Consider the following 42,756-nt stretch of genomic DNA (forward strand, 5'->3'; position numbering starts at 1 on the left):
GGAAACTTTCCGCGCCACCGGCCGCCTGGAGGATTATCACGTCTCCGCAGAAGTCGCCCCGTGCTGGGTGAACGGCGACGCCACGCGCCTGGAGCAGGTGATCAGCAACCTGCTGGACAACGCGCTCAAATACACGCCGCCGGGCGGACGCATCGAGGTGCTGAGCGACGTGGACGAAGGCGAAGTCACCATCAGCGTGCATGACAGCGGCGTCGGCATTTCGGCCGACCTGCTGCCGCAGGTATTCGACGTTTTCGTGCAAGGCGCCAGCACGCTGGACCGCGCACAAGGCGGGTTGGGCATCGGGCTGTCGCTGGTGCGGCGCCTGGTGGAACTACATGGCGGCAATGTTTATGCGGAGAGCGAGGGACCGGGCGAAGGCAGTACCTTCACCCTGCACCTGCCCTGCATCGACCACGTGACGGAAACAAAGGCACCTCCCATGGACACAAGCGAACACCCCAAGCCAGCCGTGCTGCTGGTGGAGGATAACGACGATGGCCGTGAAATGATGGCCATGATGCTGGGCTGCTACGGCTACCCGGTACAGCATGCCGCCGACGGCTTCCAGGGCCTGGCGACCGCGGCGGCGGCCAAGCCCGATATTGCCCTGGTCGATATCGGCCTGCCGGGCATCGATGGCTACGAAGTGGCGCGCCGCATGCGCGCCAACCCGGAAACCCACCACATCAAGCTGATCGCCCTGACCGGCTACGGCCTGGCCGACGACCAGCGCCGCGTGATGGATGCCGGCTTCGACATGCACCTGGTGAAACCGGTGGACGTCGATCTGCTGCTGCGCGCCATCGACGAATGCATGGCGCGCACGCCAGCCACGGCGCGCGCCTGAGCCCACGCCGCCATGGGGCGCCGCGTGCGCCCCTGCTGACCATACTCATGTATGATCAGTGCAATAAACATGAACCACGAAACATATGTCTGCCACCTCGGACGCCGCTGAACTTCGAGAACTGCTGGGTTACGTCAACAATTGCTGGGACGACGAGCGGCGCGCCCTGTCGCGCCAGATGCACGACAGCCTGGGCTCCTCGCTGACGGCCCTGACCATGCACCTCGGCCTGCTCACTTCCAAGCTGCCGCAAGAACCCGCGCTGCTCGACCGCGCAGAACAGATGAAGAAACTGCTGCACGCGATCATCGAAACCAACCGCGGCATGCAGCACAAGCTCTGGAACGACAAACTGGAATTCCTGGGCCTGCGCGTCGCGCTGGGCGAACTGGTCAGCCAGTTCGGCGCCGAACACCTGATGAAAACCCAATGCAGCCTGCCGGAGGAAGAGCCGGCCTGCCCCCGTTCGCACCGCGTGGTGCTGCTGCGGGCGGCGGAAGAAGGCTTGCGCAACGTGGCGACCCATGCACGCGCCAGCAAGGTTGAAGTGATCGTCGACGATATGGACGACAGCATCGTACTGGTGGTGAAGGATGACGGCGTAGGCCTGGGCCAGGCCGCTGTTCCGGATGAAGACTGGCAGCGGCACCACGGCTTGCGCATGATACGCGAGCGCGCCATTTTCCTGGGCGGCGCGCTGTCGCTGACCGCCAATGAAGGCCAGGGCGCCGTCCTGACGGTATCCCTGCCCAAGCCGCCGCTCGATTAGGGCTTGTGTTCAGCGTCCCCGCCTGAGCGCCATCCAGGCGGACAAGGGCAGCGCCAGCGCTGCAATCCCGAACCATAGCCAGGTCGGCATGTGGAAACCGTGTTCGTCGTCATACGCCTGGCCGGGCGCGACGGCGCGGTGCACCTCGGGCTGTGCCGGATTGTAGTACACCGTCACGCTGTCGCCGGGCTTGTGCTGGCGGCAGCCGGCGGGATCGTGCGCCGGGCCGCGCCGGCGCTTGCCTTCCAGTTCGAACTCATACCACCACTGGCCGTCGTTGCTGCAATCGAGCGCAACCACATGGCCGGCAGCCATGGCGTGGTGGCGCGCCAGCTCGGCCACCTCGCTGGCGCGGTTATAGCAGCCTCCCAGCAAGGCGGCACATGCGCACGCTGCCAGCAGCGCCCTCAATGCAGCTTGACCAGCGGCGTGGCCCGTTTGACCAGGAAGCGCGCCACGGCCAGCACGCCGGTGCGGATGGTGCCCAGCACGGCCTGGTGGTGCAGCAGGTGCAGGCTGACGTACATCATGCGAGCGAAGAAACCTTCCACGAACCAGCTGAAGCCGCGCAGGGAGCCCATCAGGCTGCCGACCGAGGTCGACTGGCCGAACGAAACCAGCGAACCATAGTCGCGGTATTCGTAAGGCTTGTCTTGCGGCGCCTTGCCGCGCGCCTGGCGCAGGAAGGTCTCCAGCAGGTAGTCGGCCTGCTGGTGCGCGGCCTGGGCGCGCGGCGGCACCGGCTTGCCATCGGCGCCGAGGCATTGCGCACAATCGCCCAGTGCATACACGCCGGGCACGCCCTTGACCTGCAGCTTGCCTTCCACTTCGATCTGGCCGCCCTTGGCAGTCGGCAGGCCAAGCGTGGCGAGGAAGCCGGGCGCCTTGATCCCTGCGGCCCAGACCACGATATCCGAGGGATAAGTTTGCGCGCCGACGGCGACGTGGTCGTGCGCGATCGCGGTCACGCGGCAGTCGGTCACCACCTTGATGCCGCGCTCATTGAGCAGCTTGAGCGCGGCGCCCGATACGCGTTCCGGCAATGGCGCCAGGATGCGCGGCGCACCTTCGAGCAAGGTGATGCGCACGTCGCGGATCGGGTCCAGGTGGCCGAAGCCGTAGGAAGTGTAGACACCGCTCGCTTCGCGCAGTTCGGCCGCCAGTTCGACGCCGGTGGCGCCGCCGCCGATGATGACGACATCGACACCCTCGGCGCCCTGCTGCGATCCCTTCTGCAAAGCTGCGCGCGTCAGCAGCTTGAGCAGCGTCAGGCGGAAACGTTCCGCATCTTCGGTCGCGTTAAGGGAAATGGTATGTTCGGCCGCGCCAGGCACGCCGAAATAATTGGAAGTGCTGCCGACCGCCATCACCAGCGATTCGTAGCCGATGCAGCGTTCCGGCAGGACGGTCTCGCCGCCCTCGCTGGTAATGGCCGCCACCGTGATCTGCCGGGCAGCGCTGTCCAGCGCCGTCATGGCGCCATAGACATAGGTGAAGCCATTGTCATGCGCCAGCATCTGGTAGGACAGGCCCTCCTGGTGGATGTCCAGGGTGCCCGCCGCCACCTCGTGCAGCGAAGGCTTCCAGATGTGGTAAAGCCTGCTATCGACCAGCATTACCTGTTGCGGGCCGAGCTTTCGGCCCAACTTGCAGGCCAGCTCAAGGCCGCCCGCCCCTCCACCTACGATCACATATTTGCTCTGCAAACAGTTCTCCAAGTTAAAGGCGGCGGTCGGCCGCCGGTTTAGTCGCCGTGCTTGCCGTGGCCTTTGCCGTGGCCTCTGCCGTGACCATTGCCGTGACCGCGGTCATCGTCGTCATCACGGTCGCGGCCGTGGCCGCGGTGTTCGTCGCGGTAGCGCGGAGCGTATTCGTTGGTGTACCAGTCGTCACGCACGAAGTAGACGTTACGGCCGCATGCGTTGTAAGCGCCGCAATGCTTCGCCCAATCCTTGGCGTGGCCTGGCGGTACGCGCAGGTACAGTGGCTCAGCGATGATGCGTGCTGGGCGCTGAACGATCACTGGCTGTGGATACAGCACCGGTGGCGGCGCCATATTGCCGATGTCAATACGGCCAAAAAAGCCTGGTTGGCCGACGGTGACGGAAACGCCTACGTCCTGGGCAAAAGCAGAAGTGCTGAGTGCCAGCGCGGCGGCGGCTAAGAGCTGGATCTTCATGGTCGTGATTATATAAGTTGTTGAAAAAGCGCGTTTGCGCGCGGTCATTGTACCAAAGCAAGTTCACTACCAACGTTCGGTAGCGTACATTCGTTGACACGCGGCAACACTTTCAGGCGTGGGCGGCCATGGCGGCACGCAGGCGGGCGATGGCCTGCTGGGCCTGCGAAATGACCTTATCGGCAATACGTTTGCGCACCGCCTGCACCCGGCCGGCGGCTTCCGCTTCCAGCATCAGCGGCGTCAGCAGCTGGGTAGCGGATTCGTGGAAACTGGACGCAATGCGGTCCAGCTGGCGGCCGAAAGCACCCTGCACGTCCTGCAGCCGCTTGCGCAACTCTTCCTCGAAGGCACGGCGGCGGTCCTGGATTTCCGAACGCTTGCGGCGGCCGGCATCGGCGAACCATTTGAAGGCTCCCGCCAGCAGCACGGCGCCGCCGACGAAAGGAGCGGCGGGCGCCACGACGGGCAGCACGACCGCCACGCCAAACAGGTAGGCAGCCGTTCCCGTGCCGGCGGCGGCCACGGCGCTGCCCATCAGGGTGATATTGGCGGCGGAATCCACTGTCTGCGCCAGGCGGGTACCGACGCGCATGCGCGGCATCAGGCGCGCCAGCGTGGCGTGGTGCTGGCGTTCGAAGACGGTAGTCTGGGTCAGGCGGATATCGGACTGGAACAGGGACAGGTCGTTCTGCAGCAAATCCAGCACTTCTTCCTTGCGCTGCACTACGCGGTCGAGGCGCGACTCCATCTCCTTGCCGAAGTGCTCGCCGCTCGCGCGCTCGCTGGCTTCCGGATTGCAGGCCAGCGCCAGTTCGATGGCGTTGCCGGCATCGTGCACGGCGTCTTCGATGTCCTGGTTCAGCATGCGGCGCTCGTAGGCGATGCGGGCATCGACCAGGGCCAGGCGCTGCTGCACCTGGTGACGCAGCTGCTGGGCAGTTGCCAGCAGGCCGGCGGCGCCGGCTTCGCAGGCGAGCATGGAGTTTTCGTGTTCGCGGTAGGTTTCGATGCCTTGGCAGATGGCGGCAACGGCCCGTTCGACGGCAGTATGCAGCTCATCCAGGCTCATCAGGCCACCGTTAAAGCCGCGCGCATGGTTCAGCAATTCCGCATGGCCCATGGTGCGGCCGAAGTCGGCGACGGCATCGGCCACGCCCCTGCCCTTTACCAGCTTGCGGGCCTGGTCGCCAAGGTTGCTGAGAAGGCGGCGTTCTTCCTCCGGCGGCAAGCCGAACAACTGCTCCGGCGTCAATTTGATATGCAGGGCCTTGGCGATTTTCTGCGCCAGCGGGCGGGCCGAGGTGCCTTGCAGCGCCAGCAGCGGCTTCATCAGGTTAAACGCCTGGTGGCGCGAGTGCTCTGCGACAGTCGGGCTGGAACGGGCCAGGGCATGCAGGGCCGAATCGACAGTGACGCCAATTTCAATGGCATTCAGCATGATGGCGGTAAAGACGGCGGAGGCGCGGCCATCGCCTGCCAGGTCGGTCACGGCGGCGAATTGCGCCAGGCTCAGGACACCTTCGGTACTGGCAACGGCGCCCACGGTGCGGGCAAGGTTGGAAGTGAAGCCCTGGTCGGCGGAAAGATGTTCATCGAGTCCGCGCAAGAGGACGGTGTGCTCGGGGGCAGCCGGCTCAAGGGCGGCTGTTGTGGTGATGCTCGCGGCTCCATAAGTGCTTTGCACAAATACTCCGTTCGCTCAGTCCAGGCTAATGGCATTCTAGACCATATGTTGTCATTACCCAAACAGTTTTAGCGCCGCCATCGCCCCGACCAGCGTGAGCGTTTGCGCCAGCATCAAGCGCAGGATTTTGTTTTCGAGCCGCTCCAGCTTCAGGTCGAATCTCTGCTCAAATTTTTCCAACTCGGACATATGCACTACGGGATCGGGCGTGGTAGACATGTTACGCTCCTTAGACAGAAAGCGTCATGATCCCGCGCCTACGGTGTAGGCTCCGTGGGCAAAATCAAGGTTTCCTTGATTTCCTCCATGACGACATAGGACTTGGACTGCGCTGCGCCGGGAAGGTTCAACAGCATATCGCCCAGCAGCTTGCGGTATTCCGCCATCTCATGGATGCGGGCCTTGATCAGGTAATCGAAATCACCCGACACCAGGTGGCACTCCTGCACCTCGGGAATGCGCAGCACCTCGCGCCGGAACTGCTCGAAGTGGCTGGCCGATTTCTGGTTCAGCGTAATCTCCACGAACACCAGCAAGCTGGCGCCCAAGGCACGCGGATTGAGCCGTGCGTGGTAGCCGGCAATCACCCCATCGCGCTCCATGCGCTTGACCCGCTCGATGGTCGGCGTGATCGACAACCCCACCTGCTCGCTCAAATCCTTCATCGCAATGCGCGCATCGTCCTGCAGGATGCGCAATATCTTGCGGTCAATCTTGTCCAGTCCCCGGACCGACTCTTTCTGAATTCGCATGATTTTTTACTGTTTTAACGATTTCATATAGTAACAAATACTAGTAAAACTTGGATATCCTAGCAAAATAATCCGTCACAAATATTCCGGAGGCAATTCATGCGCGTAGTTATCCTTGGCAGCGGCGTTATTGGCGTCACCAGTGCCTATTACCTGGCCCAGGCCGGCCATGATGTCACCGTACTGGATCGCCAACCCGGCCCTGCCCTGGAAACCAGCTTCGCCAACGCCGGCCAGATTTCGCCCGGCTATGCCTCGCCATGGGCCGCCCCAGGCATTCCCCTGAAAGCCATGAAATGGATGCTGCAGCGCCACGCGCCGCTGTCCATCACCCCTGACGGTACCACCTTTCAGCTGAAATGGATGTGGCAGATGCTGCGCAACTGCAATGCCGAATCCTATGCAATCAACAAGGAACGCATGGTGCGCCTGGCAGAATACAGCCGCGACTGCTTTAAAGTATTGCGCGCCGCCACCGGCATCGCCTACGAAGGCCGCCAGCAAGGCACGACCCAGCTGTTCCGCACCCAGGCGCAACTGGACGGCGCCGCCAAGGACATCGAAGTCCTGAAAGAAACCGGCGTGCCTTACGAGCTGCTGACCGGTGCCGACCTGATCAAGGCCGAACCAGGCCTGGCCGCATCCGCGCACAAGCTGGTCGGCGGCCTGCGCCTGCCGAACGACGAAACCGGCGACTGCCAGATGTTCACTACCCGCCTGGAAGCGATGGCCAAAGAACTGGGCGTGAAATTCCGCTATGGCGTGTCGATGGACAAACTGGTCATGGAAGGCGACAAAGTCAAAGGCGTGCAATGCGGCGCCGAAGTGGTGGAAGGCGACTCCTTCGTGGTGGCGCTGGGCGCCTACTCGACCCCATTCCTGAAAGAGCTGTTCGAGATCCCGGTATACCCGCTGAAAGGCTACTCGATCACCGTGCCTATCGTTGACGGCGGCAAGGCCCCGACCTCGACCATCCTGGACGAGACCTACAAGATTGCCGTGACCCGCTTTGAGGACCGCATCCGCGTTGGCGGCATGGCCGAAATCGCCGGCTACAACACCAAGCTCAACCCGCGCCGCCGCGAAACGCTGGAGATGGTGGTGAACGACTTGTTCCCAGGCGCCGGCAACACTGCCGAAGCCACGTTCTGGACCGGCCTGCGCCCGATGACCCCGGACGGCACGCCCGTGGTCGGCCGTACCGGCATCCGCAACCTGTTCACCAACACCGGCCATGGCACGCTGGGCTGGACCATGAGCTGCGGCTCCGCGCAGCTGCTGGCCGACATCATGTCCGCCAAGCGCCCAGCGATCTTCGCCGACGACCTTGCCGTCGCCCGCTACAGCGAAGAGCGCAGCTCCCGCCAGCCGCAACTCGTCGGCGCCTAAGCCTTTAAAAGTCGGGGCTGGTGAAAAAGGGCGGAAAAGGGGACGTACCCCTTTTTCACCAGCCCCGACTTTCATTTGGCAACAAAGTGTCTGGGGCCGTATAATTTTCGGCATGAATAAACTGGAAGCCTTTGGACATGTCGCCGCGCTGGCGATCCGCGGAGATCTCGTGTTTCCCACCAGCGTCAATGCCGCCCTGCGAGTGCAGCTCGCGCTGGACGATCCTGACTGTCCAATGGAGGACGCGATCAAGCTGGTGCTGGCCGAGCCGCAATTGGCCGCGCGTACTGTCTCGCTGTCCAATTCCGCCATGTTCAACCGCACCGGCGGGCCGGATATCACCAACGTCCGCAACGCCATCATGCGCGTGGGTTACCACAACCTGTACGCGCTGGCCGCGGCGATGGTGGTGCGCGCCTTCGGCAGCAAGATCGTCGATCCCGAATTGCGTGCCAAAGCTGAACAACTGTGGCAGCACACCATCCACGTCGCCTGCCTGTCGCGCATCATCGCGCGTGAAGTCACCGGCGTGAATCCCGATACCGCCCTGTTCGCGGCCATCGTGCATGAAGTGGGCAGCTTCTACCTGCTCTCGCGCGCCGATGAATTCCCTGGCTTGCTGGAACCCGATCCGGAAAACTGGCAGACTGCCAGCGAGGAAATCATCACGCGCGAAGTGCTGAAAAAACTGGGCATTCCAAGCGAGGTGGCGGAAGCCATCGAAAGCCTGCGCGGCGGCATGCTGCAAATTCCGCCAGACACCCTGCTCGATACCCTTCTGCTTGCCAACCATTTCGCGCGCGTCCCTTCGCCGCTGGCGAACCCGGAAACGCAACAGGCCCCGCACGAAGATTCCGTGATGGACCTGTTCATCGACGCTGAAAAGCGTGCGGAAATGCTGGAAGAAGCGGAGGCCGATGCCTCCGCCATGAACGCCGCCCTGCTCGTTTAATCGAGGGCCTTGGCCGGGCCAAAGAATTCGTAATACGTCTGCGCTTCCGGCACGCCCAGTTCATGCAGGCTGCGCTTGACGGCCTTCATGAACGGCAGCGGGCCGAGGAAGTAAGCGTCGACGTCGCGCGACTGCGGCAGCCATTCGCCCAACTCCTTGTTACCGAGCATGCCGATGGCATCGGCTTGCGGCTGGCCTGCGCGTTCTTCGGCGTAGATATAGTGCCGCTTCAACTGTGGATGGCGTTCAGCCAGGCCGTCGATATGCTGGCGGAAGGCGTGCACGCCGCCGTGGCGCGCGGCGTGGATGAAGCGGATTTCGCGGCCGGTTTCCAGCGCCTGGTCCAGCATGGCAAGGGTCGGGGTGATGCCGACGCCGCCGGAAATCAGCACGATCGGGCGGCGGCCTTCGGCCAGTTTGAATGCGCCGGTCGGCGGGAACAGTTCCACCGTGTCGCCTTCATTCACATTCGCGTGCAGGAAGCCGGAGACCTTGCCGCTGCCCTCGCGCTTCACGCTGATCTGGTAGGTCATGCCGTTCGGCGCTGCGGACAGCGAGTACTGGCGGCGCTGCTCCTGGCCGTCGACCACCACGCGGATACCAATGTATTGGCCTGGTTCAAAGTCCAATACTGGCTCGCCGTCTGCCGGGCGGAATACGAAGGTGGTGATTTCGTCGCTCTCGACGCGCTTGGCGGCGACGATGAACTGGCGCGCCCCCATCCAGCCGCCCGGCGCTGCCGCCGCGGCTTCATATGTCTGGGCTTCGGCGCCGATCAGGATGTCGGCCAACTGGCCGTACGCTGCACCCCAGGCTTCCAGCACGGCGTCGGTGGCGGTCTCCGCGCCAAGAACTTCGCGAATGGCCTTCAGCAGGCTGGCGCCGACCATCGGATAGTGTTCCGGCTGAATCTGCAGCGCGACGTGCTTGGTGACGATGGTGTTCACCAGCGGGCCCAGTGCTTCCAGGCGCTCGATGTTCTTTGCGTACATCAGGATGCCGTTGGCCAGCGCGCGCTGCTGCTCGCCGCTGTGCTGGTGCGCCTGGTTGAAGAATGGCTTCACCTGCGGGAAGTCATTGAACAAAGTCTGGTAGAAGTGACGGGTCAAGGCTTCGCCGCCCTGCTCCAGGATCGGGACTGTGGCGGTGACGATGGCGCGGTGTTCGGCGGACAACATGGTGCAGCTCCTTCTCGTTAAACATGCACCCATAATACATGTTTACCTTAAGCTGCGTCAATAAAGATGCATATCAGATGCGTATTTTCTGGAGGAGTACAGTTTTCTCGCCGGGTTTTCCTTTCGGGCCGGGCAGGATATCGGCCAGCGTCATGCCATCCAGAACATGCAGGAAGGCTTCTGTCGCTTCGCTCAACTTGCGTTTCAGCGCACAGTCGCGCAGGAAGGCGCAATGGCCCGGGTCGGACTCGAAACACTCGGCGATGTAAAAGTCGGATTCGCTGTCGCGTACCACTTCGCCAATATTGATATCCTCCGGCTCACGGTTCAGGCGCAGGCCGCCGTGCCGTCCGCGCACCGTTTCCACCAGGCCGCTCGCACCCAGCTGGTGAATGACCTTGGTCAGGTGGTTCTTTGAAATGTCGTGCAGGTCGGCGATCTCCTGGATGGTGACCAGCTTGTCGCGGTTCATGCCAAGGTACATCAGCGAACGCAGGGTGTAGTCGGTGAAAGATGTCAGTCGCATGATCTAGGTCATTCAAAGATGCATTTGAAATATTGCTTAGCAAGTGAGGCTAATGTAGCATTCATTATACATCTTAAGAACCCGAGGCCAGCCATGCGCAGCATCCATCTTCCCACCGAGCCCACGCCGATCGGACAACCGCATCCCTTGCTGCGACTGGGTTTCCGTCCCTTCTACCTGCTGGCGGCAGCACTGGCGGCGCTGTCGGTTCCATTGTGGCTGGCCGGCTATAGGGGCGCCCTGCCGGCACTGCCGGCGGTGAACATGCTGTGGCATATGCATGAAATGGTGTTCGGCTTTGCTGGCGCTGTGATCATCGGCTTCCTGTTCACGGCGGGACGCAACTGGACCAACCTGCCAACGCCGGCCGGCGGACAACTGGCGGCGCTGGCGGGGCTATGGGTTGCGGGACGCGCAGCAATGCTTCTGGCGCCGGGCGTGCCGGCACTGGTCATCGACGGCCTGTTCCTGCCGCTCTGCGCGCTGGCTTTCGGCCGCGTTCTGGTGCAGGCGCAGAGCAAGCGCAATTATCCGATCTGCGGCATCCTGATCCTGCTGTCAGTGGCTAACCTGCTGTTCCATGCAGCGGCCAATGGCTGGATTGCTTTGTCGGCATTCAAGCCGGTGCATGGTGCGATCCTGATGATCACGGTGCTGGAGGCAGTGATCGGCGGCCGTGTGATCCCGATGTTCACCCGTAATGGCGCACCGGGCAGCCAGCCTGTCACGGTGGCCTGGCGCGAGAAGGCCAGCATTGCACTGCTGCTGGCAACCGCGCTGGCCTGGGTTGGCGGCTTGCCCGGCTTCGTCGTGGCCGCCGTGGCCTTTGCTGCGGCGAGCGTGAATGCTGTGCGCCTGGCCGGCTGGGCGCCGTTTGCCACCGTGCGCGTGCCCTTGCTGTGGATCCTGCACCTGGCTTATGCGTGGATCGTGGCTGGCCTGCTGTTGCTGGGGTTTGCAGCCGTGGGCATCGGTTCGTCGAGCAGTGCTTTTCACGCGCTCGCTGTGGGCGGCATGTCCGGCCTGATCATCGGCATGATTACCCGCACTGCGCTTGGCCACACCGGCCGCATGCTGCGCGCTGGCCGCGCCGAAAGCGCAATGTACCTGCTGCTGCAAGCTGGCGCAGTGGCGCGTTTGTGCGCCAACCTGCTACCGGCTGAAGTCCGCGACATCCTGCTGGCGGGCTCCGCCCTGGCCTGGGCGGGATCCTTCCTGACTTACCTGTGGGTGTACGGTCCTTATCTGAGCAAGGCCCGCGTCGACGGCCGTGAAGGCTAAGCTTTGCGTGCCAGCGGATTCGGGGTGGGCTCCGCCACTTTGTGCAACAGGTTGCGGTCGACGTGGTGGAACGGCTCCGACTCCTTGCCGCGAATAAGCATCACAGTGTCTTCCTCGTAACCCCAGGTGCCGTCGTCGTTGATGCTGACCTTGATGCGGTATTCGGTGGTCTTGAAGCCGAACTCCAGGAATGGGTTGGAGCAGATGCCGTAGTCATTCTTCTCGCGCTGGGCGACCAGCTCGAAGCTCTTCGCATCGGGCGCTGCGGTGCCGGATGCCATGGCGATCTGGCCGCGTGGAATGGCCAGTGTCTGGATCACGGTATTGGTGGCCGGCTCCCACAGCCAGTAGCCGACCTGCTCGTGGTAGGTCTTGATGTTGTCCGGCTTGTTGATGATGAGGACATAGCGCAGGCCGTAGAACAGCTGCGGCCCGTTGGTGACCGGATCAATAGGCTGCAGTTCGATGCGCTCGACGTAGGCTTGCTTGCGGGGGCCGTCGGCCTTGGGCTTGATGTCCAGGCCGCGCTGGCCTTCCCAGATGCCGACCATGGGGCGCAGCGGGCCAAGGTTGGCCAGCGTGTCCATGTCGATGCCGGATGGTTCGGTGTAGATGTCGTTACTGAATTCGGTCATGAATAGCTGCTCTCGTGTTACGGGAACAGCTATTGTACCGGCTCCAGCATTTCGGCGATCTCGCTGGCCGGGACCGGGCAGCTGAACAAATAGCCCTGCACTTCGTCGCAGCCATTGGCGTGCAGGAAGCGGCGCTGCTGTTCCGTCTCCACGCCTTCCGCGATGACCTTCATGTCCAGCTGGTGCGACAGCGAGATGATGGCGCAAGTGATGGCCTGGTCGTCCGCACTGCCGCACAGGTCGCGCACGAAGGACTGGTCGATCTTCAGGCGCGAAATCGGGAAGGATTTGAGCGCCGCAAGGCTGGAGTAGCCGGTGCCGAAATCGTCGATCGAGAGCGCAATGCCCATGGCCTCCAGCTCGCGCATCTTGGCGATGGACTGCTGCACATTGCGCATCACCATGGTTTCTGTCAATTCCAGCTCCAGCCAGCAGGCATCCAGTCCGCTGGCGGCCAGCGCCGCGGCGACCCGCTCCACCAGGCGCGGATCATCGAACTGGCGCGCCGACACATTGACCGACACCGACAGCGGCGGCAGGCCTGCGTCCTGCCAGGCGCGCGCCTGGCGGCAGGCTTCGCGCAGCACCCATTCGCCGATCTGGATGATCAAGCCGTTTTCTTCCGCCAACGGAATGAACTGGGCCGGCGACACCAGGCCGCGCTGCGGATGCTGCCAGCGCAGCAGGGCCTCGACGCCGAACATGCTGCCGCTGTGCAGGTCGATCTTGGGCTGGTAGGCCAGGAACAATTGCTGCTCTTCCAGCGCCTTGCGCAAGCCTTCGGTCAGCGCCAGCTTTTCTTCCAGTCCCGCGTTCATTTCGCTGGTATAGAACTGGCAGTTGTTCTTGCCGCTTTCCTTGGCGCGGTACATGGCGGCGTCCGCATGCATCATCAGCGTGTCTGTGTCGCGGCCGTCGCGCGGATAGACGGCAACGCCGATCGAGCAGCTGACCTGCATCTTTTGCCCTTCCAGCACGATCGGCTGCACCACCGATTCCAGAATCTTGTTCAGCAGCGGCGCCAGCACCTGCGGGTTGTCGTTCACGTGCGGCAGCACCAGCACGAATTCGTCGCCGCCGAAACGGCCGACAGTGTCTTCACGGCGCACGCAGCCCACCATGCGGCTCGCCACTTCCTTTAGCAGTTCGTCGCCTGCGTTGTGGCCCAGCGTGTCGTTGACCAGCTTGAAGCTGTCCAGGTCGATGAAGGCCACCAGCACCGATTCCTTGTTGCGCTCAGCGTGGGCCAGCGACTGCTCGAGGCGGTCGCAGATCAGGCTGCGGTTCGGCAGGCCAGTCAGCGTGTCGTGGTGCGCCATGTGATAGATGCGTTCTTCGGCGCGCTTGCGCTCCGTAATGTCGCGCACGATCGCCACCACGCCGCCTTCCACGCCAACCACCTGCCAGTGCAGCCACTCGGCGCGCAGCTGCGGCACCAGGTTCGGGCCCTCTTCCTGGTGCACGCCGCCGTGCAGGGTGACGCCCACCAGCTGTTCGAACATGCCGTTGTGGCGCGCCGCCGGCATCCAGCTGCACAAGGTTTGCGCGCGCAGTTCGCTGCGGCTGTGGCCAGTCAGCTGCTCGGCGCGCGAGTTGATGGCGCTGAATTTGAAGTCCACTACCACGCCATCCTTGTTGCGGAGGGCGCGCAGGACGAAGAAAGCGTCCATGTTCGATTCGGACGCGGCGGCATAGGTCTCCTGCGCGCGGCGTACGCGGCGGCGCGCCTTGGCGCCCTGCCACACCCATGCCCAGACCAGCGCGGCCAGGATGATCAGCACGGCGCTGGCAACGCCTGCTTCCCACAGCAGCTGGCGGCGCTGCGCGGCGAAACCAGCCGTTTGCTCCTGCTCCGAGAGGCCGACCATTGCGCTCAGGCGCAAGCCGCCCAGCTGGCGCACTTCGGTATAGCGGCGCACGCCGTCCCAGCTGCTGGCGACCGGCGTGCCGGAATGTGATCTCAGCGCAGCCAGGTCCACCCGCTGGCCAAAGGACTGTTTGTCGCCCAAGCGCAGCGCGCGCACCACGCCATCGTCGCCGACCAGGCCAAGCATGCCCTGCTCGCCCAGGCGGCTGCGTTCATAGCCGCTGGTGAAATAGGCCGGTTCGACTTCGACGACGACCACGCCGGCAAACTCGCCGTGCTTGTCATCCAGGCGGCGCGTAAAGTGCAGGTGCCAATCGTCGTTCGCCTCGTCGCGCATGGCCTGCGAAATGAAGGTATAGCTGCTGCGGTTCTGCTGGTGGAAGCGGAAATAGTCCTGGCGGGCGACATTGATCGGGCGCGCGGCCGGATTGCTGGCAACCGTATCGCCTTGCGCATCCACGATGCTGACCACGAACACCAGGCCGGATGGCAGCAAGCCGTTGGCCTGCAGTTCCGGCAGGGCCCCACGCGCGCCTAGCCGCTCGGCGCTGTACTTCAGCACTTTCAGGGTCTGTTCAATGCCGTTGATGCTGCGCGCAACCTGCGCCTCGTAAGTGGCGATCAGTTCACTTGCCGATTCGGCCGTCATATCGCGCGAAGCGGCAGCCTCGCTGTCGATGAAGTGCAAGGTGGTAGCCCACACCACGGCCAGCAGCACCACGGTGAACAATGGCAGCGAGACTTGCGTCTCCAGGCACATGCGCAGCCAGCGCTTCATGATCAATGCACCACCAGGACTGGACGCACGCTGGCATCGAGCGCACTGCGTTCGATGTAGCCGATCAGCGTCGGATTATCGGCCACCAGCTTGCGCACCGCCATGCTGTTGGGCAGTTCGCGCGGCGGCTGGCCGCGGCCGGTGAATATCTTCTTGGTCCAGTAAGCCTTCATCAACGCGGGCGTGCGGTTGGCGACCTTGAGGTAGAAGTCGTCGCGTAGCGGCGAGCCAATTGGCAAATCGAGCGCTACCACTTCGCCGCCATCGGGGAAGCGCGTGGCCTCGGAAAGGAAGATGTCGGCTACCTGTTCGGCGCGCAAGGTCGTGATCGCGCTGTGCGCCGACACCACCACCACCAGTTCAGCAGCGGCGGTAGCGCCGGCTAGCAGCGCTAACATCAGGCAGCAAAGGAGTTTCCCGATCATGGCAAGGCCCCTCTCAGAAAACGAAGTCCAGCGAGGCGCTGATCACGCCGAAGCTGCGGCCATAGCGGTAGCCGGGCTGGATGTTTGCCAGCGTGCCGCTGCTGCCATCGCGCGGACGCACGTGGTCGAACTGCAGTTTGAAGGCAGTGTTGCCGGTGGCGTCCCAGCGCACGCCGACGCTGGTGTTGTCCTGCACCGCGATCGTACTGAGGAGGCCATTCAGTTCACCGTTCACGCGCTGGGCCGCCGGCACGTACGGCGGCGGCAGCGCGGACAAATCCAGGCCGTCCACGCGAGTCGGGTTGTTCGCCACCACCTTGCTGAAGGTGGCGTACGGCGTGAAGCTGCCCAGGCGGTAGCCGCCGCTGACATAGCCGGCCGTCTTATCGCCCAGGAAGGAGCGCGCATTGATGCGCCCCACTTCGCCCATCACAAACCAGTTGCCCGGATCGTAGGAAACACCGATGCTCAGCACGGACGCGCGCTTGTGGTCCGGTTCATAACGGTGCGCCAGGGCTTCGCCCTGCGGGCCGAACTGGCGCAGCGCCGACCAGAGGTCCTCTGCCAGCAACATTTCCAGCTCGCCCTTGATGGCGGTGGCGCGCACGGTCAGCGCACCCACGGTGCTGGTATTGGAGATGCCGGCCAGGTGGTGGGCGGACGCGTGGAGCGTATCGGACAGGCGCAGCTTGGTGCTGCCATACAGCACCTGGGTGGAGTTCTTCACTTCACCGGCATTCCAGCGGTAGGTGGCGTCGACGCCATCGCTATTGCTGATCGGGAGCGCGCCATACAGCTCGACCGGCGTACGCACCCATGGCAGCGCGTAACTGGCCTTACGATAATCGCCCGAGAGGAACAGCGGCAAGGCGATGCGGCCAAAGCGCAGGCTCAATTCCGGCGTTACCTGGTATTGAACGTTGGCCCACTCCACCACCGGGGTCCACGAATGCGTGAGGTTGCGCTCGGCGATCACCTGCAGCACCGCCGACCAGTGGCCGCCGTTATAGGAAAGCTGGGTACCTAGGCGGCTATCGACGCCATAGCTCCAGTTGTCTGTCGCCCCGGCCGTGCCAGGATTTAAGGGATTGGCCGAAAAATCCGCCTGTTTCTCGCTTGAATGAACGGCGCTCACCGTGCCAAAGCCTCCGAATGTCCAGCCGCTCTCCTGGGCATGCGCGAACGACTGCAGCAGCAGTGTCCCGCTGACTGCGATCAGGATGGGTGTCAGGTGCAGCTTTGGCATAATGGCATTCTTGGCAAGAAACGTCGGCAATAACTCGGCGCCGCTTGCTTTGCAGCATGCGTTCGCTTTGGTTTAGGAATGGAGTAGAAAAGAATAAGCAGCGGGGGCGGGGCTACCGAATTCTCACACTTTATAACAGTGGTTTGTAACTGTCGAGCAATTCCCTAGAGTACTTTCACTATCTCTTGGGAAACAGTAAAAAGTATAAAAAAGCAAAGGAATCAATAACATGCAGCAAATCTCCTGCGGCACGCTGGTCGTCAATTCAGCCCGCCAGCTGTTGCTATGCCACGTCACCGGGACGGCCAGCTGGGACATCCCCAAAGGCCTGCAGGACGAGGGAGAGACGCCGCTGCAAGCGGCGCGGCGCGAGCTGTTTGAAGAGGCCGGCCTGGATTTTGACGCCGGCCGTTTTGAGGATCTGGGCGAATTCACCTATCGCCCCAACAAGCAGCTGCACCTGTTCAAGGTGGAAGTTGGCGATGAATTGTGCAGCCTGGACCACTTGCGCTGCACCAGCTTCTTCCCGCACCAGCGCACAGGCGAGCCCACGCCGGAAGCGGACGGCTTCCGCTGGGCCTCGCGCGAAGAGCTCAGTTCGCTGTGCTGGCCGCGCATGGCATCGCGGCTGCTCTCGATGGAGTGGTGATCAGGCGCCGCCCGAAACGCGGATCGTGGTGGCGGTGACGTAGCGCGCCGCCGGCGACAACAGCCACACTGCCGCCTCCGCAATTTCATCCGGCTCACCGACGCGCAGCATCGGAATGCGCGCAGCCACCCGGGCCGGGCGTCCCGGATCGCCGGAAGTGGTGTGGATGTCGGTCTGGGTAGTACCCGGCGCAACCCCGCACACGCGGATGCCTTCCGGCGCCACTTCCTTACCCAGGCCCATGGTAAAGGTATCCACCGCCGCCTTGCTGGCTGCGTACGCCACATACTCGTTCGGGCTGCCCGCCGTTGCAGCCGTGGAGCTGATGTTGACGATCACCCCGCCCTGCCCGTGCGCGCGAAACGCCTGCAGCGCGCGGCGGCTGGCCTGCATCAGGCCCAGAACGTTGGTGCGGAACACCTGTTCGACAATGGCCGGATTGGTATCGCCAAACTTGCCAAGTCCGCCCGTCATGCCGGCGTTATTCACCAGGCCCGTCACCGGTCCCAGCTCGCGTTCGACCGTCGCGAACAGGCGCTCGATATCCTCATCGCACGCCACGTCGGCCTGTACCGCCAATGCCCGCCCGCCGGCCGCTTCAATTTCCGCCACCACACGCGCTGCAGCAGCTGCGTCGCGCTGGTAATTCACGGCGACTACCCAGCCAACCGCCGCAGCCTGGCGGGCAATGGCAGCGCCGATGCCGCGGCTGCCGCCTGTAACGATCAGTATTTTTTTCATATGTCTGGTTTTCCAATGCCCAAATGTAGGCCGAGATTACCACGGCCACAATACTGAAGTCTTCACTTGACTTTCAGCGTTCCGTCCCTAAACTGAAGTCGCAACTTCACTATGGAGATATCACCATGAGCGACGAAATCATTCAGCACGCGGCTTTCGAACTCGAACAAGCGCTTCCTAAGCCCCCCTCCCGGGTTTTTGCCGCGTTTGCCGATCCAGTCCAAAAACGGCGCTGGTTCGCGGATGGCCTCGATCACGACGTTGAGCACTTCGCGATGCAATTCGAAGTCGGTGGCCGCGAGCAGGCGCGTTTCCGGCTCAAGGCCGGCAACCCGTATAGCAACGCAGCACTGATACATGAGGGCGTTTTTCTCGACATCGTGCCGGAGCGCCGCATCGTCATGGCATCCACCATGGCGTTTGGCGAACACCGTTTCTCAGCCTCGCTTGCAACGTTCCAGTTTGAAGCCGATGGCCGTGATGGCACACGTCTTCTGTTCAACCACCAATCCGCCTACTTCGAAGGCGCTGACGGGCCTGAACGGCGCAAGGAGGGCTGGCAAAAGCTGATCGCACGCCTGATGAGCGAACTCGCCAAATGATGAAATCGCGCGTCGCGCGCGGCGAGCAGGCGGACCGCATCTTTGCCGCCCTGGGCGACGGGACACGCCGCGCCATCGTCGACCTGCTCGCCCACGGTCCGCTCACCGTCAGCGCGCTGGCGCAGCCATTGGGCGTCAGCCTTACAGCCGTAGCCCAGCACCTGCAAATCCTCGAGGCCTGCGGCCTGCTCAAGACCGAAAAGCGCGGACGCGTACGGTTTTGCGCAATGGACCCGGATGGGCTGGACGCATTGGAAGAATGGGTCGGCCGGCACCGCCAATTATGGGCGCGCCGCTTCAGCCAGCTGGAAGAGATCCTGCGCGAGGATCCTTGAGCTAGTTGATCTGCGTCATGGATTCCAAGCTCACGCCGGGCGAAACTGGCGCAATAGACAAGGAGACCACGATGCAACGCCTCGAATGGAGCGCCCTGCTGGAAACCGGCGTGGCTGAGATGGATGCTTCCCACCGCGCCTTGCTGCAAGCCATCCACGCAACCATCGATGCGGGCGATAGTTCGCTGCCGGCCCGCATCAACGAGCTGCTTTCCGCCCTGGCCGCCGATTTCGCGGAAGAAGAAGCGCTGATGGACCAGCTGTACTACCCCACCGATCACGAGCACCGCGCCGCGCACCGCCGCGCGCTGGAAGCTTTGCAGCATGCATTGCCCGTGGCGCAAAGCGATCCTTCCGGTGCGCGCGCCCTGCTGGAGCGCCTGCCACGCTGGTTCCTCGGCCACCTGAGCGCCATGGACCTGCCGCTGGCGGTGGCCGTGGAAAACACCAGCCACCCGCATAGCCAGCCATCCAACGCCAAACTAAGGCAACAGCTGGCACTACTGCTCCAGGAGCAGCAATCCATCTGAATTGACGATAGATCACATCTAAATATATTGGCTTCCGGAATACGTCGATGAGGCATAAGATGACTTCATCGACAACATCTTCCCCGAAGGAGCCACACCATGAATAACCAGACCAATACCGCTTACCTGCCACTCGCCGCCCGCCTCCTCATGGCCGCCATATTCCTGATCAGTGGTTTCGGCAAGATTGCCAACCCGGCAGCGACCATCGGCTATATCAGTGCCATGGGCCTGCCCTTCCCTCAATTGGGACTGGCGATTGCCATCGGCGTTGAGGTGATTGGCGGCTTGCTGCTGGTGCTCGGCCAGTACACCCGCCCTGTCGCATTGGGGCTGGCTGCGTTCTCGCTCATTACTGGCGTGATCTTCCACGGCGCAGTCGGTGACCAGAACCAGATGATCCACCTGATGAAGAACATCGCGATGGCCGGTGGCTTCCTGCAGATCGCTGCGTTCGGCGCCGGCAGCCTGAGCCTCGACGCCCGCCGCAAACCCGGCGCCCTGCGCACTGCCTGATCGCTTGCAGACATGTGGCGGGACACTTTAGACTGCAGCATCTGAAGGAGATCCAGACTGATGTTTCGCCACATTTTGATTCCAAGCGACGGTTCCGCCGCTTCGCAACTGGCAGTGAACGCCGCCCTGCGCATGGCCCGCGAAAGCGGCGCCCGCGTCACGGCGGTTCACGTGCTTCCGGAGGAGCCGGCACTGGCCAGCGTCAGCGCGCAGCAGGCGGAGAACGCCATCCTGGCCGAGATCGCGCGCCAGGCCGCCACCTTGCACGTGAACTGCGCCACGATTGAAGTGCATGCCGACCAGCCGCATGCCGCCATCATCTCCACCGCCCTGCAGCGCGGCTGCGACCTGATTGCAATGGCTTCGCGCGGCCGCAGCGGCCTGGCAAGCCTGATGCTGGGCAGCCAGACGCAGAAGGTCCTCACGCACAGCAAGATTCCTGTGCTGGTATTCCGCGAAGGCTAACGGCGGACAGCCACCAGGTCGTCGTAAATCGGCACGGCGGCCATGGCCAGCAGCACGCAGGCCAGCGGCAATACGGCGCCAAAGCCAACGGCCTTGAAGCCGAAGGCCCCCGCCACCGCGCCGATAAAGAAGGACGACACCAGCGAGGCCAGGATGCGCACGCGTTTCCAGTCTGCCGCCACGCGCGGCACGGCCTGGCCGTCGCGGTTCCAATAAAGGGCCTTGCCAGCCTCGATCCCGAGGTCGGTCACGATGCCGGTCATGTGGGTGGTGCGAATCTCCGCGTTGGAGAGCTTGGTGATGACGGCATTCTGCAATCCCATCATGAAGCACAGGAGCATCACCGTCGCTGGCAGCACGATCACGTCGATTGCCTGCAGGCGCGTGCCCATCACACCGAAAGCCAGCAGAAGAACCGCCTCCACCAGCAGCGGCAAGGCGAATTCGCTGTGAAGCTGGCGGCGGCGTGCAAAATTGACCATGACGGCGCAACTGGCCGCACCGGCCAGGAAGGCCAGCAAGGCGCCGGCGCAATCGACGGCGGTATCGAAGGCGCCCAGCGCCAGGCTGTCGGCGGCGGACGACAGGATGCCTGTCATATGGGAGGTGTACTGCTTGACGGCGAGGAAGCCGCCTGCATTTGCCGCCCCGGCCACGAAGGCCAGGGCGACGCCGAGGTGGCGATTAGCCTGGGCGGCGCGTTGCCGCCCTGTCAGGCGTCTTACGTAGTTGATCGGCATTCGTCCCCGGCATGGCTCGTCCTTACAGGTAAGCGCTGACGTCAGGACGGGTTGCCAGTGCTTGCTGCACCACTTGCACCACGAATTCACGGTCAGCGCCGCGCAGTGGCTGGCGCGGGCGGCGAACGTTTTCGTTGCCGGCACCGACCAGTGCTTCCACCAGTTTCAGATTTTGCACCAGCTTGCTCGAAACGTCGAGGTGCAACAGCGGCATGAACCACTGGTACAGCTTCAGGGCTTCGGCCAGGCGGCCGGCTTTGACCAGCTTATACAGGGCTACGGTTTCTTTCGGGAAGGCCACCACCAGGCCGGCCAGCAGGCCGTCGGCGCCAACGGCCAGGCCTTCAAAGGACAGGTCGTCCACGCCCATGAAAATGGCGTAGCGGTCGCCCACGGCATTGCGCAGGTCGGTCACGCGGCGGATGTTGTCGGTCGATTCCTTGATCGCTTCCAGCTCTTCGCAGTCGGACAGTTCCTTGAAGTCGGCCGGGGTCAGGTCGACTTTGTAGGTGACCGGATTGTTGTACACCATGATCGGCAGCTTGGCGGCTTTGGCGATGGTGCGCAGGTTGGCCTTGGCTTCGAAGGCGTCGGCTGCGTACAGCACGGAAGGCATCACCATGAAGCCGTCCACGCCCAGGTCGCGCGCTTCCTGCACATAGCGTTCGGCGTTGGCGGTACGGGTTTCGCTGACGTTGGCCAGCACGGGCACGCGGCCGTTGGCGACTTTAACGGCGGTCTTGGCGACGGCCAGCTTCTCTTCGAAGGACAGGGTGCTGGCTTCGCCCAGGGAACCGCAGGTGACCAGGCCGTGGCAGCCGCTGTCGATCATGAAGGAGAAGTGCTTCTCCATTTCTGCGTGGTCAAGTTCCTCGTTCGCGTGGAATTTGGTGGTTACTGCAGGGAATACGCCTTCCCATTTGATTGCTGCCATTTCAAGTCTCCTTGTGAGGTTCGAGGGTGATAATGCTGCCGGCACGTGCCGGCGAGATCGGTGTACGCACGGCGTCCGGACGCCATCCGTACAGGAAATCGGTTGCGTTGCCGCAGATGCGGCCCTGGCATGGGCCCATGCCGCAGCGGGTATGCAGCTTGGCGCTGCGCCAGCCTGGCTGCGTGCGCAGCTCTTCGTGGCACACGTCTTCGCAGCGGCAGACGATGGTGTCGGGCTGCGCCAGCGTGCGCAGTTCCGCGCGCGGGGTAAAGGTGCGCGCCAGGCGGGCTGCGAAGCCGCGCCACTTGTCGCGTTCTGCGAAATGCGCCTGGGCTTCGCTGGCGCGGCCGCTTGCGGCCAGGCCGGCGATGCGGCCTTCTACCAGGGCCAGGTCGACACCGCCGACGCCCGTGCCCTCGCCCGCACACAGCACGTTGCCTGCGCTGGTGCGCTGCCAAAGGTCCACCTTGACGGCGCCTTGCTCGATATCGCAGCCAACGGCGCGCGCCAGTTCCGTGTTTGGCAGCAGGCCATAGCCGCAGGCCAGGTAGTCGCAATCGATGCCCAGCTGGCCGCTTTTGCGCTGCACCTGCACTGATTGCAGCTGGTCGTCGCCGCGCGCCGCAGTGATATAGCTGTTGGCGTAATATGGTATGCCGCGCAGTTTCGCCGCGAGCTGGATCGCTTGCGTGGCTTTCGATGGCGTCAGCGCCAGGCCCGCTGCGAAACTTGCCAGGGCCGGCAAGCCTGCTTGCTCAACGATGGCTACGACGTCGGCGCCGCGCTCTTGCAGCGTGGCCGCGACGGCCAGCAGCAGCGGGCCGGTACCGGCGACGACCACGCGTTTGCCTTGCACGGGATAGCCGCCTTTTGCCAGCGCTTGCAATCCCCCGGCGCCGGTTACGCCGGGCAAGGTCCAGCCCGGGAACGGCAGCAGCAGTTCCCGCGCACCGGTTGCCAGGATCAATTGGTTGTAGCGCAGTGTTCCTGCTTGTTCGGCGTCTTGTACCAGCAGTTCACCGGGCCGGGTTTGCATGAGGACGCGGGTGCCGGGCAGGAGGGCGACGTTGCTGGCGTTCTCCAGCGCCTGCCACAGTTGACGGGCGCGCGGGTCCTGGTGTTTCGCCGGTCCGCCGCGCCAGATCTGGCCGCCAGCGAACGGGTTGTCGTCGATGATGCCGATGCGGAGTGCGCCGTTGCCGCCGCTCGCCTGGGCGCCCAGCGCTGCGCAGGCTGCCGCCAGGCCTGCGGGGCCGGCGCCTACAATCAGGATGTCGAAGAATTGCGTCATGCCGCCGCTCCTGTCTGCACGTCCATGCCCGGCAGGCAAAGTGTTTGGCAGGACAGCACGTGGGCCCGGCCGTTGATCGTTACGCGGCATTCCTGGCATACGCCCATGCCGCACAAGGGGGCGCGCAATTTCCCGCCGACCGAGCGGCGCGTGATGCCGGCCGCCGCCTCGCCGCCGGGCAAGCGCGCTGCGGAAGGCGCTGCAGCAGCGATCGCAATCGCGGCGGCTACCGTGGTTCCAGGAGCGACCGAGGTGCTGCGGCCGTTGATGGTCAAGGTGATGAAATCAGCCATATGCCCTCCCCTGCCCGCCGAAGCGGCTCGGCAGGTAGGGCTGCATATCGATGCCGGCCCGGCTGCCGGTCATTTGCGCAGCGAGCAGTTCGGCCGTGGCGAGCGAGGTTGTGATGCCCAGCCCTTCATGGCCGGTTGCCAGCCACACGTTGCGGCGCGACGGGTCCGGCCCGATCAGCGGCAAGCCGTCCGGCGTGGCGGCGCGCAGGCCGGTCCAGCAGCGGAGCACATTCAGGCCCGCCAGCGCAGGCGTGTATTCGGCCGCGCGGGCCAGCATGCGCGCCATCATCGATGGTTCAGCCGCCATGTCCACCGTATCGAACTGGCGCGAGGACCCGATCAGCACCTGGCCGGTCGGGCGCGGCTGAAGGTTGAACGCCACAGACTCGCCTTCGGAGGCGTGGGCGCTTTTGATGTAGCCCAGCTCCACCAGCTGGTGCCGGATGAAGCCAGGATAGCGGTCCGTGATCATGACGTGGCCCTTTTTGGGACGCAGCGGAAGGTCCTGCGCCAGCGACAGGCAACGGGTGCCGGCAGCAAGCACGATCTGGCCGGCCGACACGCGTGAGCCGTCGGACAACACAACACCACCCTGCTCCAGCGCCACGACTTCACCCATGACCAGCGATGCGCCGCGTGCTACCGCCCGCGCCAGCAGAATGCGCGCGCTCTTGGGCGGATACACCAGTCCATCGCCCTGTACCAGCAAGGCGCCGGCCAATCCGGGCCGCAACTGCCGCTCAAGGCGGTACAGTTCCTGGGCGCCGATCACGTCGCACTGCAATCCATGTGCGGACATGGTGACAGCCTTGGCGCGGGCCGCTTCCAGTTCTTCGTCGTCGGCGGCCACCCAGATCGTGCCGCAGTTGCTGTATTCATGGCGCTGCGGCTGGCATTCGACCAGGTCTTTCCACAATTCCAGCGAATGGGAGCTCAGGGCCAGTTCGGCCGCATTGTCATCCATGGCCACCAGGTGGCCCATGCCGGCCGCCGTAGCGCCGCTGCCGACCGCATCGCGCTCGATTACGGTCACGCGCAAGCCCTGCGCGGACAAGGCATCGGCGCAGGCCGCGCCGATAATCCCCGCGCCGACGATCAGGACGTCCGGTTGCATGCTCAACGAATGCCCCACACGAATGGATCGCTTGGGTCCAGCACCAGGGTCGACGTGGCATTCACCCAGGCCTTGCCGCGGATGCCAGGCAGAACACGCTCGCCATCGCGGCGATAAGACGCTTCGAACACGCTGCCGACAATGCTTTCCTGGCGCCAGACTTCGCCCTCGGCCAGTTTGCCGTCAGCCGCCAGGCAGGCCAGCTTGGCGCTGGTGCCGGTGCCGCAAGGCGAACGGTCGTAGGCATTGCCCGGGCACAGCACGAAGTTCCGGCTGTCGCCCAAACCGCTGCGGGAATCTGCAAAGAGTTCGATGTGGTCGATCAGCGCGCCGTTGTCGCCGGTAATGCCCTGCGCTTCCAGCGCATCCTTGATTGCGGTGGTGTAGGCCGACAGCTCGCGCACATTGGCCAGGTCCAGCTGCTGCCCATGGTCGGATACCAGGAAGAACCAGTTACCGCCCCAGGCGATATCGCCGCGCACCACGCCGTAACCTGGCACGTCGACCGGCACGCCGGCAGCTTTGCGCCACGAAGGCACATTGTTCACGGTAACACTGCCGTCTTCATGCAGCTGCGCTTCCACCACACCCACCGGCGTATCGATGCGGTGCACGCCGGCGCTCAGGCGGCCCATGAAAGCCAGCGAGGCGACCAGGCCGATGGTACCGTGACCGCACATGCCGAGATAGCCGACGTTGTTGAAGAAGATGACGCCTGCGGCACAATCGGCTGCATGCGGCTCGCACAGCAGCGCACCCACCAGCACGTCCGAGCCGCGCGGTTCGCACACCACGCCGGAGCGGAAGCCGTCATGCTCGTTACGGAAGCGCGACAGGCGCTCATTCAGGGGGCCGCCGCCCAGATCCGGGCCGCCGTCTATCACCAGGCGGGTCGGTTCGCCGCCGGTGTGGGAATCGATAATGGCTATGGTTTTCATGCTTGCCATCTTATGCCTTCCCGGGGCCGCCGTCTTGCATCGCAAGGCTGCCGATGGTGACGAAATCTGCACAATCGTGTAAAAATGAACAAATTCATCGGGAGAACGGCATGACGGCACACCTTTTACATAGCGCGGCGCGCAGCGACCTGGCTGCAAGAATCGGCGACGTATTCTTTTCGGAGCCCCTGTTCGACGCCTTGCCGGACGTGGTGTTCTTCATCAAGGACCGTGGCGGGCGCTATGTGGTGGTGAACCAGACCCTGGCCCGCCGCTGCGGAATGAAAGACAAGGCCGGCCTGCTGGGCAAGACCGCCAACGAGGTGTTTGCCGCCCCCCTCGGCCAGCGCTTCCAGGCGCAAGACCAGCAGGTGCTCGATGCCGGCATCCAGATCGAGGACCAGCTCGAGCTGCACCTCTACCCCAACCGCGATCCCGGCTGGTGCCTGACGCAAAAGCGGCCCCTGCGCGATGCGCATGGCGCCATCGTCGGCCTGGCCGGCGTGTCGCGCGACCTGGCGATGGCCGACCATAAGAATCCGGCCTACCATAAGGTGGCCGATGCGGTCCGGCTGATCCACGAAAAATATGGCGAAACCCTGACCTTGCCGCAGCTGGCGCGCACCGCGCATATGTCGGTGGCGCAGATCGAGCGCTACTTCGAGCGCATCTTCCACCTTACGCCGCGCCAGATGATCATCAAGACGCGGCTGGAGGCGGCCTCACGCTTGCTGGCCGGCGACGACAGCGTGTCCGACATCGCCCAGGCCTGCGGTTACGCCGACCATAGCGCCTTCACGCGCCAGTTCCGCGCCACCGTCGGCGTCACGCCGAGCGAATACCGGTTACTGCTGCGCGAAGCTTAAGCGATGCCGTTGCGGCCGAATTCGCGGTAGCCGGGACGTTCGAGCAGGCGCTCAACGTAGGCGCTGATGGCCGGGTAGGCGGGACGTTCGATGGGCGTCATCAGCCAGCGGTTCAGGGACAGGCCCAGCACGATATCGGCCACTGTGAACTGCGCGCCGGCGGCGAAAGGTCCCGCCGCGGCAAGGTGACGGTCGAGGATGCCGACGTTGCGGTTCCATGCCTCGGCGCTGGCGGCGATCTGGGCGGGATCGGCGAAAGCGGCGCGTTGCCGCACCAGCGCCATGAAGGCGTAGCGCCACGAAGCATTCAGGTCGGTGGCCTGCCAGTCCATCCATTGTTCGACGCGGGCGCGCGCCTGCGGATCGGCGGGCAGCAGGTCGTGGCGCCCTGCTTTGCCGCACAGGTAGCGGCAGATGCTGTTCGATTCCCACAGCACGAAATCGCCATCCACCAGGACCGGCACCAGGCCGTTCGGATTCAGCGTGGCATGCTCCGGCTGCCATTCGATGCGCTCATAGGCCAGGCCGGTTTCGGCCAGCGTCCACAGCACTTTGCGCACATTGATCGAAGTGTGTTTGCCAATGAGTTTCAGCATGTTACAGGCCCAGTTGCGAGAGGATGTCTTCTTTCAATTGCTGCAGTTCGGGATTGGACAGCTTGCGCGGATGCGGATGCTCCACCTTGAAGCTGGCCTGGATGCGGGTAGGACGCGGCGAGAGCACGAGAATACGGTCGGCCAGGTAGATCGCCTCCTCCACGTCATGCGTAATCAGCAGCACGGTGTGGCGCTCTTCGGACAGCACGCGCAGAAGCTCGTTACGCATCTTGAGGTTCATCAGCGCGTCCAGCGCGGAGAATGGCTCGTCCATGTAAAGGATCTCGGGCTTGACCACCAGCGCACGCGCGATCTCGGCGCGCTTCAGCATGCCGCCGGACAGTTCGTGCGGGTAGGCGTTTTCGAATCCTTTCAGGCCCACCATGTCGGCGTAATGGTCGGCCAGCGCGGCTTTGTCGCCATGGTCGTTGTCATTCAAGCCAAACATCAGGTTCTGCTGCACCGTCAGCCACGGGAAGACGGAGCCGTGCTGCGAAATCACGATGCCTTTCGGGCTTGGCTTCTTCAGCGCCTGTCCGTCGATCGTCACCGAGCCTTCGTCGGGACGCTCGAAGCCGGCCACAATTTTCATCAGCGTCGACTTGCCGCAGCCCGACGGGCCGACAATGGCGACGAATTCGCCGTCGGCGATGGAAAAATCGACGCCATCGACGACCGGCAATGCGTTGAACTTCTTCCTGACCTGGTTGACGACAATCTTAGTGTCCATAGCGCCACCTTACGACTTTGAGTTTTTCCAGCAGGCGCATGGCGCCGTCCAGTGCCAGGCCAATCAGGCCGATGATGATCATGCCGGCGATGACGAGGTCATAGCGGTTGCCGGCATTACGCGAATCGATGATCAGGTAGCCCAGGCCGGAGCGCAGCGCAATCATTTCCGCCGCTACGACCACCAGCCAGGCCACGCCGAGCGAAATGCGCATGCCGACGATGATTTCCGGCAGAACCGCCGGGACAACCACCTGGCGGAACAATTTGGCGCGCGATACGCCGAAGTTCTCCGCCGCGCGCAGGTAGCGCTTTTCAATGGTATGCACGCCAGCCGCGGTCTGCACGATCATCGGGAACACGGCAGCGATAAAGATCAGGAAGACCGGAGAAGCATTGCCGACGCCGAACCACAGGATCGCCACCGGAATCCAGGCGATCGGCGAGATCGGGCGCAGGATCTGGAATACCGGATTCAGGGTGCGGAAGGCCCCTTCCACCCGTCCCATCCAGAGCCCCATAGGAATCGCCACGACTACGGCCAGCGCAAAGCCTATGCCTACCCGCATCAGCGAAGCGCCGATATGCTCCCACAGGCTGCCATCTTCGATCAGTTCCATGGTGCCGGTGACCACTTGCAGGGGAGTCGGGAAAATCAGGCTGTCGGTGGCGACCACCACGCACCACCAGACGGCGACAATCGCCACCAGGACCGCCAGCGGCGGCCATATCTTGTTCAGTCTTTCCATGCGGCTTTCGATATCAGGGTTTGCAGGCGCCATTGCAGCCGCTGCCAGCCGGCTTGCGGCATAGGCTTGACGACCACCGTCATCTGGCCGCTGGCGTGGGCGGTGCAGGCGAAGGGATGATCTCCCGCCTGCTCGAACGGCAGGCGGAAATCCTGGCCCGGCATGATCAGCACGGGACCGAACACCTGGGGCACGGTGTCGCTGTTGCGCAGCAGGAGCACGTCGTTCACGCCCAGCACCAGGTTGATGGTATCGGGCAGGATCTCGGCCTTTTCGCCCGCCATGCGGCGCTCCCAGGTACCTTTCGGGATTTCGAACAGGGCGTCGCGCGAGGCGGAATGGATCGGCGCGAATGCGCTCCAGGCCAGCGCCCCGCCCAGCAGCAAGATGGCGACGGCGGCCGGCCAGCGCTTCATTTGCCCTGCGCCAGCAAGGTCACGTCATGCACGATGTCGTCGGCTGGCCGGCCGAACGGCATCAGCGCACGCAGCCTGCCTTGCGGGTCGATGAAGTACAGGTAGGACGAATGGCCCATGGTGTAGGCGGTCTTGCTGCCTTCGACCATTTTCTTCGTCGCCGTGATGCCGTAGGCGCTGCGGATGGCGGCCATCTGTGCCTCACTGCCGGTCAGGCCGATGAAGCTCGGATCAAACTGCTCAAGGTAAGCCTTCAGTTTCGGCCCGGTATCGCGCTCGGGGTCGACCGTGACGAAGACCACTTGCAGTTTTCCGGCCAGGGGGCCGAGGCGTTCGCGGGCCTGCTTCAACAGGGCCAGGGACACGGGGCACACGTCGGCACAGCTGGTGTAGCCGAATTCCAGTACCACGACTTTGCCGCGGAATTTGTCGAGCGCAAAATCCTGGCCATCGGCGGCTTTCTGCGCAATCTGCGGCGCCATGCGCGGCGGATCGAAGGTGCCGGATTTCAGTTTGTCTGCGGCGTGGGCAAGGCCCGCTGCGGCCAGCAGCAGTGCGAACAGGCTGCGACGAATCATAGGGAAATGCTTACCGGCTTGATGGACTTGACGAAGCTTTCGTCGACATAGGTTTCATATGCGACCGGGCGCTTGAGCGTTCCGGCCTCGATCGACAGGTTCATCAGCTCGTCGAATTCCGAACGGATCATGCGCAAGTCGCCGTAGGTGACGCGGTCGGCTGGATTGTCCATCACGAACTGGATCACTTTCGGGTCCTGGTTGAAAAACTTGCGCGTGGCGGCAATCTTGGCGGCCTTGGCGCGGTTGGCAGGCGTCGCGTCGAGCCAGTTGCCGGCCGACTGGACATGATTGACCAGGTCCTGCACCAGCGGGCGGTTGGACTTGATCAGTTCTTCGCGCACGGTCAGCACGCAGCAGATGTAGTTGCGCCATTCGTCGCGCGTCATCGCCAGCGGACGGGCATAACCGGCCTTCTGGGCCGCAGCGCCGAACGGTTCGCCGGTGCAGTAGGCGTCCACCGCATTGGCATACAGGGCGGCCGGCATGTCGGGCGGCGCCATCTCGATGATCTGTATGTCCTTGGGCGACATCTTCTCGCGCGCCAGCATCTTGCGCAGGAACAGGAAGTCGACCGCAAAGCGGCTTGGAATCGCAATGCGTTTGCCGCGCAGGTCGGAAAAGCGCTTGTAGGCCGAATCGGTGCGCACCATGATGACAGCGCCCGAGCGGTGGCCCAGGGAGACGATCTTGAGCGGAATCTTCCTGTCGGCCAGGTCCATCACCAGCGGCGCCAGCATGTAGGCGGCCTGGATGCGGCCCGTCATCAAGGATTCCTTGATTTCGGGCCAGCCGCTGTATTTGCTGAACTCGAACGCGCCGCCGCGCGCACTGCAGGCGATCGGCAAAGTCAGGTTGCAGGTGACCGGCAGGCCGCCCACCACCAGGGGATCGGCCGCCCGCGCCAGCGACGGCAACAAGGCGCCGCCCAGGCCAATGGCCGGCAGTGCCAGTGCGCCGCCAAGCAGTTGGCGCCTGCGCATGAGATGTTCGTGTTCAGATGCGGTTGACATTTGAATATTCTAGCATCAGCTCAGCGCCGGAATGTAGTATTCCTACTAAATTAGGACTTGACCCAGATCATGGCTGGCAGCGCGGCGGGCGCTGAAACTGGACGTATCGATCATTCCGGAGCATGCCATGTTCAAACATATCCTCTTCCCGACCGACGGCTCGCCGGCATCCGGCGCCGCCCTGCATTCAGCCATCAAGTTCGCGCAGGAAGCTGGCGCCCGTGTCACGGCATTGCATGTGATCCCGGAGTTCCATATCTTCACCTACCATCCCGAGATCCTGGAAGACACGCGTGGCGTCTACCTGAAAGACAGCGAAGTTCATTCAGCCGCCGTGCTGGACGAAGTGGCCCAAGTCGCCGCCGACTACAACGTGCCTTGCGACGTCGTGCAGCGGCGCTCCGACCAGCCCTTCGACACCATCGTCGCGACGGCGCTCGACTATGGCTGCGACCTGATCGCCATGGCCACTCACGGTTACAAAGGCGTGCGCGGCATGCTGCTCGGGAGCGAAACGCATCGCGTGCTGCTCAACACGCCGGTGCCGGTACTGGTGTTCCGTCCGCAATAAGCTGACGTTAATACGCCACAGGCCACACAGCGAATGCTAGGAGATTTATGACGCCTACGTCACACTACGCATGCAAATCTGGACAAACGGCGACGCCTGTCCAGAATGAGACAATTCAAACCGGTTTATAAAGCGACCGTCTTAATCCGCAAGGTTTTCCGTATTTGTCGTAACACCCGTGCTGCCGCATATTCTCGCGCATTATCACAGCACGGGGAAAAACCATGACCTTCGCATTTCGCAAGCTCGCACTCGCCGCGGCACTGGCCACTATCGGTACCGCACAGGCCTCCATCGCCGACCACCAGGAATTCGAAGCCACGCTGCATGCGCCTTACCGCGCTGCCGCCGGCGCCAACGAAGCACGCAGCTTCAAGCTCGAATTCAGCTTCCCGCACGCCGAACACGCACAGGCAGTCAGCTGGGTGCTGGAGGTCGTCGATCCGAAGGGTAATGTAGTCGAACGCTGGGCCGGGGTTGAACAGTTGAAGGACAAACCGGTTTCCGTCAACATTGACTGGGCTGGCCGCAACCGCCGCAACGCCCTGCCGGACGGTATTTACAAGGCGCGCCTGCGCGCCATGTCGGAAGACGCCCAGCGCGGCATCGCTTCCGGCGCCGACGCCGTCCTGCGCCGCCTGGCCGCCGCCAAAGGCGAGGTGGAAGAACAGGAATGGGAAATCGCCATCGGCCAGCAGCAAGCCAAGGCCGATGCACCGGCCACGATGTCCATCGCGGCAGCGCCAGCCTCCCTGCCCTACACCGTCTACTTCGGCAACCTGCACAGCCAGACCAACCATAGCGACGGCGGCGGCGAGCTTGCCAGCTGCGTGGGCGCGCAAAACCCGCAATCGGGCGCCTACAGCCCGACCGACGCCTTCAACTTCGCCAAGTCGCGCGGCCTGGATTTCCTGATGGCGTCCGAACATAACCACATGTACGACGGTTCGGATTCCACCAACACTTCCGCCGATCCGGCCACCGCCAAGGCCTTGTACCAGTCCGGCCTGTCCATGGCCGCCAACTTCAACGCCGCCAACCCCGATTTCCTGGCGATCTACGGCATGGAATGGGGCGTCATTTCGAATGGCGGCCATATGAACATCTTCAACTCGAACGAGTTGCTGGGCTGGGAGAGCAACAGCTCCGGCCAGCTGATCGCCGACACCTACACCGCCAAGAGCGACTACGCCAGCCTGTACACCCTGATGAAACAGCGCGGCTGGCTGGGCCAGTTCAACCACCCGTCGACCAGCGGCCAGTTCATCGTCAACGGTGTTCCGCTCGGCTACACCGCCGACGGCGACGAAGCGATGGCGCTATGCGAGGTGATGAACACTTCCGCCTTCTCCACCAACACCAGCGAAACGGAAACGAGCCGCAGCAACTACGAAGGCGCCTGCAAGAAGGCGCTGGAAGCGGGCTACCACGTCGCCTTCAGCACCGACCAGGACAACCACTGCGCCAACTGGGGCGCTTCCTACACCAACCGCACCGGCGTGCTGATCCCAAGCGGCACCGCGCTCTCCACCACCGCTTTCATGGACGCTATCCGCGCCCGCCGCGTGTTCGCGACCATGGACAAGACTTCGCAGCTGGTGCTGACCGCCAACGGCCACATGATGGGCGAACGCTTCAGCAATACCGGCACGCTGAACCTGGTGGCCAATTTCAGCAGCAGCAGCGGCAAGACGGTATCGACCTCCGAATTCTATGAAGGCGTCCCTGGCCGCAACGGCACCGTGACCCTGCTCGCATCCAGCGCCAATACCACCATTACCCCGACTGACGGCGCGCACTTCTACTATGCCAAGGTGACCCAGTCGGACGGCAACATCCTGTGGTCGGCGCCGGTGTGGGTGACCCAGGGCGCCGGCGGCGGCGGCGACACCACGGCGCCGACCGTTAGCGCCAGCAGCAGCGGCAGCAGCGGCACCATCACTTTCACGGCCAACGCCAGCGATAACGTGGGCGTGACCAAGGTCGAGTTCTACGTGGACGGCGTGCTGAAAGGCACCGACACCGCCTCGCCATGGACTTACGCCTTCAATTCCAGCGGCGTGTCCAACGGCACCCACTCGCTGACTGCCAAGGCCTACGACGCGGCCGGTAACAGCGCCACATCGGCGGCGGTCAACTTCAGCGTCAACAACGTCACCGCGCAGCAGCTGGTGCTGAACAGCGGCTTCGAATCGGGCGCCACCAACTGGACCGCCACCAGCGGCGTGATCACCAACGACGCCACCGAGTCGGCCCACACCGGCACCTGGAAGGCATGGCTGAACGGCTACGGCAGCGCGCACACCGACACGCTGTACCAGCAGGTAAGCATTCCGTCGACCGCCGCCACGGCCACCCTCAGCTTCTACCTGCTGATCGACTCCGCCGAAACCACCAGCACCCAGGCCTACGATACGCTGAAAGTCCAGGTGCGCAACAGCAGCGGCACCGTTCTGGCAACGCTGGCTACGTACTCGAACCTGAACAAGGGGACGAGCTACGTGCAGCGCACTTTCGACATGAGCGCCTACAAGGGCCAGACGGTGCGCATCTACTTTGAAGGCGTGGAAGGCACTTCGGTGGCGACCTCCTTCATCGTGGATGACGTGACGCTCAACGTGCAGTAACCGGAATCAATTGCGTATCTCCCGCAAGCCCTTGCCCAGCTTGCGCCGCAACAAGGTACGCAAGGTCACACCATCGCGGTAGCCCACCTGCTCGGCGATGCGGTCGATATTCTGGCCGCTGGTCTTGAGCAGGTGGACCGCTCGTTCGACGCGCAGGTCCTGGACATAATTGACGGGCGTCTTGCCCAGTACCTCCTGCAGGCGCCGGGCCAGCGTACGCTTGCTGGTGGCCAGCGCCGCTGCCGCCGCTTCCAGGTTGAAGCCTTGCGCAAGATGCTGCCTTACCCAGCGGTCAAAGTTCGCTATCAGCGGATCGGCATGCGCCAGGTGATCCGAAATCACATAAGCCGATTGTGCCGGCCGGGAATCCACCACCAGGTAGCGCGCCACCATCGCGGCCAGTTCCGGGCTGGCTTGCCGGATCAAGTCCAGCGCCATGTCCAGGTGGCCGAGGGCCGCACCGGCGGTGATGAACTGGCCTGACGCGACCACCATGCGCTGCGCGTCCAGATGCACCGCAGGATAACGCTGGCGGAACAGGGGCGTCAGCCACCAGGTGGTCGTTGCTTCTTCCCCATCCAGCAAACCGCTCTCCGCCAGCACGAAAGTGCCGATGCAGGCGGCGGCGATACGCACGCCCTGCCCTGCCATGCCGCGCAGGACGGCGCCAGCGTCGGCCACCTCGCTCGATGCCAGTGCGGCCTGCAGTGGCGCAGGCATCTTGTGGCCGATGGCCGGCAGAATCACCAGGTCCGGCGCAGGCGCCGAGCTCCATGGCACGATCGGCAAAACCAGGCCTTGCGCGCTGCGCACGACAGGACGCAGGCCGGCCAGCGTGACGTGGAATTGCGGCTGCGGCGCCGCCAGCATCGGTGCGAGCTCATTGGCAGTCGTGAAAGCATCCAGCACGGCGGCAAGCCCGGTGTCGAACACACTTTCCAGGGCAAGTACGGTGATATTCATGGCGCGATTGATACCAAAGATGTCAATCTCGCCAATTTAACGGCAAGTGTGGCGCCAGTAAAGTCTCCCTATCGCAATTTCGCGATCAATCCAACCAGGAGATAGACATGATCAAATACGCACTGTTCGCCCGTTTCGAAGCCAAGCCAGGCAAGGAATCGGCCGTTGCCGACATCCTCCACACGGGCCTGGCCTTGGCCAAACAGGAACCGGGCACCAAATACTGGTTCGCATTGCGCCTGTCCGAACGCGTGTTCGGCGTGTTCGACGCCTTTGAAACCGAAGACGCACGCCAGGGCCATCTGAACGGCCCGATCGCGCAGGCCCTGATGGCGCAAGCGCCCGAGCTGTTTGCCACCCCGCCAAGCATTGAGCCGATCGAGGTGCTGGGCCTGAAAGCCGCCTAAAGACCGGTCTTCGCCTCACTCCAGCTGGTAGGCGTAGATATTGACGACGTTGAAGGTGGTGTCTGGCACATACACGCGGCGGTCGCGCGCATAGATGAAAAACGGCATCCAGACGCCGCCAACTTCGGGGTATTTTTTGAATACCAGTTCTCCCGTGACGTATTCCAGCGTGTCCTCGCCGATGCGGAAAACCTTCAACGCCCGGTTGACCAGGTCATTCACGATCAGGTGTCCTTCCTGGTCAACGCACAGGCTGGCCGGCAAGTAGAACTTGTCGGCATCTTTTTCCAGGTCGTCGCAATAGCCCGCGCGGCCGTAGCTCCACAAGCTCTTGCCCTCGCGGTCAAACACGCGGATGCAGTTGTTGAACTGGTCGCACACGAACACGCGCTCCTGGGCGTCGATCGCCACGTCGCATGGGGCGAAATTGGCCAGCGGTTCGCCGTCTTCCACCCACTGGAAGTTCTTCACGAACGACACCAGGCCGGAAGGCTGCAACTGCCACATGGAGATGCGGTTGTTCAGCGAGTCGGCGATATAGATTTCGCCGCGGCTGTTCACTTCCAGGCCTTGCGGCGCTTTCAGGGTGCCGTTGCCGCCCAACCCTTCGCGGCCGAATGGCAGGCCGTAATTCAGCAGGTGGCCGCCGGGGCCAAACTGGAACATCGATACCGTGCAGGCGTTGAAGTTGGTAACGAAGACCAGCGGCGTGCCCGGACAGATCTGTCCCAGCAGCGGCTGCGACGGGTAGTACACCGCCATCGCCAGCCCGCCTGGCATGAAGAAGCCGCGCATCATGTCCTGCAGCTGGGAGATTGGATCGGCGGCGGTGTCGAAAGTCTTCATGCACCAGTTGCCGGAATCGATGTTGTAGGAAGACGTTGCGGCTTGCGCCAGCGGATCCAGGCGAGCGTGAAGTTTCAGCTGGTCGTACCAGTATTTGTAGATATTGGCCGTGGCGGTGGCCCAGTTATCCAGCCAGTTTGAATGCGGCAAGGTGCCGCTCCCGGCGCGTTTTGGATCGACGCCGATCACCGCCGTCATGCAATTGAATTGCGAGGTTGCCGCTTTCAGCGCCTGGTTGTCGCGGCGGTGGCCGACGGCATCCAGCAGGATCGCATCCTGGTCGCCGCCATCGCGATCCGGTGCAATGCGCATCTTCAGCACGGTGGAGGCGAAGGGTTCGGTCACATAGTAGACGTTCGCATCAGCCGCCGCGCAGATCTGGTACGGACCGACGAAGACCGCATCTTCCAGCGTGCCGTACACCAGGTCGGACAGCGAATGCACGGGTTGCGCCTTATGGTTCCACAGGGGCAGCATGCCCTCCACCACCGTCAGCAGCTTGCCGTCGGTGTCGTAAATCGTGATCGAATCTTCGACCTGGCCCGGCACGAAAACACGGTCGTCGATCACGCATACCGAGCGCATGACGTTGAACTTGCCGATGCCGGCAGGATTGCCGAAACTGTGCAGCAGCGAAGTCTCGCCAGGGCACTGCACGCGCTCGTCCTTGATCGGCCAGGCCGTATCGATTTTCAGCACTTCGTAATGGCCGGTATTGGCCAGGTACAGGTTGCCGCGCGAGTCAGAGGCCAGGCCCTGTGGCCACAGCAGGTCGTGCGTGCTGTTGGCGTCGTCCACGGTACGGAACTGCAGTACGAACTTGCCCTCAGGTGTGAACTTGACGCAGCGGCTGCGGTCATCGCCCTTGGTGTGGAAGAATTCATCGCAGACGTAGACGTAATGTTCGCCATCGGCCTCCTTCACGAAGGCGATGCCATTCGGATCGCTCAGTGGAACAAAGTCCTTGCCGTTGATGCCGTCCGCCGCATCGCCGAAAGCGAACTGGAAGTCCACCGTGTGCTCGTCGTAGTCGAACACCACTACGCGGCCATTGCCCATGTCGGTGCAGTACATCAGGTCCTGCTCGGGATGCGGACACAGATGGAAAGGCATCATCAGGCGCCGCGCCTGCTCGCTGCCCTCGCCCGGGGTATCGATCACGTGCAGCAGCGTATCGAGGTCGGCACTGAAGACCAGCAGGCGGCTGTTGCCGGTATCGCACACCCAGACATGGTCATAATGGTCGCGTGCAATGCCGACCGGGGAATTCATGGTGAAGTCGTCGGGCAGTTCACCGCGCGCGGTGGTGCCCGGCAAAACCAGTTCACCGTAGTGCGTAATATGATGAAATTTGCTCATGGCCGTCCCTGCCTGTTGTGGTATCGAGCATTCCAGTATCGGGGCTGCGCTGAAATTCGGCAACATTGACAGAAAAGCCTACATTTAGCGGGCTGCGCGGGCTTTCAATTGACTATCTCCAGTTATGGTTCCGCTACAACAAGAGGGCCAAATAGTTAAACGCAAGTGAACGCGAAGTTTATACTTTTCAAAGTGCATCCTTTTTGCATTGCCAAGCGGAATGCTCCGTATAGTCCAAATCCTCACTTGCTTCGTCGTGCTCGCCGCGCCTGCATTGCAGGCACGGACAGTGCTGGCTGTCATCATCGGTGCGGAAGTCGATTGGGCGCCCCATTCTTCGACCGGCAACGCTCCCATGCTGGCGCGTTTCAACGAAGGCTACGCGGAACTGCGCAAGTCGCCGCGCTACAAGGAAATTGAGGAGCGCTGGTTCAAATGACCCGCTCCATCGCCACGCGCCTGCTGCGCATCATCTTTGGCTGTTACTTCATTGTTACAGTGCTGGTGACTGTCTTCCAGCTGGCCGCGGAGTACAAACACACGCGTACGCGTGTCGAGAGCGAGATCGAGGCGATGCAGAACACTTTCGGCCCCGGCATCGCAGACGCCATGTGGCGCTTCAACGACGACATCATGCGCGGCATCCTGTCCGGAATGAAGGAACTGCCGATCGTGGTCGGCATCAAGGTGGTGGATGACCAGGGCAAGCTGATACGCGCGGTCGGTACCGTGCTCGATGACCAGGGCCGGCATATGCAGGTGCAGGCCGACGGCAAACTGGCGCCGCCACTGAGCGGTGACGGCTTGCTTGGCGAAGTATTCAGCCGCGAATTCCCCATCACTTACCAGCTTGAAAACGGCAGCACGCAGGTGATCGGCAAATGGACCGTGTATTCCAACCGGCGCATCGTCATCCGGCAAGTGGAATATGGCTTCTTTCTGATCCTGGTCAATTCCGTGATCAAGACCATGGCGCTCTGGTTCATCTTCCTGCTGGTCGTACGGCGCATGCTGGGGCAACCGTTGCAGCAACTGGCCGCCTACGTGGGCCACCTGAACATCGGCAATCTTGGCAACGAGCCGCTTCGGCTGCGCCAGGGCGGCAATACGGAGCTGGACCTGCTGGCCCACAAGATCAACGAGATGCGTGAAAACATCCTGGCCGGGCTGTCGGAGAAAGCCGTGCTGTACGAGGAACTGGCGGTGCTCAACGAATCGCTGGAACGGCGCGTGGCCGAACGTACGGAAGCCATGCGCCATGCACAAGATGAACTGGCGCGCAGCGAAAGGCTGGCGGCCCTGGGATCGATGGTGGCGGGCATCGCGCATGAACTCAATACGCCCATCGGCAACTGCCTGGTTGCCGCCAGCACCATGCATGACAAGGTGCGCGCCCTGGACGCTTCCCTGGAGGCTGGCTTGCGCCGCTCCGACTTACGGAAATTCATCGATGACGCGAACGGCATCAGCGAACTCTTGTCGCGCAATATCGAGCGCGCAGCGGGGCTGGTATCGAGCTTCAAACAGGTCGCGGTCGACCGCACCAGTTCCCAACGCCGCAAATTCGACCTGGGCGCTGTGATCCAGGAGAATATGGACACCCTGGCGCCAGCCCTGCGCAAGACGCCTTACGAGGTGCTGCTGGACCTGGCGCCGCTGGTGGCGATGGACAGCTACCCCGGCCCCCTTGGCCAGGTGCTCTCGGCCCTGGTCGACAACGCCATCCAGCACGGTTTCCATGGGCGCAGCCATGGCCGCATATCGATCACGGTGCCGGTTCCCAGCAACGATCACGCCAACATCATCATCGCCGACGACGGCGTCGGCATTGTCTCGTCCCACCTCAATCGCATATTCGATCCCTTCTTCACCACCCGCATGAGCGAAGGCAGTTCAGGGCTGGGTCTCAATATCGTCCACAACATCGTCACCACTATCCTGGGCGGCAAGATCCACGTCGACAGCATGCCCGGCGTGGGCACCACCGTCCGCATCGCCATCCCGCTCGACGCGCCGATGCACCACGAAGAGCCAATTATTCCGCGGGCTTGAGCAGCACCGGCACTTCCTTGAAGGCAGGAGTGAGGGAACCGCGCGCCACCAGGTCCGGCGAAATCAGCGGCGTCAGCTCAGGGAAGTATCCGAACACGTCGCCTTCCGGCACATCGTACCGCACCAGCTGATAGCCGTTGCAGCGGCGCTCGATGCCGTCCGGCGAGGCAGCATGCACGTCAACGGTCTGGCCGTCCTCGAAACCGAGGCGCGTCATGGTGGCAGCCGAAATGAACAGCACCTTGCGCGTGTGATGCACGCCGCGGTAACGGTCCACCTCACCGGTCGTATCGCGATAAACGGTGGTGTTGTACTGGCGGTGCGCGCGCACGGTGGCAAGGCACAGGACCTCATCGCCGAAAACGGCGCGGGCACGGCGCATGATAGTGTCCTGCGGCAGCGCGATGGCCGTGAACTGCGCCTTGCCGCTGGCAGTGCGCCAGTCGCGGTTGCGGGCGCTGTTCGGCAAATGGAAGCCGCGCGGCGCCGTAATGCGCTGGTTGTACTGCTCGAAGCCCGCCACGGCGGTCTGCGCCACCTGCTCGATCAGGCCGCGCGTGATGCTGTAGTCGCGGCCCATGGCTTGCCAGTCGATGCCTGCAGTATGCGCGCCATCTCCCAGCGTATGGCGCGCCAGTTCGGTCACGATATGCGGCTCGGAGCGCAGCTTCTCGCTGGCAGGGTCGCTACGGCCAGCCGATGCGTGCACCATGCTCGCCGTATCTTCGACACTGACGAACTGGCGGCCACCCTCCTGCTCATCGCGCTCGGTACGGCTAAGGCAAGGCAGCAGCAGGCCGACACGGCCCGGATGCAGGTGGGTGCGGTTCAATTTGGTCGCGATGTGAACGGTCAGCTGCAGCTGTTCCATCGCCTCGAGCACGCGCGGCGTATCCGGACCAGCCACAGCGAAATTGCCGCCCAGGCCCAGGAAGGCGTGCACCGAACCATCCATGATGCCTTTGATCGCCGCCACTGCATCGAGCCCGTGCTGCGCCGGCGGCGTGAAACCGAAAACGCGCTCCAGTCCTTCCAGCCACTCCTTCTTCGGACGGTTGGTCACGCCCACGGTGCGGTCGCCTTGCACATTCGAGTGGCCCCGTACCGGCATCAGGCCAGCGCCGGGCTTGCCCACGTTACCGCGCAAGAGCATCAGGTTGACCAGCATCTGGATGGTCTCGATCGCGTACTCGTGCTGGGTCAAGCCCATGCACCAGGTGGCGATGGTGGCGTTGGACGCGATGTACATCGCCGCTGCCTTTTCGAGCTGCTCGCGCGGCAAGCCGCTATCCAGCACGATCTGCGGCCACCCCTGCGCACGCACGGCAGCCGCGAATTGTTCGAAGCCGCTCGTGTGGCGGGCAATGAAATCACGGTCCAGCACCTTGCCGCTCGCGTCATCCGCCTCCAGCACAGCCTTGCAGATGCCGGTGATGGCCGCCAAGTCGCCGCCTACGCGCACCTGGAAGTATTCGTCGGCGATGCGTGTGCCGCGCCCAGTCAGGGTTTCGACCGGCGACTGCGGATCGGCGAAACCGCGCAGGCCCGGCTCCAGCATCGGGTTGAAGGCCGCAATACGAGCGCCGCGCAGCGCCGCCTCGCGCAGATCGCCGAGCATGCGGGGATGGTTGGTGGCCGGATTCTGGCCGAAGACGAAGATCGCATCCGCATGTTCGAAGTCTTCACGCGTGACGGTAGCCTTCCCTACGCCCAGCGTGGCGCCCAACGCCATGCCCGACGACTCATGGCAATAATTCGACGAATCCGGCATGTTGTTGGTGCCGAAGGCGCGCGCGAACAGCTGGTACGGGAAAGCCGCCTCATTGCTGCTGCGGCCAGAAGCGTAAAACACCGCACGGTCCGGCGCATCGAGCGCATTCAGCGCACCGGCGGCCAGCCTGAACGCATCGTCCCACGCGATTTCGCGGTAGGTATCGCTGACCCCGTCGTACAGCATGGGAGCGGTCAAACGGCCGAAAGCCTCCAGTTCCCACTCCGCATGCTTGCGCAGCGCCGACAGCCGATTAGCCGCGAAAAACGCCGGCGTAGCGCGGCGCAAAGTCGATTCATGCGCAATCGCCCACGCGCCCTGTTCGCAAAAATCGACAAGCTTGTCCTTGGGAGAATCCGGATAAGCGCAGCCAGGACAATCCACCCCGCCCGGCTGGTTCAGCTGCGGCAAGACTTTCAAAGCCGGCACGGCGCTATTGCTGCGCAAAGCCTTGGCAGTGCCATGCAGCGAGCCCAGCCCGCCGGCAGGTTTGTCATAAAAGCGAATCGGATGCTGCACTGTGAACTCCGGTCTATACATCTTGATAAGGCCGCGATCCTAACATATAAGAAGTCGGGGTCAGCTCTGGCAATCGGACATTTGTGTCGCCGGCGTCAGGCGGCGACACAAATGTCCGATTGCCAGAGCTCGTATATTGAAAATGCTACTTCCGACGTGGGTATTAATATTTCGGGGACGGCGGGGCAAAGTCACACCGGACAGAGTTGAGGCCATCGAGCCTGTGGGTCAGATTGGTGGCTTTGCCCACTTGTTCATCTGGAACGCCGGACGGTATCTTAGGCCATCCAAATTGGTAAGCCTGCATACGAGAAAGGTGGACGAGATGAATACGCCTGTCGTAGGAATTGATGTTAGCAAAAAGAAGCTCGACGTCGCGTTGCTGGCCGAGGGAACCAAGGTCGTCGAGAACTCACCGAATGGCTTCGCAGAGATGGAAAGTTGGCTGGTCAAGCAAAAAGTCCGGCTGCCGGAAATCCATGTCTGCCTGGAGTCAACGGGGGTATATAGCGAGCCAATTGCCCTATACTGGTTCGACAAAGGGATCAAAGTCAGCCTGGTCAATCCCAATTGCATCAAGAGCTTTGGCGCAAGTGAGAACATCCGAAATAAGAACGACCAGGTCGATGCAGCATTGGGATGCCCCCTCGCTGGAGCAACGCCAGCTAAGAGCATGGAGTAACCGCCTGGCCGCCCTGCAGGATATGCGCCAGCAAGAAATGAATCGGCTAGAGACCCATGCAGTGGCTGAACAGCGCGAAATCGTCGCCCATGTACAAGCCCATATTGTGTGGCTGAATCAGCAAATCGCGCAGATCGAGAAGGATATCGACGATCACATCGACCGTCATCCAGGTCTCAAGCATGATGCTGAGCTGATCGAAACGATTCCAGGGCTTGGACGTACGACTGCCGCCAAAATTCTGGGCCATGTGGGTGATGTGCGGCGCTTTGAGAACGCCAAGGCACTAGCGGCATACATTGGCGTAACACCCAGACAACGCCAGTCTGGCAGCACAATACGGGGGCGAA

At 63.0% G+C, this 42,756-nt stretch carries 47 protein-coding genes (1 of these 47 cut by a window edge); 19 read left to right on the forward strand and 28 right to left on the reverse strand.

The features are described from left to right. Positions 1 to 850, forward strand: partial view of a response regulator gene (locus GM658_RS22380; protein ID WP_155456278.1) — the 3' portion only. 782 nt of this gene lie to the left of the window's left edge; 850 of the gene's 1,632 nt are visible here — the last part of the coding sequence; its start codon lies off the left edge, out of view; it ends in the stop codon at positions 848 to 850. A gap of 85 nt (positions 851 to 935) precedes the next feature. After that, positions 936 to 1,619 carry a sensor histidine kinase gene (locus tag GM658_RS22385; protein ID WP_155456279.1) on the forward strand — a complete coding sequence of 228 codons (684 nt, stop codon included), beginning with the start codon at positions 936 to 938 and terminating at the stop codon, positions 1,617 to 1,619. A gap of 9 nt (positions 1,620 to 1,628) precedes the next feature. Here the strand turns inward: GM658_RS22385 and GM658_RS22390 are convergent, their stop codons facing one another. The 6 genes from GM658_RS22390 to GM658_RS22415 all read right to left on the reverse strand — a co-directional run bounded on the left by GM658_RS22390 (position 1,629) and on the right by GM658_RS22415 (position 6,237). After that, complete coding sequence (locus GM658_RS22390) at positions 1,629 to 2,030, reverse strand: DUF3592 domain-containing protein (RefSeq protein WP_155456280.1); 402 nt, start codon at positions 2,028 to 2,030, stop codon at positions 1,629 to 1,631. Then, positions 2,027 to 3,325: an NAD(P)/FAD-dependent oxidoreductase gene (locus tag GM658_RS22395; RefSeq protein ID WP_155456281.1), complete on the reverse strand. Its 1,299-nt coding sequence runs from the start codon at positions 3,323 to 3,325 to the stop codon at positions 2,027 to 2,029. Before GM658_RS22395 ends, GM658_RS22390 begins: the two co-directional genes overlap by 4 nt. Positions 3,326 to 3,363: 38 nt before the next feature. Then, positions 3,364 to 3,798, reverse strand: coding sequence for a type 2 periplasmic-binding domain-containing protein (locus tag GM658_RS22400; protein ID WP_155456282.1), 435 nt, complete (start codon positions 3,796 to 3,798; stop codon positions 3,364 to 3,366). A 112-nt stretch (positions 3,799 to 3,910) separates the two neighbouring features. Beyond that, on the reverse strand, positions 3,911 to 5,485 hold the full coding sequence (locus tag GM658_RS22405) for a hypothetical protein (protein WP_371865222.1): 1,575 nt from the start codon (positions 5,483 to 5,485) through the stop codon (positions 3,911 to 3,913). Positions 5,486 to 5,539: 54 nt separating this feature from the next. After that, a complete protein-coding gene (locus GM658_RS22410) occupies positions 5,540 to 5,704 on the reverse strand; it encodes a hypothetical protein (protein ID WP_155456283.1) in 165 nt (54 codons plus the stop codon). Between the two features lie 38 nt (positions 5,705 to 5,742). Further along, positions 5,743 to 6,237 (reverse strand): Lrp/AsnC ligand binding domain-containing protein, encoded by a 495-nt coding sequence (locus tag GM658_RS22415; RefSeq protein ID WP_155456284.1) that lies wholly within the window; start codon positions 6,235 to 6,237, stop codon positions 5,743 to 5,745. A gap of 99 nt (positions 6,238 to 6,336) precedes the next feature. On the opposite strand from GM658_RS22415, the gene GM658_RS22420 reads away from it, so the two are divergent. Both GM658_RS22420 and GM658_RS22425 read left to right on the forward strand, forming a co-directional pair. After that, the gene (locus tag GM658_RS22420) at positions 6,337 to 7,626 is read left to right on the forward strand and encodes a D-amino acid dehydrogenase (protein ID WP_155456285.1); all 1,290 of its coding nucleotides are present in this window, start codon (positions 6,337 to 6,339) and stop codon (positions 7,624 to 7,626) included. 112 nt (positions 7,627 to 7,738) lie between these two features. After that, positions 7,739 to 8,578: an HDOD domain-containing protein gene (locus GM658_RS22425; RefSeq protein WP_155456286.1), complete on the forward strand. Its 840-nt coding sequence runs from the start codon at positions 7,739 to 7,741 to the stop codon at positions 8,576 to 8,578. Here GM658_RS22425 and hmpA read toward each other — a convergent pair. Then, positions 8,575 to 9,756 carry an NO-inducible flavohemoprotein gene (gene hmpA / locus GM658_RS22430; RefSeq protein WP_155456287.1) on the reverse strand — a complete coding sequence of 394 codons (1,182 nt, stop codon included), beginning with the start codon at positions 9,754 to 9,756 and terminating at the stop codon, positions 8,575 to 8,577. The two genes, GM658_RS22425 and hmpA, sit on opposite strands and share 4 nt — an antisense overlap. Before the next feature lie 73 nt (positions 9,757 to 9,829). Further along, positions 9,830 to 10,282: an RrF2 family transcriptional regulator gene (locus GM658_RS22435; RefSeq protein WP_155456288.1), complete on the reverse strand. Its 453-nt coding sequence runs from the start codon at positions 10,280 to 10,282 to the stop codon at positions 9,830 to 9,832. 93 nt (positions 10,283 to 10,375) lie between these two features. Between GM658_RS22435 and GM658_RS22440 the strand changes: the two genes are divergently transcribed. Beyond that, positions 10,376 to 11,563: an NnrS family protein gene (locus GM658_RS22440; protein WP_155456289.1), complete on the forward strand. Its 1,188-nt coding sequence runs from the start codon at positions 10,376 to 10,378 to the stop codon at positions 11,561 to 11,563. Here the strand turns inward: GM658_RS22440 and GM658_RS22445 are convergent. Genes GM658_RS22445 through GM658_RS22460 form a run of 4 tightly spaced genes read right to left on the reverse strand, consistent with a single transcriptional unit; the run spans position 11,560 to position 16,514 of the window. After that, positions 11,560 to 12,198 carry an FABP family protein gene (locus GM658_RS22445; protein ID WP_155456290.1) on the reverse strand — a complete coding sequence of 213 codons (639 nt, stop codon included), beginning with the start codon at positions 12,196 to 12,198 and terminating at the stop codon, positions 11,560 to 11,562. The genes GM658_RS22440 and GM658_RS22445 overlap by 4 nt on opposite strands. A gap of 29 nt (positions 12,199 to 12,227) precedes the next feature. Next, positions 12,228 to 14,843, reverse strand: coding sequence for a bifunctional diguanylate cyclase/phosphodiesterase (locus GM658_RS22450; RefSeq protein ID WP_155456291.1), 2,616 nt, complete (start codon positions 14,841 to 14,843; stop codon positions 12,228 to 12,230). A gap of 2 nt (positions 14,844 to 14,845) precedes the next feature. Continuing rightward, the gene (locus tag GM658_RS22455; RefSeq protein ID WP_155456292.1) at positions 14,846 to 15,268 is read right to left on the reverse strand and encodes a type 2 periplasmic-binding domain-containing protein; all 423 of its coding nucleotides are present in this window, start codon (positions 15,266 to 15,268) and stop codon (positions 14,846 to 14,848) included. Positions 15,269 to 15,281: 13 nt separating this feature from the next. Next, positions 15,282 to 16,514 carry a porin gene (locus GM658_RS22460; protein WP_155456293.1) on the reverse strand — a complete coding sequence of 411 codons (1,233 nt, stop codon included), beginning with the start codon at positions 16,512 to 16,514 and terminating at the stop codon, positions 15,282 to 15,284. A gap of 229 nt (positions 16,515 to 16,743) precedes the next feature. Here GM658_RS22460 and GM658_RS22465 point away from each other — a divergent pair, with 229 nt between their 5' ends. After that, complete coding sequence (locus GM658_RS22465; RefSeq protein WP_155456294.1) at positions 16,744 to 17,163, forward strand: NUDIX hydrolase; 420 nt, start codon at positions 16,744 to 16,746, stop codon at positions 17,161 to 17,163. Here the strand turns inward: GM658_RS22465 and GM658_RS22470 are convergent, their stop codons facing one another. Continuing rightward, entirely contained in the window at positions 17,164 to 17,904 is a 741-nt protein-coding gene (locus tag GM658_RS22470) for an SDR family oxidoreductase (protein WP_155456295.1), read from the reverse strand. It abuts the gene before it with no gap. 125 nt (positions 17,905 to 18,029) lie between these two features. Between GM658_RS22470 and GM658_RS22475 the strand changes: the two genes are divergently transcribed. From GM658_RS22475 to GM658_RS22495, 5 genes are all read left to right on the forward strand, one after another. Further along, positions 18,030 to 18,506: an SRPBCC domain-containing protein gene (locus tag GM658_RS22475; RefSeq protein WP_155456296.1), complete on the forward strand. Its 477-nt coding sequence runs from the start codon at positions 18,030 to 18,032 to the stop codon at positions 18,504 to 18,506. Continuing rightward, the gene (locus GM658_RS22480) at positions 18,503 to 18,841 is read left to right on the forward strand and encodes an ArsR/SmtB family transcription factor (RefSeq protein WP_229417022.1); all 339 of its coding nucleotides are present in this window, start codon (positions 18,503 to 18,505) and stop codon (positions 18,839 to 18,841) included. Before GM658_RS22475 ends, GM658_RS22480 begins: the two co-directional genes overlap by 4 nt. A 71-nt stretch (positions 18,842 to 18,912) precedes the next feature. Further along, positions 18,913 to 19,371 carry a bacteriohemerythrin gene (locus GM658_RS22485; protein WP_170298919.1) on the forward strand — a complete coding sequence of 153 codons (459 nt, stop codon included), beginning with the start codon at positions 18,913 to 18,915 and terminating at the stop codon, positions 19,369 to 19,371. Positions 19,372 to 19,470: 99 nt separating this feature from the next. Beyond that, entirely contained in the window at positions 19,471 to 19,887 is a 417-nt protein-coding gene (locus GM658_RS22490; RefSeq protein WP_155456298.1) for a DoxX family protein, read from the forward strand. A gap of 60 nt (positions 19,888 to 19,947) precedes the next feature. Further along, entirely contained in the window at positions 19,948 to 20,352 is a 405-nt protein-coding gene (locus GM658_RS22495) for a universal stress protein (protein WP_155456299.1), read from the forward strand. On the opposite strand, the gene GM658_RS22500 is transcribed toward GM658_RS22495, so the two are convergent. The 6 genes from GM658_RS22500 to GM658_RS22525 are packed head-to-tail and all read right to left on the reverse strand — an operon-like array spanning position 20,349 to position 25,671. Further along, on the reverse strand, positions 20,349 to 21,092 hold the full coding sequence (locus tag GM658_RS22500; RefSeq protein ID WP_155456300.1) for a YoaK family protein: 744 nt from the start codon (positions 21,090 to 21,092) through the stop codon (positions 20,349 to 20,351). The two genes, GM658_RS22495 and GM658_RS22500, sit on opposite strands and share 4 nt — an antisense overlap. A 22-nt stretch (positions 21,093 to 21,114) precedes the next feature. Next, positions 21,115 to 22,026, reverse strand: a complete 912-nt coding sequence (locus GM658_RS22505; protein ID WP_155456301.1) for a dihydrodipicolinate synthase family protein — start codon at positions 22,024 to 22,026, stop codon at positions 21,115 to 21,117. 1 nt (position 22,027) lies between these two features. After that, a complete protein-coding gene (locus GM658_RS22510; RefSeq protein WP_155456302.1) occupies positions 22,028 to 23,317 on the reverse strand; it encodes an NAD(P)/FAD-dependent oxidoreductase in 1,290 nt (429 codons plus the stop codon). After that, complete coding sequence (locus GM658_RS22515) at positions 23,314 to 23,610, reverse strand: 2Fe-2S iron-sulfur cluster-binding protein (protein ID WP_155456303.1); 297 nt, start codon at positions 23,608 to 23,610, stop codon at positions 23,314 to 23,316. Before GM658_RS22515 ends, GM658_RS22510 begins: the two co-directional genes overlap by 4 nt. Further along, positions 23,603 to 24,724, reverse strand: coding sequence for an NAD(P)/FAD-dependent oxidoreductase (locus tag GM658_RS22520; protein ID WP_155456304.1), 1,122 nt, complete (start codon positions 24,722 to 24,724; stop codon positions 23,603 to 23,605). The genes GM658_RS22515 and GM658_RS22520 overlap by 8 nt, the downstream gene beginning before the upstream one ends. Positions 24,725 to 24,726: 2 nt before the next feature. Then, on the reverse strand, positions 24,727 to 25,671 hold the full coding sequence (locus tag GM658_RS22525) for a 4-hydroxyproline epimerase (RefSeq protein ID WP_211841913.1): 945 nt from the start codon (positions 25,669 to 25,671) through the stop codon (positions 24,727 to 24,729). Between the two features lie 101 nt (positions 25,672 to 25,772). Between GM658_RS22525 and GM658_RS22530 the strand changes: the two genes are divergently transcribed. Then, positions 25,773 to 26,528 carry an AraC family transcriptional regulator gene (locus tag GM658_RS22530; RefSeq protein WP_155456306.1) on the forward strand — a complete coding sequence of 252 codons (756 nt, stop codon included), beginning with the start codon at positions 25,773 to 25,775 and terminating at the stop codon, positions 26,526 to 26,528. Here the strand turns inward: GM658_RS22530 and GM658_RS22535 are convergent. From GM658_RS22535 to GM658_RS22560, 6 genes are read right to left on the reverse strand one after another with little or no spacing between them, the layout of a single operon-like run. Further along, a complete protein-coding gene (locus tag GM658_RS22535; protein WP_155456307.1) occupies positions 26,525 to 27,124 on the reverse strand; it encodes a glutathione S-transferase family protein in 600 nt (199 codons plus the stop codon). The two genes, GM658_RS22530 and GM658_RS22535, sit on opposite strands and share 4 nt — an antisense overlap. Position 27,125: 1 nt before the next feature. Continuing rightward, the gene (locus GM658_RS22540) at positions 27,126 to 27,854 is read right to left on the reverse strand and encodes an ABC transporter ATP-binding protein (protein ID WP_155456308.1); all 729 of its coding nucleotides are present in this window, start codon (positions 27,852 to 27,854) and stop codon (positions 27,126 to 27,128) included. Then, on the reverse strand, positions 27,844 to 28,602 hold the full coding sequence (locus GM658_RS22545; RefSeq protein WP_155456309.1) for an ABC transporter permease: 759 nt from the start codon (positions 28,600 to 28,602) through the stop codon (positions 27,844 to 27,846). The genes GM658_RS22540 and GM658_RS22545 overlap by 11 nt, the downstream gene beginning before the upstream one ends. After that, entirely contained in the window at positions 28,590 to 29,018 is a 429-nt protein-coding gene (locus tag GM658_RS22550; RefSeq protein WP_155456310.1) for a cupredoxin domain-containing protein, read from the reverse strand. The genes GM658_RS22545 and GM658_RS22550 overlap by 13 nt, the downstream gene beginning before the upstream one ends. Next, complete coding sequence (locus GM658_RS22555; RefSeq protein WP_155456311.1) at positions 29,015 to 29,596, reverse strand: SCO family protein; 582 nt, start codon at positions 29,594 to 29,596, stop codon at positions 29,015 to 29,017. Before GM658_RS22555 ends, GM658_RS22550 begins: the two co-directional genes overlap by 4 nt. Beyond that, positions 29,593 to 30,609 (reverse strand): ABC transporter substrate-binding protein, encoded by a 1,017-nt coding sequence (locus GM658_RS22560; protein ID WP_155456312.1) that lies wholly within the window; start codon positions 30,607 to 30,609, stop codon positions 29,593 to 29,595. The genes GM658_RS22555 and GM658_RS22560 overlap by 4 nt, the downstream gene beginning before the upstream one ends. A 127-nt stretch (positions 30,610 to 30,736) precedes the next feature. On the opposite strand from GM658_RS22560, the gene GM658_RS22565 reads away from it, so the two are divergent. Then, a complete protein-coding gene (locus GM658_RS22565; RefSeq protein WP_155456313.1) occupies positions 30,737 to 31,180 on the forward strand; it encodes a universal stress protein in 444 nt (147 codons plus the stop codon). 224 nt (positions 31,181 to 31,404) lie between these two features. Then, on the forward strand, positions 31,405 to 33,807 hold the full coding sequence (locus tag GM658_RS22570) for a CehA/McbA family metallohydrolase (RefSeq protein WP_155456314.1): 2,403 nt from the start codon (positions 31,405 to 31,407) through the stop codon (positions 33,805 to 33,807). A gap of 6 nt (positions 33,808 to 33,813) precedes the next feature. On the opposite strand, the gene GM658_RS22575 is transcribed toward GM658_RS22570, so the two are convergent. Then, positions 33,814 to 34,770 carry a GlxA family transcriptional regulator gene (locus GM658_RS22575; RefSeq protein WP_155456315.1) on the reverse strand — a complete coding sequence of 319 codons (957 nt, stop codon included), beginning with the start codon at positions 34,768 to 34,770 and terminating at the stop codon, positions 33,814 to 33,816. A gap of 107 nt (positions 34,771 to 34,877) precedes the next feature. Between GM658_RS22575 and GM658_RS22580 the strand changes: the two genes are divergently transcribed. Further along, the gene (locus GM658_RS22580) at positions 34,878 to 35,177 is read left to right on the forward strand and encodes a putative quinol monooxygenase (protein WP_155456316.1); all 300 of its coding nucleotides are present in this window, start codon (positions 34,878 to 34,880) and stop codon (positions 35,175 to 35,177) included. 15 nt (positions 35,178 to 35,192) lie between these two features. Here the strand turns inward: GM658_RS22580 and GM658_RS22585 are convergent, their stop codons facing one another. Further along, the gene (locus GM658_RS22585) at positions 35,193 to 37,382 is read right to left on the reverse strand and encodes an NHL repeat-containing protein (protein WP_155456317.1); all 2,190 of its coding nucleotides are present in this window, start codon (positions 37,380 to 37,382) and stop codon (positions 35,193 to 35,195) included. Between the two features lie 220 nt (positions 37,383 to 37,602). Between GM658_RS22585 and GM658_RS22590 the strand changes: the two genes are divergently transcribed. Both GM658_RS22590 and GM658_RS22595 read left to right on the forward strand, forming a co-directional pair. Beyond that, entirely contained in the window at positions 37,603 to 37,821 is a 219-nt protein-coding gene (locus GM658_RS22590) for a hypothetical protein (RefSeq protein ID WP_155456318.1), read from the forward strand. Continuing rightward, positions 37,818 to 39,434 carry a sensor histidine kinase gene (locus GM658_RS22595; protein ID WP_155456319.1) on the forward strand — a complete coding sequence of 539 codons (1,617 nt, stop codon included), beginning with the start codon at positions 37,818 to 37,820 and terminating at the stop codon, positions 39,432 to 39,434. The genes GM658_RS22590 and GM658_RS22595 overlap by 4 nt, the downstream gene beginning before the upstream one ends. Here the strand turns inward: GM658_RS22595 and GM658_RS22600 are convergent. Further along, positions 39,418 to 41,745, reverse strand: coding sequence for an FdhF/YdeP family oxidoreductase (locus GM658_RS22600; protein ID WP_155456320.1), 2,328 nt, complete (start codon positions 41,743 to 41,745; stop codon positions 39,418 to 39,420). The genes GM658_RS22595 and GM658_RS22600 overlap by 17 nt on opposite strands. A 304-nt stretch (positions 41,746 to 42,049) precedes the next feature. Here GM658_RS22600 and GM658_RS22605 point away from each other — a divergent pair, with 304 nt between their 5' ends. Both GM658_RS22605 and GM658_RS22610 read left to right on the forward strand, forming a co-directional pair. Next, positions 42,050 to 42,406 carry an IS110 family transposase gene (locus GM658_RS22605; protein WP_170298920.1) on the forward strand — a complete coding sequence of 119 codons (357 nt, stop codon included), beginning with the start codon at positions 42,050 to 42,052 and terminating at the stop codon, positions 42,404 to 42,406. Beyond that, positions 42,351 to 42,756, forward strand: a 406-nt coding sequence (locus tag GM658_RS22610) for a transposase (RefSeq protein WP_155456322.1), incomplete at its 3' end; no start/stop codon positions are given. The genes GM658_RS22605 and GM658_RS22610, both read left to right, overlap by 56 nt.

It is taken from the genome of Massilia eburnea, assembly GCF_009720745.1.
GTDB lineage: Bacteria > Pseudomonadota > Gammaproteobacteria > Burkholderiales > Burkholderiaceae_D > Rugamonas > Rugamonas eburnea.

Bases quoted from the DNA above. Each gene is read 5' to 3' on its own strand.
- GM658_RS22580 (WP_155456316.1), top strand. From the start codon at position 34,878: ATGATCAAATACGCACTGTTCGCCCGTTTCGAAGCCAAGCCAGGCAAG.
- GM658_RS22545 (WP_155456309.1), bottom strand. From the start codon at position 28,602: ATGGAAAGACTGAACAAGATATGGCCGCCGCTGGCGGTCCTGGTGGCG.
- GM658_RS22385 (WP_155456279.1), top strand. From the start codon at position 936: ATGTCTGCCACCTCGGACGCCGCTGAACTTCGAGAACTGCTGGGTTAC.
- GM658_RS22555 (WP_155456311.1), bottom strand. From the start codon at position 29,596: ATGATTCGTCGCAGCCTGTTCGCACTGCTGCTGGCCGCAGCGGGCCTT.
- GM658_RS22490 (WP_155456298.1), top strand. From the start codon at position 19,471: ATGAATAACCAGACCAATACCGCTTACCTGCCACTCGCCGCCCGCCTC.
- GM658_RS22590 (WP_155456318.1), top strand. From the start codon at position 37,603: ATGCTCCGTATAGTCCAAATCCTCACTTGCTTCGTCGTGCTCGCCGCG.
- GM658_RS22455 (WP_155456292.1), bottom strand. From the start codon at position 15,268: ATGATCGGGAAACTCCTTTGCTGCCTGATGTTAGCGCTGCTAGCCGGC.
- GM658_RS22500 (WP_155456300.1), bottom strand. From the start codon at position 21,092: ATGCCGATCAACTACGTAAGACGCCTGACAGGGCGGCAACGCGCCGCC.
- GM658_RS22600 (WP_155456320.1), bottom strand. From the start codon at position 41,745: ATGTATAGACCGGAGTTCACAGTGCAGCATCCGATTCGCTTTTATGAC.
- GM658_RS22595 (WP_155456319.1), top strand. From the start codon at position 37,818: ATGACCCGCTCCATCGCCACGCGCCTGCTGCGCATCATCTTTGGCTGT.
- GM658_RS22540 (WP_155456308.1), bottom strand. From the start codon at position 27,854: ATGGACACTAAGATTGTCGTCAACCAGGTCAGGAAGAAGTTCAACGCA.
- GM658_RS22515 (WP_155456303.1), bottom strand. From the start codon at position 23,610: ATGGCTGATTTCATCACCTTGACCATCAACGGCCGCAGCACCTCGGTC.
- GM658_RS22470 (WP_155456295.1), bottom strand. From the start codon at position 17,904: ATGAAAAAAATACTGATCGTTACAGGCGGCAGCCGCGGCATCGGCGCT.
- hmpA (WP_155456287.1), bottom strand. From the start codon at position 9,756: ATGTTGTCCGCCGAACACCGCGCCATCGTCACCGCCACAGTCCCGATC.
- GM658_RS22460 (WP_155456293.1), bottom strand. From the start codon at position 16,514: ATGCCAAAGCTGCACCTGACACCCATCCTGATCGCAGTCAGCGGGACA.
- GM658_RS22445 (WP_155456290.1), bottom strand. From the start codon at position 12,198: ATGACCGAATTCAGTAACGACATCTACACCGAACCATCCGGCATCGAC.
- GM658_RS22465 (WP_155456294.1), top strand. From the start codon at position 16,744: ATGCAGCAAATCTCCTGCGGCACGCTGGTCGTCAATTCAGCCCGCCAG.
- GM658_RS22415 (WP_155456284.1), bottom strand. From the start codon at position 6,237: ATGCGAATTCAGAAAGAGTCGGTCCGGGGACTGGACAAGATTGACCGC.
- GM658_RS22520 (WP_155456304.1), bottom strand. From the start codon at position 24,724: ATGCAACCGGACGTCCTGATCGTCGGCGCGGGGATTATCGGCGCGGCC.
- GM658_RS22535 (WP_155456307.1), bottom strand. From the start codon at position 27,124: ATGCTGAAACTCATTGGCAAACACACTTCGATCAATGTGCGCAAAGTG.
- GM658_RS22425 (WP_155456286.1), top strand. From the start codon at position 7,739: ATGAATAAACTGGAAGCCTTTGGACATGTCGCCGCGCTGGCGATCCGC.
- GM658_RS22530 (WP_155456306.1), top strand. From the start codon at position 25,773: ATGACGGCACACCTTTTACATAGCGCGGCGCGCAGCGACCTGGCTGCA.
- GM658_RS22505 (WP_155456301.1), bottom strand. From the start codon at position 22,026: ATGGCAGCAATCAAATGGGAAGGCGTATTCCCTGCAGTAACCACCAAA.
- GM658_RS22525 (WP_211841913.1), bottom strand. From the start codon at position 25,671: ATGGCAAGCATGAAAACCATAGCCATTATCGATTCCCACACCGGCGGC.
- GM658_RS22410 (WP_155456283.1), bottom strand. From the start codon at position 5,704: ATGTCTACCACGCCCGATCCCGTAGTGCATATGTCCGAGTTGGAAAAA.
- GM658_RS22400 (WP_155456282.1), bottom strand. From the start codon at position 3,798: ATGAAGATCCAGCTCTTAGCCGCCGCCGCGCTGGCACTCAGCACTTCT.
- GM658_RS22475 (WP_155456296.1), top strand. From the start codon at position 18,030: ATGAGCGACGAAATCATTCAGCACGCGGCTTTCGAACTCGAACAAGCG.
- GM658_RS22550 (WP_155456310.1), bottom strand. From the start codon at position 29,018: ATGAAGCGCTGGCCGGCCGCCGTCGCCATCTTGCTGCTGGGCGGGGCG.
- GM658_RS22485 (WP_170298919.1), top strand. From the start codon at position 18,913: ATGCAACGCCTCGAATGGAGCGCCCTGCTGGAAACCGGCGTGGCTGAG.
- GM658_RS22565 (WP_155456313.1), top strand. From the start codon at position 30,737: ATGTTCAAACATATCCTCTTCCCGACCGACGGCTCGCCGGCATCCGGC.
- GM658_RS22605 (WP_170298920.1), top strand. From the start codon at position 42,050: ATGAATACGCCTGTCGTAGGAATTGATGTTAGCAAAAAGAAGCTCGAC.
- GM658_RS22480 (WP_229417022.1), top strand. From the start codon at position 18,503: ATGATGAAATCGCGCGTCGCGCGCGGCGAGCAGGCGGACCGCATCTTT.
- GM658_RS22435 (WP_155456288.1), bottom strand. From the start codon at position 10,282: ATGCGACTGACATCTTTCACCGACTACACCCTGCGTTCGCTGATGTAC.
- GM658_RS22510 (WP_155456302.1), bottom strand. From the start codon at position 23,317: ATGACGCAATTCTTCGACATCCTGATTGTAGGCGCCGGCCCCGCAGGC.
- GM658_RS22575 (WP_155456315.1), bottom strand. From the start codon at position 34,770: ATGAATATCACCGTACTTGCCCTGGAAAGTGTGTTCGACACCGGGCTT.
- GM658_RS22450 (WP_155456291.1), bottom strand. From the start codon at position 14,843: ATGAAGCGCTGGCTGCGCATGTGCCTGGAGACGCAAGTCTCGCTGCCA.
- GM658_RS22420 (WP_155456285.1), top strand. From the start codon at position 6,337: ATGCGCGTAGTTATCCTTGGCAGCGGCGTTATTGGCGTCACCAGTGCC.
- GM658_RS22560 (WP_155456312.1), bottom strand. From the start codon at position 30,609: ATGTCAACCGCATCTGAACACGAACATCTCATGCGCAGGCGCCAACTG.
- GM658_RS22570 (WP_155456314.1), top strand. From the start codon at position 31,405: ATGACCTTCGCATTTCGCAAGCTCGCACTCGCCGCGGCACTGGCCACT.
- GM658_RS22440 (WP_155456289.1), top strand. From the start codon at position 10,376: ATGCGCAGCATCCATCTTCCCACCGAGCCCACGCCGATCGGACAACCG.
- GM658_RS22495 (WP_155456299.1), top strand. From the start codon at position 19,948: ATGTTTCGCCACATTTTGATTCCAAGCGACGGTTCCGCCGCTTCGCAA.
- GM658_RS22585 (WP_155456317.1), bottom strand. From the start codon at position 37,382: ATGAGCAAATTTCATCATATTACGCACTACGGTGAACTGGTTTTGCCG.